The organism is Phreatobacter sp. (assembly GCF_027532945.1).
GTDB lineage: Bacteria > Pseudomonadota > Alphaproteobacteria > Rhizobiales > Phreatobacteraceae > Phreatobacter.
In genome coordinates, this window is record NZ_JAPZTZ010000014.1 from 224,503 (window position 1) to 271,775 (window position 47,273).

At 68.4% G+C, this 47,273-nt stretch carries 45 protein-coding genes and 1 tRNA gene (1 of these 46 running past the window's edge); 30 read left to right on the forward strand and 16 right to left on the reverse strand.

Going from position 1 to position 47,273, the window contains the following annotated elements:
• Positions 1-875, forward strand: partial view of a beta-eliminating lyase-related protein gene (locus tag O9344_RS11585; RefSeq protein ID WP_298476904.1) — the 3' portion only. 205 nt of this gene lie to the left of the window's left edge; 875 of the gene's 1,080 nt are visible here — the last part of the coding sequence; its start codon lies off the left edge, out of view; its stop codon occupies positions 873-875.
• 108 nt (positions 876-983) lie between these two features.
• Complete coding sequence (locus O9344_RS11590) at positions 984-2,081, forward strand: hypothetical protein (RefSeq protein ID WP_298476907.1); 1,098 nt, start codon at positions 984-986, stop codon at positions 2,079-2,081.
• A gap of 134 nt (positions 2,082-2,215) precedes the next feature.
• Here O9344_RS11590 and O9344_RS11595 read toward each other — a convergent pair whose 3' ends face one another.
• Positions 2,216-2,695: an Hsp20 family protein gene (locus O9344_RS11595; protein WP_298476910.1), complete on the reverse strand. Its 480-nt coding sequence runs from the start codon at positions 2,693-2,695 to the stop codon at positions 2,216-2,218.
• A 267-nt stretch (positions 2,696-2,962) separates the two neighbouring features.
• On the opposite strand from O9344_RS11595, the gene O9344_RS11600 reads away from it, so the two are divergent.
• The 3 genes from O9344_RS11600 (at position 2,963) to O9344_RS11610 (ending at position 4,828) form a co-directional block, all read left to right on the forward strand.
• On the forward strand, positions 2,963-3,334 hold the full coding sequence (locus tag O9344_RS11600) for a PepSY domain-containing protein (RefSeq protein WP_298476913.1): 372 nt from the start codon (positions 2,963-2,965) through the stop codon (positions 3,332-3,334).
• A 76-nt stretch (positions 3,335-3,410) separates the two neighbouring features.
• Positions 3,411-3,803: a hypothetical protein gene (locus O9344_RS11605; protein WP_298476915.1), complete on the forward strand. Its 393-nt coding sequence runs from the start codon at positions 3,411-3,413 to the stop codon at positions 3,801-3,803.
• Positions 3,804-3,877: 74 nt separating this feature from the next.
• Positions 3,878-4,828: an alpha/beta hydrolase gene (locus O9344_RS11610; RefSeq protein ID WP_298476918.1), complete on the forward strand. Its 951-nt coding sequence runs from the start codon at positions 3,878-3,880 to the stop codon at positions 4,826-4,828.
• A 3-nt stretch (positions 4,829-4,831) separates the two neighbouring features.
• Here O9344_RS11610 and hisN read toward each other — a convergent pair whose 3' ends face one another.
• The gene (gene hisN / locus O9344_RS11615; protein WP_298476921.1) at positions 4,832-5,614 is read right to left on the reverse strand and encodes a histidinol-phosphatase; all 783 of its coding nucleotides are present in this window, start codon (positions 5,612-5,614) and stop codon (positions 4,832-4,834) included.
• A 188-nt stretch (positions 5,615-5,802) separates the two neighbouring features.
• On the opposite strand from hisN, the gene O9344_RS11620 reads away from it, so the two are divergent.
• The gene (locus O9344_RS11620) at positions 5,803-7,059 is read left to right on the forward strand and encodes an MFS transporter (protein WP_298476924.1); all 1,257 of its coding nucleotides are present in this window, start codon (positions 5,803-5,805) and stop codon (positions 7,057-7,059) included.
• 387 nt (positions 7,060-7,446) lie between these two features.
• On the opposite strand, the gene O9344_RS11625 is transcribed toward O9344_RS11620, so the two are convergent.
• Positions 7,447-8,337 (reverse strand): N-formylglutamate amidohydrolase, encoded by an 891-nt coding sequence (locus O9344_RS11625; protein ID WP_298477065.1) that lies wholly within the window; start codon positions 8,335-8,337, stop codon positions 7,447-7,449.
• 205 nt (positions 8,338-8,542) lie between these two features.
• Between O9344_RS11625 and cpdR the strand changes: the two genes are divergently transcribed.
• The 3 genes from cpdR to O9344_RS11640 all read left to right on the forward strand — a co-directional run bounded on the left by cpdR (position 8,543) and on the right by O9344_RS11640 (position 10,993).
• Entirely contained in the window at positions 8,543-8,908 is a 366-nt protein-coding gene (gene cpdR / locus O9344_RS11630) for a cell cycle two-component system response regulator CpdR (RefSeq protein WP_108177890.1), read from the forward strand.
• A 104-nt stretch (positions 8,909-9,012) separates the two neighbouring features.
• Positions 9,013-9,087: transfer RNA gene (locus tag O9344_RS11635), tRNA-Val, on the forward strand.
• 202 nt (positions 9,088-9,289) lie between these two features.
• On the forward strand, positions 9,290-10,993 hold the full coding sequence (locus tag O9344_RS11640) for a methyl-accepting chemotaxis protein (protein WP_298476936.1): 1,704 nt from the start codon (positions 9,290-9,292) through the stop codon (positions 10,991-10,993).
• A gap of 114 nt (positions 10,994-11,107) precedes the next feature.
• Here the strand turns inward: O9344_RS11640 and O9344_RS11645 are convergent, their stop codons facing one another.
• The 3 genes from O9344_RS11645 to O9344_RS11655 are packed head-to-tail and all read right to left on the reverse strand — an operon-like array spanning position 11,108 to position 12,873.
• A complete protein-coding gene (locus tag O9344_RS11645) occupies positions 11,108-11,515 on the reverse strand; it encodes a hypothetical protein (protein ID WP_298476939.1) in 408 nt (135 codons plus the stop codon).
• Entirely contained in the window at positions 11,512-12,393 is an 882-nt protein-coding gene (locus O9344_RS11650) for a hypothetical protein (protein ID WP_298476942.1), read from the reverse strand. The genes O9344_RS11645 and O9344_RS11650 overlap by 4 nt, the downstream gene beginning before the upstream one ends.
• A 51-nt stretch (positions 12,394-12,444) precedes the next feature.
• Entirely contained in the window at positions 12,445-12,873 is a 429-nt protein-coding gene (locus tag O9344_RS11655) for a hypothetical protein (protein WP_298476945.1), read from the reverse strand.
• 149 nt (positions 12,874-13,022) lie between these two features.
• Here O9344_RS11655 and O9344_RS11660 point away from each other — a divergent pair, with 149 nt between their 5' ends.
• On the forward strand, positions 13,023-13,691 hold the full coding sequence (locus O9344_RS11660; protein WP_298476948.1) for a Crp/Fnr family transcriptional regulator: 669 nt from the start codon (positions 13,023-13,025) through the stop codon (positions 13,689-13,691).
• Between the two features lie 5 nt (positions 13,692-13,696).
• Here the strand turns inward: O9344_RS11660 and O9344_RS11665 are convergent, their stop codons facing one another.
• Genes O9344_RS11665 through O9344_RS11675 form a run of 3 tightly spaced genes read right to left on the reverse strand, consistent with a single transcriptional unit; the run spans position 13,697 to position 18,828 of the window.
• On the reverse strand, positions 13,697-15,811 hold the full coding sequence (locus O9344_RS11665; protein ID WP_298476951.1) for a S8 family serine peptidase: 2,115 nt from the start codon (positions 15,809-15,811) through the stop codon (positions 13,697-13,699).
• Positions 15,812-15,814: 3 nt separating this feature from the next.
• A complete protein-coding gene (locus tag O9344_RS11670; RefSeq protein ID WP_298476954.1) occupies positions 15,815-17,011 on the reverse strand; it encodes a phosphatase PAP2 family protein in 1,197 nt (398 codons plus the stop codon).
• A gap of 29 nt (positions 17,012-17,040) precedes the next feature.
• Entirely contained in the window at positions 17,041-18,828 is a 1,788-nt protein-coding gene (locus O9344_RS11675) for an adenylate/guanylate cyclase domain-containing protein (RefSeq protein ID WP_298476957.1), read from the reverse strand.
• 279 nt (positions 18,829-19,107) lie between these two features.
• Here O9344_RS11675 and O9344_RS11680 point away from each other — a divergent pair, with 279 nt between their 5' ends.
• The 9 genes from O9344_RS11680 to O9344_RS11720 all read left to right on the forward strand — a co-directional run bounded on the left by O9344_RS11680 (position 19,108) and on the right by O9344_RS11720 (position 27,553).
• Positions 19,108-22,134, forward strand: a complete 3,027-nt coding sequence (locus tag O9344_RS11680) for a hypothetical protein (RefSeq protein WP_298476960.1) — start codon at positions 19,108-19,110, stop codon at positions 22,132-22,134.
• 8 nt (positions 22,135-22,142) lie between these two features.
• Positions 22,143-22,892, forward strand: a complete 750-nt coding sequence (locus tag O9344_RS11685) for a hypothetical protein (protein ID WP_298476963.1) — start codon at positions 22,143-22,145, stop codon at positions 22,890-22,892.
• Between the two features lie 250 nt (positions 22,893-23,142).
• Positions 23,143-23,352, forward strand: coding sequence for a cold-shock protein (locus O9344_RS11690; RefSeq protein WP_108177893.1), 210 nt, complete (start codon positions 23,143-23,145; stop codon positions 23,350-23,352).
• A 137-nt stretch (positions 23,353-23,489) separates the two neighbouring features.
• Entirely contained in the window at positions 23,490-23,720 is a 231-nt protein-coding gene (locus O9344_RS11695; protein WP_298476966.1) for a hypothetical protein, read from the forward strand.
• Between the two features lie 140 nt (positions 23,721-23,860).
• Positions 23,861-24,232, forward strand: a complete 372-nt coding sequence (locus O9344_RS11700; RefSeq protein ID WP_298476969.1) for a hypothetical protein — start codon at positions 23,861-23,863, stop codon at positions 24,230-24,232.
• A gap of 135 nt (positions 24,233-24,367) precedes the next feature.
• Positions 24,368-25,201: a universal stress protein gene (locus O9344_RS11705; protein ID WP_298476973.1), complete on the forward strand. Its 834-nt coding sequence runs from the start codon at positions 24,368-24,370 to the stop codon at positions 25,199-25,201.
• Between the two features lie 71 nt (positions 25,202-25,272).
• Positions 25,273-25,569 (forward strand): acyl carrier protein, encoded by a 297-nt coding sequence (locus O9344_RS11710; RefSeq protein WP_298476976.1) that lies wholly within the window; start codon positions 25,273-25,275, stop codon positions 25,567-25,569.
• The gene (locus O9344_RS11715; protein WP_298476978.1) at positions 25,566-26,249 is read left to right on the forward strand and encodes an SDR family oxidoreductase; all 684 of its coding nucleotides are present in this window, start codon (positions 25,566-25,568) and stop codon (positions 26,247-26,249) included. The genes O9344_RS11710 and O9344_RS11715 overlap by 4 nt, the downstream gene beginning before the upstream one ends.
• Positions 26,249-27,553, forward strand: a complete 1,305-nt coding sequence (locus O9344_RS11720) for a fatty acid--CoA ligase family protein (RefSeq protein ID WP_298476981.1) — start codon at positions 26,249-26,251, stop codon at positions 27,551-27,553. Before O9344_RS11715 ends, O9344_RS11720 begins: the two co-directional genes overlap by 1 nt.
• A 273-nt stretch (positions 27,554-27,826) precedes the next feature.
• Here the strand turns inward: O9344_RS11720 and O9344_RS11725 are convergent, their stop codons facing one another.
• Positions 27,827-28,759, reverse strand: a complete 933-nt coding sequence (locus O9344_RS11725) for an SMP-30/gluconolactonase/LRE family protein (protein ID WP_298476984.1) — start codon at positions 28,757-28,759, stop codon at positions 27,827-27,829.
• 164 nt (positions 28,760-28,923) lie between these two features.
• On the opposite strand from O9344_RS11725, the gene O9344_RS11730 reads away from it, so the two are divergent.
• Both O9344_RS11730 and O9344_RS11735 read left to right on the forward strand, forming a co-directional pair.
• On the forward strand, positions 28,924-29,421 hold the full coding sequence (locus O9344_RS11730) for a CYTH domain-containing protein (RefSeq protein WP_298476987.1): 498 nt from the start codon (positions 28,924-28,926) through the stop codon (positions 29,419-29,421).
• A gap of 82 nt (positions 29,422-29,503) precedes the next feature.
• Complete coding sequence (locus O9344_RS11735; RefSeq protein WP_298476990.1) at positions 29,504-30,640, forward strand: alpha-hydroxy acid oxidase; 1,137 nt, start codon at positions 29,504-29,506, stop codon at positions 30,638-30,640.
• Positions 30,641-30,643: 3 nt separating this feature from the next.
• Here O9344_RS11735 and O9344_RS11740 read toward each other — a convergent pair whose 3' ends face one another.
• From O9344_RS11740 to O9344_RS11755, 4 genes are all read right to left on the reverse strand, one after another.
• Positions 30,644-31,480 carry a metallophosphoesterase gene (locus O9344_RS11740; RefSeq protein ID WP_298476993.1) on the reverse strand — a complete coding sequence of 279 codons (837 nt, stop codon included), beginning with the start codon at positions 31,478-31,480 and terminating at the stop codon, positions 30,644-30,646.
• Positions 31,481-31,485: 5 nt separating this feature from the next.
• Complete coding sequence (locus O9344_RS11745; protein ID WP_298476998.1) at positions 31,486-32,415, reverse strand: diacylglycerol kinase family protein; 930 nt, start codon at positions 32,413-32,415, stop codon at positions 31,486-31,488.
• A gap of 226 nt (positions 32,416-32,641) precedes the next feature.
• The gene (locus O9344_RS11750) at positions 32,642-33,028 is read right to left on the reverse strand and encodes a DUF6481 family protein (RefSeq protein WP_298477000.1); all 387 of its coding nucleotides are present in this window, start codon (positions 33,026-33,028) and stop codon (positions 32,642-32,644) included.
• 198 nt (positions 33,029-33,226) lie between these two features.
• Positions 33,227-33,886 (reverse strand): GntR family transcriptional regulator, encoded by a 660-nt coding sequence (locus O9344_RS11755; RefSeq protein ID WP_298477003.1) that lies wholly within the window; start codon positions 33,884-33,886, stop codon positions 33,227-33,229.
• 209 nt (positions 33,887-34,095) lie between these two features.
• On the opposite strand from O9344_RS11755, the gene O9344_RS11760 reads away from it, so the two are divergent.
• The 7 genes from O9344_RS11760 (at position 34,096) to O9344_RS11790 (ending at position 41,758) form a co-directional block, all read left to right on the forward strand.
• The gene (locus O9344_RS11760; RefSeq protein ID WP_298477068.1) at positions 34,096-34,707 is read left to right on the forward strand and encodes a TRAP transporter small permease; all 612 of its coding nucleotides are present in this window, start codon (positions 34,096-34,098) and stop codon (positions 34,705-34,707) included.
• A complete protein-coding gene (locus O9344_RS11765; RefSeq protein WP_298477005.1) occupies positions 34,707-35,972 on the forward strand; it encodes a TRAP transporter large permease in 1,266 nt (421 codons plus the stop codon). The genes O9344_RS11760 and O9344_RS11765 overlap by 1 nt, the downstream gene beginning before the upstream one ends.
• Before the next feature lie 20 nt (positions 35,973-35,992).
• Positions 35,993-36,976 (forward strand): TRAP transporter substrate-binding protein, encoded by a 984-nt coding sequence (locus O9344_RS11770; protein WP_298477007.1) that lies wholly within the window; start codon positions 35,993-35,995, stop codon positions 36,974-36,976.
• A gap of 150 nt (positions 36,977-37,126) precedes the next feature.
• Positions 37,127-38,056 (forward strand): dihydrodipicolinate synthase family protein, encoded by a 930-nt coding sequence (locus O9344_RS11775; RefSeq protein WP_298477009.1) that lies wholly within the window; start codon positions 37,127-37,129, stop codon positions 38,054-38,056.
• Positions 38,057-38,155: 99 nt separating this feature from the next.
• Complete coding sequence (locus tag O9344_RS11780) at positions 38,156-39,340, forward strand: GGDEF domain-containing protein (protein WP_298477013.1); 1,185 nt, start codon at positions 38,156-38,158, stop codon at positions 39,338-39,340.
• 126 nt (positions 39,341-39,466) lie between these two features.
• Positions 39,467-40,684, forward strand: coding sequence for a GGDEF domain-containing protein (locus O9344_RS11785; protein ID WP_298477016.1), 1,218 nt, complete (start codon positions 39,467-39,469; stop codon positions 40,682-40,684).
• Between the two features lie 66 nt (positions 40,685-40,750).
• The gene (locus tag O9344_RS11790) at positions 40,751-41,758 is read left to right on the forward strand and encodes a 4-hydroxyproline epimerase (RefSeq protein WP_298477019.1); all 1,008 of its coding nucleotides are present in this window, start codon (positions 40,751-40,753) and stop codon (positions 41,756-41,758) included.
• 30 nt (positions 41,759-41,788) lie between these two features.
• On the opposite strand, the gene O9344_RS11795 is transcribed toward O9344_RS11790, so the two are convergent.
• Positions 41,789-42,187, reverse strand: coding sequence for a hypothetical protein (locus O9344_RS11795; protein ID WP_298477022.1), 399 nt, complete (start codon positions 42,185-42,187; stop codon positions 41,789-41,791).
• A gap of 206 nt (positions 42,188-42,393) precedes the next feature.
• On the opposite strand from O9344_RS11795, the gene O9344_RS11800 reads away from it, so the two are divergent.
• Complete coding sequence (locus tag O9344_RS11800; protein ID WP_298477025.1) at positions 42,394-44,505, forward strand: TonB-dependent receptor; 2,112 nt, start codon at positions 42,394-42,396, stop codon at positions 44,503-44,505.
• Positions 44,506-44,564: 59 nt separating this feature from the next.
• Positions 44,565-46,874, forward strand: a complete 2,310-nt coding sequence (locus tag O9344_RS11805) for an ATP-binding protein (protein ID WP_298477028.1) — start codon at positions 44,565-44,567, stop codon at positions 46,872-46,874.
• Here the strand turns inward: O9344_RS11805 and O9344_RS11810 are convergent.
• Positions 46,875-47,273 (reverse strand): response regulator transcription factor (locus tag O9344_RS11810; RefSeq protein WP_298477030.1); only part of this gene is annotated, 399 nt, incomplete at its 5' end.

Sequence of the window (47,273 nt, forward strand, 5' to 3'; positions counted from 1 at the left end):
CCCTGACGCCGCCCTGGGGCATCGTCCTCTGCCACGACGAGAGCCATGTCATCGAGGACGAGTGCTGCGGGCCGGAATTCTTCACCGGCGGCGCCAAGCTGGTCGGCATTCCCGGCCGCGGCGCCAAGATCACCGCGAAGGCGCTGGAGGCGACCATTGCCGGCCTCGGCCGTCGCGTGCCGCACAATGCGCCGATCCACGCCCTCTCCATCACCCAGTCCACCGAACTCGGCCAGGTCTATTCCGTCGCCGAGGTGACGGAGCTCGTCGCCATCGCAAGGCGCCACGGCCTCGGCGTCCACATGGACGGCGCCCGCTTCGCCAATGCGGTGGCAGCCCTCGGCTGCACGCCGGCGGAGATCACCTGGAAGGCCGGCGTGGACGTGCTCTCCTTCGGCACCACCAAGGGCGGCACCATCGCCTGCGAGGCGCTGGTCTATTTCGAACCCGCCAAGGCGAATGAGATGGTGCGCCGGCGGATGCGGGGCGGGCACCTGCTCTCCAAGCACCGCTTCCTCGCAGCCCAGATGGAGGCCTTTCTCGACGGCGGCCATTGGCTGGAGCTCGCCCGCCACGCCAATGCCGCCGCGGCACGGCTCGCCGAGGGGCTTGCGGCCATTCCCGGCATCCGTCTGCCGATCAAGCCTGACGCCAACGGCCTTTTTCCGATCTTCCGGCAGGAGATCGTCGACGCGCTGAAGGCGGAGGGCGCGGTCTTCTATCCCTGGTCCGACAAGGGCCTGCCCGAGGCTGAGCGCGCCGGTCCCGGCGAGTGCATGATGCGCCTCGTCACCTCCTTCGCCACGACGGAGGCGGATATCGAACGGTTCCTCTCCATCGCCGCCAAGGCCGCCCGCCCGCTCGCGGCGGAGTAACGACACACAACGCGTCCGCCTCACCCGGCACGGCATGTCGCCCTGAAATCGCCGTTCTCCTTGCCGAAAGGTTGCGAGGGGCATGAGGGGAAGAGAAGGACGCGTTTCGTGCGCCACGGTCTCATCACGGCGGCCACAGCCGCCATCATCGCCGCAACCGGCGCGCTGCTGACGGCCCCGCTGGCCGCAGCGCCACTGGCAGGTCCACGCCTCGCCGCGCCCGCCACCGCGACGTCCGACCTTGTGCCCGTCCAGTACTGGGGCGGCTGGGGGCCGCGCTACTACGACTATGACGACGAGCCGCCCGTCTATCGCCGCCGCTATGTCGTGCCCGAGGTCGAGGACGTCATCGCGCCCGCCGAAGCCGTCGCCATCGCCCGCTCCATGGGCTACCGCGCCATTTCCCGGCCGCGCCTTGCCGGTCGCGTCTGGGTGGTCGAAACGGTCGGCGGCGCGGGCCAGCGCGCCCGCGTGACGATCAACGCCTATTCCGGCGCGCCGATCAACATCCGCGAACTCGAGCCCTCCGGGCCGCGCTTCTCCACCCCGCCGGCCTGGCCGGAGGAACGCCCGAGCTTTGGCCGCGAGGGCGCGGTGCGTGCCCCTCCGCCCATCCGCGAGGGCCGCCTCGACCCCGACGGCTTCGAGCGGCCCGAGAGGCCCGAGCGCCCGGCCCGTCCGGCTCCCAACATCACCGCTCGTGCCGTGCCGGTGCCAGAGCCGCGCCCGAACCTCGGCCGTGGCCTCGACGACCGTCCGGCGGAAACACCGCCCCTGCCGCCGGTGGCAAGCCCGCCCCCGGCCGAGGCACCGGTTGCACCGCCGCCCGCGGCATCCGTCCCGCCGCGCCGGGTCGATCCGCCGGCCGCCGTGCCGGTTCCGCAGACCCCGCCGCTCAGCGTCGAGCCCCAGCAGCCGATCACGCCGCCCGCGGTCACTGCGCCGCAGGCCGTGGAGCCGCCGGCGCCCGCCGTCACCGCCCCGCCGGTGGAGCCCGCTCCCCCGGCTGCCGCGACACCCGCTCCGCAGCCCGACCGTTCCGCGGTCGAACCGCCGGTCGCCGTCCAGCCGCCGCAGGTAACACCGCCCGCGCCAGCAGCGCCGACCACCGAGACCGCGCAGAGGCCCGAGAGCGACGGCGTGCTGATCGACGGCCGCTTCCTCGGCCCCAATGGCGAGGCGCCGCCGCCCGGCAGCCGGCCCTGAGGGCGCCGCCCACTCCCTCCCCGACATGACGAAACGCCCCGGTGATGCCTCACCGGGGCGTTCGCGCATCTCAGGAAGGGCCGTTGGAGGGCGGCCCGGCCGTCAGGTGATGCCAGAATCCAGGTCTGGCTGGATCAGGCCACCTGGCGGCTGGCCGCACCCTCGATCACCCGCGGCGAAGCGTTGCCGCCGCCGATCGGGATCTGCCGCGGCTTCATCGCCTCCGGGATCTCGCGGACGAGATCGACATGGAGGAGGCCGTGGTCGAGCACCGCGCCCTTCACCTGCACATGGTCGGCGAGCTGGAAGCGGCGATCGAAGGCGCGGGCGGCGATGCCCTGGTGGAGATAGTCGGGCTTGCCCTCACCCTCGGCCACGGCCTTCTCGCCGCGGATGGTGAGCGCCTGCTCCTTGACCTCGATGGAGATGTCCTTGTCGGTGAAGCCCGCCACCGCCACCGAGATGCGATAGGCGTTCTCGCCGGTGCGCTCGATATTGTAGGGCGGGTAGGACGGGGCCGGACCTTCGAGGCCGGAGGCCTGGTCGAGCATGGAGAAAAGACGGTCGAAGCCCACGGTCGAACGATAGAGCGGGGCGAGGTCGAAATGGCGCATGGATGTCCTCCTTCAAGCGACATCGGATCGACGAGGAACCCGCCTGTTGCGGCCGGGTCCGGTTGGGTGTGCAGCCACCTGGGGCCTGCACAGAAGGAGAGTTAGGAAGCGGTCCTTGGCCGCGCAAGGGGGCGGTCGCCGAGCAATTTTTCGCATGAAGGCCGGGTGAACGGCGCTTTCCGGGAGGGTTCAGGCGGGAGGCGGCAGAGTGCCCGCCATCATCGACCCGTCGCCTGTCCCGGCGGGTCATCCAGAACGGGTCCCGCCATGCGGCTCTCCTCCACCACCCTCGCCTCGCGCTCGCCGGCCGTGCTCGGCATCGTCGCGGCCTCTGCCACCATCGCCCTCGCGGTCGCGCTGCTCGCCTGTGCGGGCGGCCTCGCCCGCGCCGATGAGGCTGGACGCCGTCGCCCCGTCCCGCAGGAGATGAGTGCCGCCGACGTTCCCGCCAGGCTCTCCCAGCGCGGCTATGCCGTCACCGACCCGGTGGTGCGCCGCGGCAGCACCTACCTGACCCACGGCACCGACCGCTTCGGCCAGCGCCTTCGCCTTGTCATGGATGCGCGGAATGGTGAGCTCATCGGCCTGCGTGTCGTCGGCAACGGCCGTGCGCCGCGCGAGCCGCACGGGGCACCCTGACCGCCCGCGGCGGTCTCACCTTGCGGCAGGCGTCGATATCGCCAAGACTGCACACGCATGTCCCGGGAGGACCGCCATGAAGACGCCAAGCCTCGCCACCCTCATCCTCGCCGCCAGCGCCGCAACGGCCGCAGCCATGCCGTTGGCCGTCCCTGCCCCGCTCGAGGGGCCCCTCCTCCAGGTCCAGGATTGCGGCCCGCCCATCCGCCGGATCCAGATCGACCCCTTCACCGGCGAGCAGCGGCTCGTCTGGATCCGCCGTCCCTGCGGGCCAGGCTATTATGGCGGCGGCTGGGCCCCGCCGCGCGTCTATGAGGAGCGTCCGTACTATCGCCCAGCGCCGCGCTACTACGAGCCGCCGCCCGTCCGCTACTACGAGGAGGAGCCGGTCTATCGCCCGCGCCGTCCGCCGCCGCCCGGCTGGGAGCGCGATCCCTATACCGGGCGCGACACCCGCATCCTGCGCTGACCGCCCGGCGCGGCCATGGTAAGCGGACGGGAGCCCTGATCGCTTCCGCCGCCGATTCGTGAGCCCGCCCGCCGATGGACCTCGTCGCGCTTCCCGACTGGCCGATCCCCCCCGGCGTCCGCGCCGGGACGATCACCACCGAGGACAGCATCCCCATCCGCTATGCCCGCTGGGAGGCAACCGGCGCGCCGCGGCGCGGCACCGTCGTCATCTGCCAGGGGCGGGCCGAGTTCATCGAGAAATATATCGAGGTGATCCCGGAGCTGCGCGAGCGCGGCTTCGGTGTCCTCGCCTTCGACTGGCGCGGCCAGGGCGGCTCGGGGCGGCTGCTGTCGGATGGGCGCAAGGGCCACGCCCGCCGCTTCGCCCATTACCAGCGCGACCTCGAGGCGGTCATGACCCTGATCGGCCTGCCCGACTGCCGCCCGCCCTTCTTCGCGCTCGGCCATTCCATGGGCGGCGCCATCCTGATCGAGGCGGCCAAGGCCGGCCGCACCTGGTTCGACCGCATGGTGCTCACCGCCCCCATGGTGAAACTGCGCCAGGTCAGCCATCCCAAGGCGGTCGGTCTCTTGGTCGGCGCCCTGTCGCTCGCCGGCCTCGGCGGCGCGATCATTCCCGGCGGCTCGGCCAAGCCCATGGCGCTGAAGCCCTTCGAGGGCAATCCGGTGACGCAGGACCCGGAGCGCTATGCCCGCACCGCCGCCTATGCCCTCGCCGATGCACGGCTCGGCCTCGGCGCACCCACCATCGGCTGGCTGCGCGAGGCCATCGCGGTGACCCAGCGCTTCGCCCATCCGCTCTATACCCGCGACATCCGCCAGCCCATGCTGCTGATGGGCGCGGCACTTGACCCGCTGGTCGACACGCCGGCGGTCGAGGATTTCGCCCGCCGCGCCAAGGCGGTGGGCTGCGTCGTCGTGCCAGGCGCGAAACACGAGCTGCTGCAGGAGCGCGACGCCATCCGCAGCCAGTTCTGGGCCGCCTTTGACGCCTTCATTCCCGGCGAGCAGGCCTATCTCTGAGCCTCAAGCGTTGAGGATCGCCAGCGCCTCGGCATGGACGCGCTTGTCGCCGGCCGCGACGATGCGCCCGCCGCCGCTGGCAGCGCCGCCGTCCCAGGTGGTGACGATGCCGCCCGCGCCCTCGATGATCGGCACCAGCGCGGCGATGTCATAGGGCTTCAGGCCCGCCTCGACCACGAGGTCGACATGACCGGCGGCCAGCATGCAATAGGCGTAGCAGTCGGCGCCGTAGCGATAGGTGCGGCAGCGCGCCTCGACCTTGTCATAGAGCCCCTTGGTCTCGGCGTCGAAGAGCTTCGGCGAGGTGGTCATGATGGTCGCCGCATCGAGCCCGGTGCAGGGGCGCGTGCGAAGGCTGCGCTGGCCGGCCGGGCCCTCGTAGCGCGCCGCGGCGCCATCGCCCCAGAAGCGCTCGCCGATGAAGGGCTGGTGCATCATGCCGAAGATCGGCGTGCCCTGGCGGGCGAGGCCGATCAGCGTGCCCCAGACCGGAATGCCGGCAATGAAGGCCTTGGTGCCGTCGATGGGATCGAGGATCCACACATGCTCGGCATCGGCGTTCTCGGCGCCATATTCCTCGCCGACAATGCCATGGGCGGGGAAGGTGCGCTTGATGAGCTGGCGCATCACCGCCTCGCCGGCGCGGTCGCCCTCGGTGACGGGGTCGAAGGCGCCGAGGCCGGCCTTGTTCTCCACCCCGATGGAGGAGCGGAAGAAGGGCAGGATGGCCTCTCCCGACAGGCGGGCAAGATCACGGACGAAGCTCTCGAAATCGACAGCGCTCACGGGGGCGTCCTTCTCTGGCGGCCGGGTCCGCGTCCTATAGGCAGGCCGCCCTGCCGCGGCAATGGGCGGGACGCGGCGCGAAGGGCCTGCCGCATGCGCCGCGGTGGGTTCAGGGCTGCGCAGCGGGCCTTGCCGCTGAGAGAGACGACGGGCAGTGTCGCCGCCCGGCGAGAGAGGGAACCCCCGAGGTGACGGACCAGACATCCCCCCGCTCGGGCGTGATCGGCACGGCGCTCGTCGGCCTGGTGGCCGTGCTCGCCACCGCCACCCTGATGAGCCAGTTCTTCCGCAACTCGGTCGGTGTCATCGCCACCACCCTCGCGGGCGAACTCGACCTCGATCCTGACCAGCTCGGCCTCGTTGCCTCCTCCTTCTTCCTGATCTTCGCGCTCTGCCAGATCCCCGTCGGCATCGTCATCGACCGCTGGGGCCCGCGGACCGCCCTGCTCGGCTCAGGGCTCTTCGTCGTGGCGGGTGCGCTCGTCTTTGCCGGCGCGACCGGCCAGGCCGGCCTCGTCGCCGGCCGCCTCCTGCTCGGCATCGGCTGCTCGACCTTCTTCATGGCGCCGCTGGTCGTCTATGCGCGCAGCTTCGACCCTGCCGTCTTCGCCAGCCTCACCGGTTTCCAGATCGCCTTCTCGAGCCTCGGCACGCTCATCGCTACCGCGCCGCTGGGCTGGATGACCGCGACGCAGGGCTGGCGCTCCGCCTTCCTGCTCGCCGCGGCGGTCTCCGCCGTGCTGCTCCTCGCCATCCTCGTTGTGGTCCGCGGCCCCGCGACCGGCCGCCTCCCCGGCGCGAAACGGGAAACGCTCGGCGAGGCCTTCGCCGGCATCGGCGCGGTGGTGAGGACCAGGGGCTTCGTGCCGCTCTTCCTCATGTCCTTCTCCACCTATTCGACCTTCGGCCTCATCATCGGCCTCTGGGGTGGCCCCTATCTCGCCCATGTCCACGGCGCTGACCTCGCCATGCAGGGCAAGGTGCTCTTCGCGATGGCGCTGGCCCAGATCATCGGCACGATGGCCTGGGGGTCGGCCGACCGGCTCGCGGGGGCCTACAAGCCGGTGGCCGTCACCGGCGCCGCACTCTCGCTCCTGCTGGTGGGCGGCCTTGTCCTCGGCGGCTCCACGTCGACGCTCGCTGCGGCGATCCTCATGGCGGTGCTGGGCTTCTCCTGCGCCTTCACGCCGGTGCTCGTCGCCCATTCCAAGGCGCTCTTTCCCCCCGAGCTCACCGGGCGTGGCCTGTCGCTGATCAACATGGGCACGATGAGCGGCAGCTTCGCCACCCAGTGGGTCACCGGCCTCGCGGTGAAGGCGGTGGCGGGCGGCGCCAGTGTCTATCCGCTCGCCGCCTTCCAGGTCGCTTTCACGCTGCAGGCGGTCCTGCTCGCCTGCGCCACCCTCGCCTACCTGCGGGCGCCCGACCCCCGCCGCGGCCTCTGACGCGAAGCTGTCTTATGGCGCGCAAAAAAATGGGACAGCCTTCTTGCCTTTTCCGGCGACCCTAGGCATATTGTTGCAGCGCGGTATCGCCTTGCGATGCCCCGCAGCCCTCCTTGGGCGTTTCCTCCCTAGACTTGGGCCGCTCACGAAAGTGAGCGGCCTCTTTCTTTTCCGGGATGCCATAAATCCTTTAAATCAACGATTTAAGGCAAGTTTCCTCGCCACGTCAGGTTCGGCGCCAAACTGTATAAAATCGAAAAATGGGTGACTGGCCTTGTGCGCCGCACCCTGATCGAGCGATCAGGACGACGGAATCATGACAACCCCTCAGGAGGTCGAAGAGGTCCTCCGGGCCCTCGTCATGCAAAATTGTGGGGTCTGATCCGGCTATTCCGCCGCGACGCGCCAGTCGCTGCCGCGCTCGAGCGGCAGCCGCGCCAGGGCCTCGGCCAGCACCATCATGTCCGCCTGCAGCTGCGGGAAATGGTCGGTGAGCCGATAGCTGCGCTCATCCATGTAGAGGGCGCGGTTGATCTCGATCTGCACCGCATGGACGCCGGTCTGCGGCTGGCCGTAATGCTCGGTGATGAAGCCGCCGGCATAGGGCTTGTTGCGCACCACGTTGTAGCCGCGCTCGCGCAGCACTGCCTCGACGAGGTCGCCCACGGCCGGCGCGCAGCTCGTGCCGTACCGATCACCGATGACCATGTCAGCGCGCGGCCGGTCCTCGCGCACCGGCGCCATGGACGGCATCGAATGGCAGTCGACCAGCAGTGCACCGCCGAAGGCGCGGTGCGTCGATGAGATAAGCCGCCGCAGCGCCCGGTGATAGGGCTTGTAGAGGGTTTCGATGCGCATCAGCGCCTCGTCCACCGGCAGGCGGCGGGCATAGATCTCCTGCGCCTCGCCGACGACGCGCGGGATGGTGCCGAGGCCGCCGGCCACCCGCATGGAGCGGGTATTGGCGAAGGTCGGCAAGCGGCCGTCGAACATGCGGGGATCGAGTTCGTAGGGCTCGCGATTCACATCCACCATGGAGCGGGGGAAATGCACCCGCATCAGCGGCATGCCCCGCTCGACCACGCCGGCGAAGAGCGAATCCACCGCCGTGTCCTCGGATCGGCGGAGCAACGCCATGTCGAGCCTGACCTGGCGGAGGAAGTTCGGCGGATAGACCCGTCCCGAATGCGGCGAGTTGAAGATCACCGCCGCGCGCATCTCCACCGGCTCGAGCGCCTCGAAGGCTGGTTCGATGTCGCAGATCGCCGGGTCCGTCATCATCCGTCCGTCACTGGGCCTTGTCTGCACATTAGCGCGCAGGCCCGCCCTGTGAACCCCCGCCACCGCGGGGCGGCCCGCCGAAGCCGATTTCGGGCGTTCCGTTCACCAAGCCTTTACCAAGTTCCGGCTTGATGACCACAACCGGGATCGGGTTCGCTACACCGCTCTCCCGACGACGGACGGACTGAGGATCGCATTCGGCATGGGCAAGATTCTGCTGGCGGAAGACGACAACGACATGCGCCGCTTCCTGGTGAAGGCGCTGCAGACGGCCGGCTACGACGTCGCCCATTTCGACAATGGTCTGTCGGCCTATCACCGCCTGCGCGAGGAGCCCTTCGAGCTCCTGCTCACCGACATCGTCATGCCCGAGATGGACGGCATCGAGCTCGCCCGCCGCGCCACCGAACTCGACCCCGACATCAAGGTGATGTTCATCACCGGCTTCGCCGCCGTGGCCCTTCAGCCGGATTCGCAGGCCCCGAAGGATGCCAAGATCCTCTCCAAGCCCTTCCACCTGCGCGACCTCGTCAACGAGGTCGAGAAGATGCTGAAGCAGGCCGCCTGAGGCCGCCCCGGCGATACCGGATTTTGGGCTCCGCGGGCCTCTTGCACGCTCGCGCGATCCCCACTATACGGTGCGCCTCGCTTCCGCGGCCCCCGGGCCGCACCGGGCGCGTAGCTCAGCGGGAGAGCACTACGTTGACATCGTAGGGGTCGCTGGTTCGATCCCAGCCGCGCCCACCATTCAAAACCCCGGCGAACCCCCAAGGTTCGCCGGGGTTTTTCGTTATTCGGCAACCTGTCACGGGCGACGCGGCATGCCCGCGGCCGGTTGAAGCGCTGGCTGCAAGCTTTGACAATTTGTCGCAGGTTGCCAGATACCAGCCATGCCAGCTTCGTTAACGCTTTGACCCGAAAATCACGCGCACTTTATGGAGATTCCATCGTGCGCATCCGCTTCGGAATGATCAGCAAGGTCGTCGCTCTGGCGATCGTCGTGAGCATCGCCTCCCTCGGTGTCTTCGCCGCCGTCGCCATCAACAAGAGCGCGGAGACCAAGATGTCCCTGCGCAAGGAGTCGATTGCCCGCACAAGCGGTCTCGCTCTCGCTGTCGTCGAGACCGGCTTCCCCGGCGCGCGCGGCGAGTTCTCCTCCGACGGCCTGGTCAACAAGATCATCCTGAAGGGGCCGATGGACGTCGGCCAGCATCAGGTCGTCGACCGCATCGCCCAGTCGCTGGCGGGCGTCGCGACCATTGTCGGCCGCCGTGACGACGGCTCCTATGTCCGCCTGTCCACCACCGCCCGACGTGAGGACGGCAGCCGCGCCATCGGCGTCCAGGTCGACCGTGCCAGCCCGGTCGTGGCGGCGCTCGAGGCGCGTCAGCCGGTCGTCGCCCCGACCCGCGTCGGCGGCATCGATTACCTCACCCGCTGGGTGCCCATCGTCGATCCCTCGGGCGCGGTGCTCGGGGGCATCGCCAGCGGCTCGTCGCTCGCCAGCGTCCAGGGCTCCATCGCCGAGTTCAACCAGACGCTGACGATCCTCGGCGTCATCGCTGCCCTCGTCTCGGCGCTGGCCATGTGGTGGGTGGTGCGCCGGCAGGTCTCGCCGCTGGCGGATCTCAGCGCCGCGGCCGGCACGCTCGCGGCCGGCGAGGTTGCCGTCGCCATTCCGCATCAGGACCTGCGCGACGAGCGCGGCGGCCTCGCCCGCAGCCTCGAGGGCCTGAGGATCAGCCTCGAGGAGCGCCAGCGGCTCGAGGGCCAGACGGCCGCCGACCGTATCCGCGAGGCCGACCGCGCCACGGCCCTCGGCGGGATCATCGAGAGCTTCCGCGAGCGCATCGCCCACACCGTGTCGCAGGTGGCCACCCGCGCCGATCAGCTCGATGCGACCGCCGCGAGCCTTGCGGCCGGCATGGGCGAGGCCCGCAGCCAGGCTGGCGCCGCCTCCGAGGCCGCCGCCCAGTCCGGCACCCAGGCCCAGACCATTGCCGCCGCCATCGTCCAGCTGACCGCCACCGCCGAGGAGATCCGCCGCCAGGCCTCCGACATGGCTGGCGCCTACGAGAAGACCGCCGCGACCGTCGAGGGCACCGTTCAGGAGGTGCAGAAGCTGTCGGACAGCGCCAATGACGTCGCCAATGTCATCACGCTCATCGGCACCATCGCCGAGCAGACCAACCTGCTGGCGCTCAATGCCACGATCGAGGCGGCCCGCGCCGGCGAGGCCGGCAAGGGCTTCTCGGTCGTCGCCAGCGAGGTGAAGGCGCTCGCCGCCCAGACCAAGCGCGCCACCGAGCAGATCTCCTCCAAGATCATCGCCATCCAGGAGGCCACCAACCAGACGGTCCAGGCCATCAACTCGATCGCCACCGCCACCTCCGGCAACGTGCAGGCCACCGGCATCATCCGCACCTCGATCGACGAGCAGACGGCCGCCTTCGGCGAGATCGCCAAGGCCGCGGCGACAAGCGTCGAGGGCACCGCCGTCACAGGCCGGCAGGTCAACGAGATGCTGCACCGGGTGGACAGCACCGAGGAGACCTCGCGGGCCATCGCCAGCGTTGCAGGCGCCCTGGCGCAGGACGTCGTCAGCACCCGCTCCGTCGTCGACGATTTCCTCAACCGCGTCCGCGCGGCATGACGGTGCAGGGCCTGGGCAGAACCATCTGCCACAGGCCCTGCCCGCCTCGTCATCTCCTGCCGACAGTCCGGCGCGCGCGCCCAGGGGCAGTCGCCTGCGCCGGAAGGCCTGCGATCAGCCGATGGCGGAAATGAGCTTCGTCATGGCGCCGAGAACATCGGCGGTCAGGTTCAGCCTGTCCGCCAGTTCATTCGCCTTGGTCTTGGCCGCCACGAGATCGTCCTTCGCCTTGCGGAAGTTGGCGGTCAGCACGCGATACTCAGCGTCGTGCTGGGAGAGAGCGATTTTCGCAAGTGCGATGATTTCCTTCAGGATTGCCCGCTGCGCCGCATGGTAGCGGGCGAGCAGCTGCGCATCATTGGTCTCCTCGCTGAGCCGCCGCAGAACCTCGCCGGCGGCGTCGAGAGCTTCGATGGCCTGGTCGATGGTCAACGGCGCGGCGGCCCGAACAGATGCCCTGGTGCCGGCGATCGCGAGCCTGTCGCGGGCGATACGCGACATTAGAGTCCGAGGCGTGGTCATGGGGTCCTCCTGATGGCTGTGGCGAGCGCTGCGATGTCATCGGAAAGATCGACAAAGCGACGCAGCAGTTGTTCTCCGTCAGGCTTTCCGGTCGCGAGGGCGTGGTGGGAGTCTTCCAGAGCGGTAAGCACCTGGTCATAGCGATCGACTGCCGCCAAGGCCGCCGAGATCTCGGCCACCTCCTGGCGAGCGCGACGCCATTCATCATAGGCCCGGAGGCGGTCGATGCGGCGGTCGCCCCGGATCAGGCTGAGGCTATCGCTACGGGAGTCGGTAAAGACAGCGTGCTGTCTGCGAAGGACACTGCGAACCGTACCGAGGCTCCTCCGCAGGAGCGTCGCCGCCTGCTTGACATCAGCATCACGAGCCGAAATGACTGCCTGGATTTCTGCCGCATAGGCGTTTCCGAGCAGAATGCCGACGCCGCGCGAGACCAGGCGGATGGCAGGCCCAGCAATCGGCGCCGTTGTTGGCGATAGCACCGCCGCAAGCGACGTCGCCGCCCCACCAAGTTTCGCCGCTGCGGCTTCAAGCTTCGCGACGTTGCCGTTGTCGGCCGCATCGGCAAGCGCCTTGCCATATCCGCCGAGGGCCGAGAGCAGCTGCAACCGAAGTTCGATTTGTTCCTTCGGCAGGAGAGGCACGGTGCCCACGGACAAGGCGACCGGCCCGCCGCGAACAAAGCTCTGGGCGTGGATTTCAGCCTCGTCCAGCATCTGGATCCGCGCGCTCAAGGCGATCGCGTCTTCCATGACCGTCGTGGAGGCGGTCACGGCCTTGCCGAAGCGCGCGACGCCGTCCGCGTTCGGGAGTGTGCTGCAGGCCCCCAACAAGATGAGAACAGGAATGATCGCGACAATACGCGTAAGCCTTCTCATGGATCGCCCTCCACGACGCCAGGTATGGATTTTCAGGATGTGTGGGCCGCCTCAGGAGGACGGATTGATCATGCCGCGGAGCTGGTTGGCCGCGTAGGGCAGGAACATCGCCGAGCCGGCGAACAGGAAGGTCGGGATTCCGTCGAGCAAGCGCGCAACGCCGGCATCCCCGGCCATCAGCCGGAAAAGGACCACGTTGGCGATCCCCCAGAAGAAGGTTGCCATGACGACCGAGCCGACGAAGCCGGCGACACGGCTGAAACTGCCCGGCTCCGCAGCAGGCTCGGAAGAGGCTGCACCCCCAGCGTTTGCGCCTGCGGCCGCGCCCCTGTCGGCCGGCTGCCTGGATGGCGCCTTCTCGCCGAGGACCTCGGCGAACACGACGTGGCGAAGGCTTGTGACGATCAGGGCGATCGTCGCCCCATTGAAGATCAACAGGAAAAAAGCGGCAAAAAGAACGGTATTGTCTGACAACGACATCACAGATCCCCCTTGGACAAGACAGCCAATTTGGCGATCCAGAGCTTGGCCAATGTTGTGGGGTGGCTTCTGTGATTTAGCCCACACTTGCGAAGATGACGTCCGTCGCTGACAATGACAGGGCGAATGCAGCCGTCGGGGGCCGGTTGATGGATCTGCGGGACAATGCGCTGTTTGTGGGCTTGTCGGCTGAAGCGAAACGCGAGCTCGGACACTCCTTCTCGCCCCGGCGTTATGCCGAAGGCAGCCGGATCATCGCGGCGGATGATCGTTCAACCGACCTCTTCCTGGTCGTCTCCGGGCGTCTCTCGGTACGGTCCTTCGCCGACGACGGACATGAAGTCGCCTTTGTCGAAATCGGACCGGGCGCCTTCTTCGGTGAACTGGCCGCGATCGACGGAGGACCACGATCGGCCGATGTGATGGCCGCCGAGGAGTCCGTGCTCGCCACCATGCGGGCCGAGGCGTTGCGGGAGGCCGTCCTGCGCCATCCGCAGCTTGGACTCAATCTCGCGATCCATCTTGCCGGTCGGGTGCGCGACCTCTCCGGCCGGGTTTTCGAGGTCAGCACGCTGCGCTCGTCACAGCGGATACGACGGGAGCTGCTCCGGCTCGCTCGGAACGGCTATCCCACGCTGAATGCAGTCGACATCCGGCCCGCCCCGACGCACTACGAGATTGCGGCCCGCACATCCACGCATCGCGAAGCGGTGTCGCGGGAGCTCTCTGCCCTCGCGACGCGCCGAATCCTGCGCACCGGGCGCAAGACGATCACCATCATCGACATGGCGGCCCTCGAGCGGCTGGCCGAGTCCTGACGGCCTCAGAATCGCAGTGGATGACGATCGGAGTTGTCGTCGTCGGTGGCCGCTGGTCGGATTATCCCCCAGCCCTGGCGCTCATCCGACTTCGAGGGCCTTGCGAAGGTCGACACGAGACCGCCGGCCGCCGATTTTGGCGATGCTTGCCGGAAGGATTCGATGCGATCCGCGATCCGGCGCGCGACGAATGGGGCCGCGACGCTGGTGCCGTTGAGCCGGACCGAGCTGCGGCTGCGCGCACCGCCGGCCCTGATGCCGGCCAAGACGACCGATTCCTCGGAAGGGGCCGCCAGATCGACCCCGCGGTTCTCCTCGCCCTTGAAGCCGGCACCGGAATAGGGCGCGATGTCGGGAACGCCGCCTGCCATGTCGGTGCGCACGAAAGCGCCCGCCACCACGACGACGCTACTGCCACTCGCCATGGCGTTGAGCGACCCCGCGCCATCGACGAGGCATCGGTGCTCCGCCCCCTCGTTCGGAACCCGTCGATCACGCGTCCCGCCGCAAGGATCGACAAACCGGGACTGACGGGCGTTGCGAACCGTTCGCCGCGGGAGATCGTCGCGCTGGACCCAGGCATGGACATGAGTCCCCGTCTGCATGCCGCTGGCCGCAGCGGTGAGGCGCCACCGCCCATGCGGTGCCACCGGCCCGCCAACGTCATCCGGGGCGGTGCGGGTGACACAGATCTGGAAGAGGTGGCGGCTGCGCGCCTTGGACGGCGGACAGGAGATGGCCTGGGCGACGAGCCGCCCCTTGTCGTCGCGGAGTTCCGCGAAGCTGGTGCCCTTGGTCGAGAGAGCGACTGTCTGACCCGTCGGGGTCGACACCTGCAGCGAGAAGACACCGTCAAATCCGTCGGGGAGCCAGACCTGCACGAGATTGGGAGTGCCGTCGTCCGGCAGGATCTCCCAGGTCAAGGACTGCGGAAAATCGCGCTCGAACCCGTCGGCTGGCAGCGCCGCATGACAGTCGGCGAGATAGCTGTTGCCCGAAGGCATGACGATGACGAACGGAACGCTGGGATAGGCCACGGACCAGCCCCTCACGAGGTCGTCCATCGCTCGCTCGACATCCGAGCTGCCATCGTGGGGCCCTGCCATGTTGCCGTAGCTGACGGTCACGACGACGGGGTTGGGAGGACCGTCTGTCCCCTCCGCCATACGCTCGGCCATGGCGGCGATGAAGCGAAGACCGTCGAGCAGGTAATAGCCGAGGGAATGACCGGAACCATCATCCACCGCGACATCCGGCAACTGGACCGATACGATCGGGCGCAGGTCCGATCCGGCAACATCTCCCTCCGGCGCGGCGCCGGCGGCGATGTCCATCACATGCGTCCCGTGGGTGGTGCGGGCTGCGGACCATGTCGTCTGCGGCAGGCCAGCGTCATACAACCCGATGATCCGGTAGAACGCGTCCTCGTCGCCGCCGGATGATCCAAGGGCAGTGTTCACCTCGCGCCGCGTGATGAGCCGCCCGTAGTCGAAGCCCGGCGGCCGCGAGGCCGCCGTGAACTGTTGCGACCAGAGGCCGACGGAGCGCGTTTGACCGTTCGCGCTGCGAAACCGGTCTGAGGCCAGGCAAAGCCCATCGTCGATGAGGCCCATCAGAACACTGCCGGCCGCGATGCGCGGCGTCGCCTGCATGGCCAAAGGGGTCCCGGCGGCACGGATGACGAGAGGTTCCGGTGGAACCGATATCGTCAGGCTGTCGATGAAGGATGCGAGAACATCATGATCGGCAAGCCAATTCACCACCTGCGGCGCGATACGGGCCGTGCAGTACCGGGCTCCGGCCCAGTGACCCTTGGCCTGGCGATACGTCGACGCGATGAGGATGCTGGACCTCCATGTGGCCGCCTTCACATCGCCGAACACGATGGCATCGTCTGCCGGGCGAACCCCGTTCACGGCAAAAGTGGCGAGGTCCGCCGCGGTGACGCCTTCCGCGAGGCGGATCAAGACCCGCAACGAGAGATCTGGCGTCAGATCATCCGGCGATGGAACGGTGGCGGCAATAGGCGCGCCGGCATCGCCCAACAGCCAATCGGCGAGGGGATCGATTGTGATGGCGCGGCCCTGGAACCGGCTCTGGCCTTCGGTTCTCCATTCCATGACTCACCCCCGCGGCGCAGGTGCAGGAGCGCCGTCGCCCTGCCATTCGGCGAGCGCCTGGTCCCACAGCCATCCGAGCATCGGCGCGCGCGCAACGGTGTGCTCGCCACCAGTTGTCAGGCCAGCGAGCTTGTTGGCCGGCGATGCGAAGGCGTCGTCCACGAGCCCCCAGGCGAAGTCCTGCTGGTCATTGCCATCGTCGGTGAACTCCGAGCCATCGAAAATCCGCTGGCGGTACACACGGTCGGCCTTCTGGCAGCGAGCCACAAGATAATCGCCCAAGGCCAGACCCAGTGCACAGCCGGCGACGCTGTCGACGGGAAAATGGACGCCGGCGATCGTGCGGTTCACGGCCACGCGGTAGGCGAGGCGCATCAGCTGTTGCTTCCACAGGCCCTCGCGATAGTGATCGACACCCGCACTGGCCAGGAGGGTCGAGAGCACGCGCGCCATGATGAACATTTCCGTGGCGTGCCCGCTCGGGAAGGCGCCGTGCAGCGGGGTCGGAATGACCGGCTGGATCTGCGGCGAGAAATCCGCTGGTCTGGGTGTGGCGAAAGCCTGTTTGAACCGCATCTCGACGAGGACCGCAAAGCGGTGAGCGGCCATCAGTAGTTCGATGGTTCGCGGCGTACGCACGTCAGACAGGAAGGCGATCGCGCCGATGAAGCCGAGGGGAATCGGGATCTGCGAAACGATCTCGTGGATGCGGTCGATGCGCAGCGCAGCATAGCCCGCCGTCAATCGCAGCTGTTCGCCGCCGAACTGCTGTGGGCCGGGAGCACGGATGGAAATAATGGGCAGATGATCGCATTCGATCCCCGCGGTGCCGCTGCGGCGCTCGACATGGAACAGCGTCAGCGTGGACGGGCCGGGGCCGGAGGTTGCGAAGGTGAGTTCGGTGAACAGCGAGGCATCCAGAGCGTGTCCACGAAAGGCGGCACCCCAGAGGCGAAGGTTGTCAGCCGAATCGAAACTGGGCCATCGCGGTGACGTGGCAGGCGCCTGCCAGGAGCCAGCGATGCCATCGTGGGTGGTCAGGAGCGCCGAGGGATCCGCCGTGGCGCCAGCGGCGCCGGAAAGCCCATTCGCGATGGCGAGCCCGTTCAGGCCGTTGAGACCGTTCAGTCCATTCAGACCATTGAGGCCGTTGAGCCCGTTGAGGCCATTGAGCCCGTTGAGCCCGTTGAGTTGTGCCATGTTGCTCTCCCCTTGGCTGAGCTGTCGGATCAGTCGGGCACGCCCGCCTGTTTGAGTGCGTGAGACAATCGTTTGCCGACGTCGAAATCGGCGGCGGGTGACCACCGCAGCCATTGCGTGACCGTGAGGTTCGGCTGGATCGCGAGCAGGTCTTCGGCAGCGCTGCGGGCTTCGTCATGCCTGCCGAGTTGCCAAAGCGAGGCCGCCCGCACCCGCGCCGCCGAGGCATAGCCTCGATTGCAGCGTGCGGATTCAGTCGCGTGCATCAGGGCGAGTTCATAGTCGCCGGCCGAGAAGGCGCAGGAAGCGGCGATCGCATCATAGTAGTAACGGTGGGGATCCCGGGGCGACAGCGCACGGGCATGCAGGTTCAATCCGTAGCCAGCCTTGCCGCGGTCGGTGAACTGATACAGCGCCGATTTGTGGAGGATCGCCAGGGAGTCGCTTGGGTTTGAGGCGATGGCGAGATCGAGATATCGCTCGGCGGCATCGAAGCTCTTGAGAAAATTGGTGTGGATCAGCCCGCAGACCGACAGCGCCAGGGAACTCTCAGGATCGAAATCCAGCGCACGAAGCGCCAGTTCATTGGCCTTCGAACCATCGGCCTCGGGATCCTCCGATCGGCCGAGCTGAACCTTGATCGTGTACCACACCGCCAGCCAGGCCTTCGGCATGCTCTCGCGCGGCAGACGTTCGACGAGCGTCTCCAGCAACAGCCGCCCATAATCGAAATCCCGATGCGAGGGCTTGTGCATGAGGCCGATGGCCGCGAGGAGAAGAGAATAGCTCTCCAGCGATGGCATGGGCTGGCGCCGGGCTCGGTCAAGCTCCCGCGCCATGATGGAGCGCATCGCAGAGGCCATGAATTCGGCGAGAGAAGGAGCGTCGCCGGTCACCAGCGACGAAGCGTTGAGCGACAGCCGCTCCTGCAGGATGACCTGTCCTGAACGGGTCTCTGCCAGCTCGATACGGATCAGCAGGTTTGCGCCGCGCCGCCCATAGGAGCCCGACACGACATACTTGGCGCCCAGTTGATCGCCGATGTCCGACAACCCCGTACGCCGCCAGCGAAACACCGCGCTGGACAGTCGGGAAATGACGTTCATGTGCTGGGATCGGGAGAACGTCTGGATGATCGTGTCGGCGATCACATCGCCAAGAACCAGGGTGTCGCCGTGCGCCTCGACGTCCACGAACGGGATCACCGCGACGGCCGGAACGAGGTCGTGGCGAAGACCTCCCGGCTGAAGCAGCGTGCGGCTCCCCGGTGGCGAGAGCCTGAAGGCATGGATGGGCCGCTCGAAATGCTTGAGATGACAGGGACCTAGATCCTCGATGTCCGCATCGATAGCGTCGACGAGGCCTGCATGGACCGCTGCCGAGACCACGATCCCGCCGGGATCAGCCAAGGCGCACAGCCGCGCGGCCAGATTGGCGGTCGTTCCGTAAACGTCCTGATCGTCGGCAAGGAACTCGCCCGCCTCGAGCCCCATCCTCACGGCAAGGACGGGTTCGTCCGAGGACAGGCCCTGCGTCAGCCGCAGGATTGTCAGTGCCGCCGAAACGGCCGCGCGAACATTGTCGAAGGCAGCGAGGACACCATCGCCGAGGGATTTGACGAGCCGCCCGCCGACGGGGCGAATGGCCTCGTCCTCGATCCGGCCGCGCAGGTTCAGCCATTGCGTGACGAAGCGCCCCTGGTAGACCTCCGTGAGCCTGACAGACTCCACCACGTCGACCACCAGAACGACGCCGACGCGCCACGCGAGTTCGCTGCTGGCATAGGCCGCAAGAAGGTCTCTCGTTCCCACCGGCATGTACGTCGTCGCCCCACGACCGCTCAACCCCAAGCTACGGAACGCAGGCGACTTTGTCATGCCGGTTGCAACGCCGCCAAGGCGCTGCTTTGCCTCGAAAGCCTGCAGCTTGACCGCGCCCCCCCTCACGCTCCGAGCCCCCCTGCTCAACCCAATGCCGTCCAAGCTCGCAGTTCATCTCCCGACGTTCTGTGACCTTTCCCACAGACGACCACGTCCGCTTGGCGAGAGCCTGGAGAGAGGGCGGGTATCCCCGTCGACGGGCCGGGGAGGCAACTCATGGTGGGGCGAACGGGCATTGGTCTTGCGATGATAGCAATGGCGCTGGTCCCGATCTGCGGTGCTCCGTCGGTCGCGGCGTCCCCGCGGACCTCGGTCGGTGCGACGGAACGTTTCGACATCGTGATCGGGTCGCTCTGCATCGGCGATGTTCCCCGGTCAGCGCGGCGGACGGTGCGCGTCATCCAGAGCGGCGCAGACCAGTACGAGGATTGGGTGGTCGACTGGACCGGCCGGCCCGGTCATCCCCGCCCCATCATCAAGTTCCTGCGTGAGCCCGCGCGAGAGACCACAGGCGCAAGCTGCCGGGAAACGCCAGGCGACCTGCTTCTGGGCGGTGACCTGGAGGCGATCCGCATGTCGGCGCGCTCGTCCATGCCCGGCAATCGTGGCACGCCCCGCATCACCATTCCGCGGGGCGGGCTGAGCTTGCGGGTCGGCCATGTCCATTCCGGACTGGCACCGATCTTCGGTGGCGTGCTCGACCTCGCGGGTAGCAAGGCTTGGATCAAGAGCCGGGAGGCTTTGACCATCGTCGAGGGCCTTCAGCCACAGGGGGCTCTCCAGATCACGTCCTGGGCGCGCACGGTTCGTGGCGCACGCCTCGCGCTGCAGCCAGGTGCTGAAGCGTTGCCCATGGACCTGTCGTCGCGGCGACAGAACATTACCATCGTCACGCCCTTGGACGGCTCGGACACGGAACTGCTGGAGGGTCGTCTCACGGGACGGCTGCCGCGCCAGACCCTCCCGAACCTCGTGCTGCCAAGCGGTCGCTTCGGCGATGCGGTGCTGGAGAACGGCCAGGTGACCATCGAACGGCACGGGGCCGAGACCGCTATGGCGATCGAGAAGGTCACCATGGGCTTTGCCAGTGCCCGCCTCGAATCCGGCCTTCACGCCGTGACCCTGGACAGGGGCAGCGCCAGAATCGCGAAGATCATGGCTCCCATTTCGCCCACGGCTGACGTGCTGGTCATGCGCTCGCCCAAGGTCGAAGGGCTGGAGGCGAGCGCCGGCTGCCAAACCACCCTGGCGGAACGTTCGGTCATGGTGGCTGCCGCATGCGAGCTAAGCCTCGCCGCACAGCCCGGCGCCGCCGTTTACACGATCAGCAGCAGCGCACTGACGAGCCTCGGGCTGGACGGCATCGTGACGCCAGTCGGCGGCACCTCGGCCAGCTTCAGGGTCGAGCAGCGCGAAGACCAAGAGCACCTGACGGGTCGGCTCTCCGACTATGCCACCCGGCTGGGTGCTCTAAGGTTCCAGCCCATGCAACTGCTGGACATGGCTCGCACCCGCCTTGCCCGCGGGACGGCCATCCGCATTCCCGTCGATCTGCAGCTCCCCGCAGCCGGGGGTAAGGTGACCCACGACGCCGGCGGCGGGCGGCTCGTTGCCGAAGGCAAACTCGAGGAGTTCCGCCTCAAAGGGGAGTTTGTCCTCGATCTGGCGGGTGTTGAGCCCTGGCGCCTCGAGATCGCGCCCGGCGACCTGCGATTCAGCGCCTCGGGCATGGTCACCTACGAACCACTCGTTCTGGGAGGCAGCACGCAGTTCGCCTCTCTCGCCATCGGTTTCGTCAGCCAGACACCCGTCGTTGTGAAACGCGCCGGTGCGACGGGACGTGTCCTGTTCGCGCCCGCTCTGACGACGGTACTGGATCCCCGCCTGTCCCTGGGCCGATCCCCGGAGGGTGTCGTGTTCAAGGCACCGGCCAGGCTGGACGCCAGAGCGACCCTGTCGCTGGACCTGTCCAGCGGCAAGGTCGACGTGGAGACCGGCCGGCTGTCGATCGAAACCGCCGAAGCCATCGTCGAGGCCGGCAAGCCCGCCACCGTCGGCGACATCAGCGTCGAGAATGGGAGCCTGCGGTTCGACAGCCTGTCTGCGGTGTTTGATCGCGGCATTGGACGGGCCGAGATCAAGGGCCTGCAGATTTCAGCCGCGAGGCTGTCGAGCGTACCAGCCGAGATGGGCGGTACATCGGCCGAGCAGATCGCCTGGTCAGGAACCGGCACTCGTCTGGTCAGGTCAGGTCTTGTCTCCGGGAGGTTCGGCAGGAACCCAGCGACCGGCAGCGGCATCAGGCTGGAGGACGTCGAGGTACGGGACACTTGTATCAACCTGACCGATGCGCGGGTCGGTCGGGGGACGGCCTTCACCCTCGCGGGCGGGTCGCTCGACATCTGCGTTGATGTCTGGAGCGACACGGACCTGCGCGGACGCCTCGCCTTCCGCAGCGGCTATGTGGCTGGGCAGATCGAGACCTCGAGCCTTTCGGTAGCGGGCCGCGTCGACATACCCGTCCTCGACCTGGTCGTTACGCACGGAACACCACGCAACCCCAGTGGGAGTGGCCGGCTGGTGACGACCAACATCGACATCCGCGCGGCGACCCCGGTCGAGATCAAGCAGCGTTGCATCGGTCATCCGGATTTTCAGAGCCTGAAGGCCGCAGCCCATCTTGAGGCCGCAGCTGCTAACCTCGTCGTTCAGATCGAGAGCGGAGTGCTGCGCGGAACGGGCGGCATCGCCTTCGCCCGGGTCCAACTGAAGCACACGGACGATTACGACTGCCGCACCGAGCTGGTCGACTGGAAGCTTTGGTCCGCGGTGACCGTCAAGACGGACGTACCCTGCCCCACATGGCGGAACCCGTTTCGATGGTGCCGAAGGGAGATCGTGGTCGTGCCCGAGGGGCGCGTGACGATCGACTCGCGCCTGCGGATCTATGGCCTCCGGGTCGAAGCCGTTGCGGTCGATCCCCGCATGACGGTGGCGCCGGATGATGGTCGCACCAGGCTTCGGATCTGCTCGGGACAGTTGGTCACGGCGGTCCCGATTATCCTGGTGTCCTACGCGTTCCAGCCTCGTACGCCGGTGCCTGACTTCAACAGGTTTGTCGGCGACCTCGCTGGCGCCGTCGTGGCGCCTTTCCAGAGCATGGTGGTGTCGAGTGCCGCGAACACCCTCACCACGACCGTGTCCCTGGTGCGCCTTCTCAACATCGCCCCTGTGTGCAGCTGAGGTCCCCCATGGTCACGATCCCTCATCGTCTCGCCATCGCCACCCTGGCGGCCTCGGTGCTCGCGCCACCGGCGGTCCACGCCCAGCAAACGCTTCGCCTGTTCGAGGCGCCGGCAGCCGCAGAGGTCCTCGCCTGCACCGAGGTTCTCCTCGTCTCGGAGGAAGAAGCTGAAGCTGAACAGGCTCTCGCCGCGGCAGATGCCCACCTGCTATCCGAGGCGCGGAGGTTGGGTGTCGCCCGGGTGGGGATTGCCTTCCTGCGCGCCCTTGCTTCCACGGCCGACCATGCCGACCAGCCTACGGCCTACGACTATTGTCTTCCTGTCGACCAGCGGCCGAAGGGCGCATCCGGCCTCAATCTGACCTTTCGTGATCTGCCGGCGCGCCGCGTGCAGGTCGCATTCTGCCGCTCCAGCGACACCATGCTCTGTCGGCAGGACCTGGAGCGGCAGGCACCGCGGGCTGGCGGCCTGGCGCCTGCCCCCGGCGCTCAACCGGCCACGGTGCGCATTGCACCATGGCGGCAGACCGTGCTCCCGACCGCGCGCGTCATGGTCGAAACCGTTCAAGCGCTGCAGCCGGTTCGCGTGCAGTCGCCCGCCCCCTCCGGCACCGGGGCTGCGGTGGATATCCCCGACACCGATCTCAGGCCCTTCGGCGCGCCACCTTCTGATCGGGCAGGGGCCGCGCAGCCCCTGACGGACACGGTGGTTCAAATCCCTGGGCTTATCATCATGCTGGAGCCCCCAGCGCCGTAGCTTGATCCTTTCGGCGCCACAATCTCGATAAAATTCGGCAGATAGAAAAACATGCGCCAAAAACAGGCACTGATAAAATCTCTTGCCTTTGCAGAACAATCATCGTACAAGCAGAGATCGATATTTGCTCGGTCGGCCTTTGTTTTTTGCCGCTTCGGCGCGCTCCTGACGAACACCTCCCCTTCGAAAATCGTTCGGCCCGACTGCGCATCCGCGCGGGCGGACTTCTATTGCCAAAGGGAGGATCATCATGACCACCGGCACAGTGAAATGGTTCAACGCCACCAAGGGTTTCGGCTTCATCCAGCCGGATGACGGCGGCGCGGACGTCTTCGTGCACATCTCGGCCGTCGAGCGCGCCGGCATGAGCACCATCAACGAGGGTCAGAAGCTCGGCTTCCAGGTCATGCGGGACAACAAGTCCGGCAAGATGGCGGCTGAACAGCTCCAGGCGGCGTGACGCCGCGTGCCTTCAGGTTCGTTTGCCACGGATGGACTGGGACCGGACCACAAGGCACCCCCTCGACGACAAGGCCGGGCATCGCCCGGCCTTTTTCTTGATGCCCTCGACACCCCTCTCGTTCCCATGAGGATGCCATGACCAGCCACACCAAGACCCGCGCCTCCGCCAATGCCGCCTTCCTCAAGGGCGAGAAGCAGATCGCCCGCGACCGCGTGCATCTCGACATCGCTGCCATGGCCAATGCCCGCGACGCCAACATGAACAAGCTGCGCCAGCTCCGCCTCGAGCGCGACGCCCGCGATCGCCACACCGCCGCCGCCATGGCGCCGGCCAAGGCCGCCGGGCGCAAGGGCCGCAAGGGCTGACGACAGCCTGCGACCGCCCCTCACCGATCCGAAAGCCCGCCGCATCCCGGCGGGCTTTTCGCGTCAGGAGCCATGGCCACAAGGTCGCCCAAGATACCGCCCCGCCGGGAACCCCGCACCGCCAGCCGCGTTGACCGGGCATGATGAGCCGGTCCCTGCGCGCGAGCCTGAAAGCCCTCGGCGGCATGGCCGCCGGGCTGATGCTCGCCGCCTGCGCCGGCAACTACGCGACGCAGGGACCGATCACCGTCGAGTCGAACCTGCCGGCGACCTATGTCGCAAGCTGCATCGAGAACCTCTTCAACACCCGCATTCCGCTGGTCCGCCGTTCGCCCCTGATCGGCGGCGCGCTGATCAAGGCGATGGATGTCAACGACCACACGATCGCCGCCGCCAGCGTGCTGACCGAGGACGGACGCACGCGCGTCGCCTTCGTCTCCGACCATGCCGACCGCATCTGGTACGAGGACCTGTTCCGCCGCTGCGTGTCCGTCCCCACCGGCTGGCGCTGATCCGTCATTGCGGTCGCAAGGCCACCACAGCCACGCGTTGAAATGTCGCGGTCGCGGGTTGCGGCAGGTCAAACCAGGCGCGCTGCCCGCACGCCATGAGTCTCGCAGGCCTTCCCGCCCAAGGAGACTGCAACCATGCGCCGAACCGTTTACCTGCCCGTTCTCACCTTCCCCCACGCCCCCACCCAGCGCGCGCTGGACGCAGCTCTGCAGGCTGCGCAGGTGGTGCAGGCCGACCTGTCCGCGACGGTTTACAGCGCCGACCTCCCCACTTCGAGCGCCTCCATTGCCGGACTGGTGATCGGGGTCTCGGACATGATCGCCAAGGTGGAGAACGACAGCCGCGCCACGGCGGAAGTGCTCGCGGCGACGATCCGGCGACTGGCGGAGGGCAAGGGTGTGACGGCAGAGGTCGAGACGCGTGCCGCCCTGCCGGCCGACGCCAAGGGGGCTCTCGTCCGGGCCGCCCGCTACCATGACCTCGTCATCCTGCCCTGGGATCCGGACAACCTGACCGGCAAAGAGGTGGCGGAGGCGGTGATCTTCGGCTCCGGCCGGCCATCCCTGATCGTGCCCGAGGGCAGCGCCCTGTCATCGCTGCGGCACGTCACGGTGGCATGGGACGGCAGCAGGGTCGCGGCCCGTGCCCTCGCCGACGCGCTCCCCCTGCTGGCGGACACGGCCCGCCTGACCGTTCTCACCGTCGATGACGACAAGACACTGGAAGCAGATGTGGGCACCCGGCTCACCGAGGCTCTCCGCCGCAAGGGCTTCGAGGCCGACCACCGGGCGCTGTCCGGCAACGGGCGCCCGGTTGCCCACACGCTCCAGGAGGCGAGCGGCCAATTGGGCGCCGACATGCTGGTGATGGGCGGCTACGGTCACTCGCGCATGCGCGACTTCATCGTTGGCGGGGCGACGCTCGGCATCCTCGCCCATCCGACGCTGCCAATCCTCATCTCGCACTGAACGGGACGCCCCGACGCAGCCACCGTCCCTCCGTTCGACTATCATGGCGGGGCTGCGAATCGGGGCGGGACATGACGGCAGAAGCGGCTCAGCGCGACATCGAGGCGAAGATCCGCGACCTTGTCGCCTTCATCACCGGCGAGGACGGCGCGGGCCTGACAGCGGCCTCGCCGCTGGTCGGCGATGGCGCGGTGGTCGACTCGCAAGGCCTGCTCGAAATCATGCTGGCGCTGGAGGACTTTGCCGGCGAGCGCTTCGGCAAGCCCTTCGACTGGATGAACGACGCCGCCTTCTCCTCCTCCCGCAGCCCCTATCGCTCCATCGGCACGCTCGCCGCCCATATGGCGGCGCAGATGGTGGACGCGTGAGGCGCACCCTCCTCGTCACCGGCGCGAGCCGCGGCCTCGGGCGCGCGGTCGCCGAGCGCGCCATCGCCGCCGGCTATGACGTCATCGGCATCGCCCGCAAGCCGGCCGAGGCGCCCTTCCCCATCCATGCCTGCGACGTCGCCGACGCCGCGGCGGTGAAGGCGGTGGCGAGCCGGCTTCCGCGTGAGATGCCACTATGGGGCGTGGTCAATGCCGCCGGCGTCGCGAGCATGAACCTCGCGCTGATGACGCCGCCGGCAACCGTCAGCAAGGTCATCGCCACCAACCTCATGGGCGCGATCCATGTGAGCCAGGCCTTCGCCCCGGCGCTGATCCGCGCCAAGGCCGGCCGCATCATCCATTTCTCCACCATCGCCGTGCCGCTCGGCCTTGCCGGCGAGGCGGTCTATGTCGCCTCCAAGGCCGGCGTCGAGGGTTTTGCCCGCGCCTTCGCCCGCGAGGTCGCCGGCTTCGGCGTGACGGTGAACTGCATCGCGCCGGGTCCCATCGACACCGACCTCATCGCCAAGGTGCCGGCCGAGGCCATCGACCGCATCGTCCGCCGCCAGGTGGTGCAGCGGAAGGGCACGCCGGAGGATGTCTGGAACCTCGTCGCCTTCCTCCTGTCCGAGCAGAGCGCGATGATCTCCGGCGAGGTCCTCCACCTCGGGGGCGCCTGATGGCCGGGCTGGTCGCTGAGATCCTCGCCCGCCAGGCCGATGTGACGAGGCCCTTCCTCATGGGCGCCGGCGGCAGCCTCGCCTTCGCCGACATCGTCGCGGCGAGCGGGCCGGACCTCGCGATGATTGAGCCCGGCGATGTCGTCGCCCTTGTCGGCGATTTCGAGCCGGCGAGCGTCGCGACGCTGCTGCGCCTCGTCGATGCCCGCGCCATCCTAGTGCCGCTGACCCGCCAGACTGCCGCCGACCACGCCTATTTCCACGACGCCGCCCATGTGAACGTGGTGATCGACGGCGGCAGCGTGACACGCCGCCCGCAGGCCGGCCTCGACCATCCGATGCTCGCGGAACTGAGACAGCGCGGCCATGCCGGCCTCGTGCTCTTCTCCTCTGGCACGACCGGCCGGCCGAAGGCCATCCTCCACGATTTCGAGCCCTTCCTCGCCCGCTTCCGCACACCCCGCGAGGCGCTGGTCACCATGAGCTTCCTCATGTTCGACCATATCGGCGGCATCAACACGCTGCTCCACACGCTCTTCAACAACGGCCTGATCGTTGTCCCGTCGAAGCGCACGGCGGAGGCGGTGGTCGCCGAGATCCTTGCCCATGGGGTCGAGCTCCTGCCGACGACGCCGACCTTCCTGCGCATGGCCCTGATGAGCGGGCTTCTGCCGCGCCTTGCCGGCTCGACGCTGAAGGTCGTCACCTACGGCACCGAGCGCATGGACGAGCCGACCCTGCTCCGGCTCTGCGAGGCGCTGCCGGGGGTCGATTTCCGCCAGACCTACGGCATGTCGGAGCTCGGCATCCTCCGGGTGAAGTCGGAGGCGCGCGACAGCCTGTTCATGAAGGTCGGCGGCGAGGGCGTGGAGACGCGGGTGCGCGCCGACAGCGTGCTGGAGATCCGCGCGGCGAACCGCATGATCGGCTATCTCAACGCTCCCTCGCCCTTCTCCGCCGACGGCTGGTACGACACCCGCGATGTGGTGGAGGTGAAGGGCGACTATCTCCGCGTGGTCGGGCGCACCAGCGACGTCATCAATGTCGGCGGCCAGAAGATCCTGCCCGGCGAGATCGAGCGCGTGGCGCTGCTCCACCCCGGCGTGGAACTGGCGGCGGCGTCAGGCGGGCGCAATCCCATCACCGGCGAGCATGTCGAGGTGCTGGTGCAGGCGAAGGCCGGCGAGACGCTGACCCGGGAGGACATGATGCGCCATTTCCGCGCCCACCTCGCGCCGGGCCTGCAACCGCATCGCGTGCGCTTCGGCGAGGTGGCGGTGGGGCATCGGTTCAAGCGGCTTTGAGGGCTGCGAATAGGACAAAACCCCGCCCGCGCCCTGCATCAGGCAAGTGCGTCCTTCGAGGCTCGCCATAGCATCGAGCGAACGCGAGACGCGTTCGCTTCTCGCTATGCGCTCGCACCTCAGGATGAGGAAGGTTGGAGTCCGGCATGCCCGACGCAGGCAGCGCGACGGTTCCGCATCCATCGACCGAGCTGCAATGCTCCACATTCCTCATCCTGAGGTGCGAGCGGCAGCGAGCCTCGAAGGACGCACTTCATCGCTGCAGGGATGGTCTCACGCCTGCTGGAAGTTCAGCAGCAGCCCCGAATTCTCCCACTCCGTCGCCACCAGCCGGCCCGTGGAGGACAGCGTCAGATAGGCCGTGCGCAGCTCCGGCCCGCCGAAGGCGATGTTGGTCACCCAGCGCTCTCCCGGCACCGGGATATGCCTGAAATCCCCGGTGTCCGGATCGATCACGGTAATGCCGCCATTCACCAGCGTGGCCACGCAGATCTGGCCATCGGCATCCACGGCGAGGGAATCGAAGCGGTTGTAGCCGCCGATCCCCGCGACGATCCTCCCCCCGTGCGGCGAGGGGAAAGGGTGGCGGCGGATGCGGCCCGGCCCGTCGAGGTCGAAGGCCCAGAGCCGCGCCGTCTCGGTCTCGGCGACGTAGAGCACGCTGCCGTCCGGCGACAGGCCGATGCCGTTCGGCGTCACCATGGGATGGGCGAGTTCGGTGATGAAGGAGCCATCGGCCTTGGCGTAATAGACGCCGCCGCGGTCCATGTCGCGCGGCCGGGTCTTGCCGAGATCGGTGAAGTAGAAGCCGCCCTCGGCATCGAAGACGATGTCGTTCGGCCCCTTGAACGGGCAGGCCTCGCTGGCGGTGTAGAGCACCTCCAGCGCGCCGGTCGCAAGGTCCAGCCGCTCGATCCGCCCGCCGGAATAGTCCTCCGCCTGGCCGAGGGGCAGCATGCCGCGCGCATCGCCCGGCGGGGTCCAGCGGAAGCCGCCATTGTTGCAGATGTAGAGCTTGCCGTCGGGGCCGAGCGCGAGGCCGTTCGGCCCGCCGCCGGGATGGGCGAGATAGGTCACTGCGCCATCGACGGCGACCTTCGTCACCGTGCCGCGGGCGATCTCGACCAGCAGCACGGAGCCATCGGCGAGCACCACCGGCCCCTCCGGGAACATCAGCCCGGACGCCTTCTCGCGGAATTCCATCATGTCAGTCCTCCCGATGCCGGACCGTTTCGGTCTCTCGGGCGGCATCCAACCATGCCGTAGCGATGGCCGCGAGCCGCGCGGGAACAGGGCAGCCGCGCCGCCGTTGCTATCGCGCGCGGCACGGTGTTTGATGCCGCGACCCAATGGCACGGGGCAGGGCGTTCATGGCGTTGGAAATCGAACGCAAGTTCCTGGTGATCGGTGACGGCTGGCGCAACGGCGCCCGCATCCGCACCATCGCACAGGCCTATCTGACCCCTCCCGGCCCGACCTCCGTGCGCGTCCGCATCCAGGACGGCCGCGCAACGCTCACCATCAAGGGCGAGTCCCGCGGCGCCGTGCGCGACGAGTTCGAATATCCCCTGCCGCTCGACGATGCCGAGGCGATGATGACGCTCTGCCAGCGTCAGCCCATCCGGAAAAAGCGCCACGAGGTCCTCCACGCCGGCAAGCTCTGGCAGGTCGACGTCTTCGAAGGCGCGCTGACCGGCCTCGTCGTCGCCGAGATCGAGCTCAGCAAGGCGGACGAGGCTTTCGCGCTGCCCGACTGGATCGGCCGCGAGGTCACCGATGATCCGCGTTACCGTAATTCCACCCTGATCGCCTCCGGGCTCGCCGGCCTTGGCGCCGACGCCCCGCGCAGCGCCTGCGTCCCCGCCTGACACGGCCGCGCCGGGATCGCTTCCCGCAGCCCTCGGCCGGTGCTAACCAAGGCGACCCCAGCGATCCCGAGAGAAGGTTCGTATGACCGTCGTCACCAGCATCGAAGACCTCCGCGTCCTCGCCAAGCGCCGCGTCCCCCGCATGTTCTACGACTATGCCGATTCCGGCTCGTGGACCGAGGGCACCTACCGCGCCAACACCTCGGACTTCGCCAAGATCAAGCTGCGCCAGCGCGTGGCGGTGGACATGCGCAACCGCTCGCTCGCCAGCGAGATGATCGGCCAGAAGGTCTCGATGCCCGTCGCCCTCGCGCCGACCGGCCTCACCGGCATGCAGCACGCCGATGGCGAGATCCTCGCCGCGCGCGCCGCCAACAAGGCCGGGATCCCCTTCACGCTCTCCACCATGAGCATCTGCTCGCTGGAGGATATCGCCGAAGCGACCGGCCAGCCCTTCTGGTTCCAGCTCTATGTGATGCGCGACCGCGAGTTCGCCGCCAACCTCATCGACCGGGCGAAGAAGGCGGGCTGCTCGGCCCTCGTCCTCACGCTGGACCTGCAGATCCTTGGCCAGCGCCACAAGGACATCAAGAACGGCCTCTCCGCCCCGCCCAAGCCGACGCTGAAGAACATCATCAACCTCGCGACGAAGCTGCGCTGGTGCATGGGGATGCTGGGGACCAAGCGGCGCACCTTCGGCAATATTGTCGGCCACGCCAAGGGCGTCGACGACATGTCCTCCCTCTCCTCCTGGACCTCGGAGCAATTCGACCCGGCGCTGAACTGGGACGATGTGAAGTGGATCAAGGACCGCTGGGGCGGCAAGCTGATCCTGAAAGGCATCCTCGACGCCGAGGACGCCGAGCTGGCGCTGGGCTCGGGTGCCGACGCCATCATCGTGTCGAACCATGGCGGCCGCCAGCTCGACGGCGCCATGTCCTCCATCGAGGCCCTGCCCGGCATCGTCGCGGCGGTCGGCTCGAAGGTCGAACTGCACATGGATGGCGGCATCCGCTCCGGCCAGGACGTCATCAAGGCGATCGCGCTCGGGGCCAAGGGCACCTATATCGGGCGCGCCTTCCTCTATGGCCTTGGCGCCATGGGCGAGGAGGGCGTCACCGCCGCCATCGAGATCATCCGCAGGGAGCTCGACATCACCATGGCGCTCTGCGGCCTGCGCGACATCAAGACCGTCGACGGCAACATCCTGGTGCGCTGAGCACTAGGCCGGCCAGGTGAGGACGAGGCGCTCCGCCTCGTCCCATCGCCCGGCGACGAAGCGGCGCACCGCTACGCTGATCCCGCCCTCCCCCACCGTGATGTGGTTCCAGGCATTGACCTCGCCGCGCAGGCGGTCCGAGGTCGCCGAGCCCGCATGAAGGATGAGGACGTCGTCGGCCGCGAGGCGGTCGTCGCCCGCGAGGCGGTCGCCGCTCGCGGCGGGACGCTCGCCTGCGGCCGGATTCCACAGGCTCGCATGAGAGCGGTGGCGATGGCCGAGCAGCAGCACGCTCTTCGGCCGCCGCGCCAGCGTCGCCAGCAGCCGCTCCGCCCCGGTGACGAGGTCATAGGCGCGCGCCGTGTCATTGCCATAGGCGACGGGGTGATGGGCCGCGACGAGCAGCGGCCGGGGGTCTTTCTCGGCGGTCGCAAGCGCCTCGACCTGCGCCGCCGAGACGATGCCGCGCGACCAGTTGAGATAGGGGCCGAAGGGCCGGGCGCTGTTGACGCCGCGGATGAGCACCTCCGCATCCGACCATTCAGGGCTGAGGCCATCGGCGATGAAGTGCCGCCAGCGGCGGAAGGGGACAAGGAACCGCTCGCTCAAGGGGACGGCGACGATGTCGTGATTGCCCGGCACGACCAGGACGGGCGCCGGCATCCGGTCGAGAAAGGCGCGCGCCTGCGCGAACTCGGTCCGCCGCGCCGACTGGGTCAGGTCGCCGCTGACCACCACCACGTCCGGCCGCAGCATCGCGAGGTCGGCGAGCAGGGCCGCGACCGCCTCCGGCAGCTCGCGCCCGAAATGGATGTCGGAGACATGGGCGACGACGGTCATGCCCCTCAGCCCGGCGCGACGGGGCGCGGCACGACCACACGCAGCGCCCGGGGCATCACCTCGAAGCGCAGCGGCGTCGAGACCCGGCGGATCTCGCCATCGTTAAGGATGGTGAGGAACGGCCGGCTGGCGTCGATCGTGAGCCGCGCCGTCTCGTGATAACCGATGGTCGGTGCCTGCCGCGCCGTCCCCGAGAAGATCGCCGCGGCGAGCCGGAAGAGGGTGAAATAGCCGCTCTCGCGCGCCGCATAGACGGCGAGCAGCCCGTCGTCGAGCTTCGCCCGGAACGGGATGCGCGAGACGATCTCGGCCAGCGGATTGACCGAGACGATGACGCCGCGCGTCGTCTCGGTCCAGGCACTCGCCCCGTCGCGGATGGCGAGGCGGGCGGGGCGCAGCGTCATCGCCTTCCAACCCGTGCGCAGGACGGACACGACCGTCGCGGCGAGCCGCCCGCGCGCCTCCTCCCGGTAGCGCTGGAGCTTCGCCAGCGGGCCGATGACGCTGGTACAGAGGAAGGCCTGGCCATTCACCGAGCCGACATCGATGGCACGGATCTCGCCGCCCGCCAGCGCTTCGATGGCGGCGTCGGGGAGGAGCGGGATCAGGAGATCGCGCGCCAGCTGGTTCACCGTGCCCTGCGGCACCACGGCGATGACGGTGGGCGTGCCAAGGAAGGCCTCGGCCACGGCGAGGATCGTGCCATCACCGCCGGTGACGACGACCACGTCGGGGGCCTGCGCCTTGCAGGCAGCGATGGCGTCAGTCAGCTTGCCGCTGCGCGCCATGAAGATGCGGGGGTAAATGCCGTAGCGCGACAGGGTGGACACGATCGCCTCCACCGCGGCGCCACGCCCGACGAAGCCGGAGCTGCGATTGGCGAGGATGGCGACCGAGGGCGTGCCGTCGAACCCGAAAATGCCGTCCTCAGCCATGACACCCCTTCCCTGCGCCCGATCGGACCCGCCCATCGCGGCGACGGCCATGAAAACGGCCGAGCGGAGGTCAGGATTCCGTCGATCACCGGCAGATGGGGTCGGAGCGGGCGATCCGCGGCGCGACGGATGGGCGCATCGGCGGACCGGCGAGGCAAGCTTCGCCCAACGACAAAAGGGCCACCTCGCGGCGGCCCTCGGTCAATCGTCAGTCAGGCTGAGAGGCTCAGCGGCGGCCGCCCTTGGCGGCGGCCTTGGCGCGAGCCTCCGCATAGGCGGCGATCTCGCGATAGATCTGCTTCGGACGCGCCTTGGCGCGGGCCTCTTCCTCTTCGAGCCGCTTCAGCTCGGCCTCTTCGGCCAGCCGGCGCTCCTCTTCCTTGCGGATGGCCTCCTCGGCGGCGAGGCGCTCGGCCTCGGCGCGGCGGGCGGCTTCCTTCTCGGCCTCGCGCGCGGCGCGGGCATCCGCGATGGCGCGACGTTCGGCCTGACGCTTCTGGAACTCCGGATCATCCGGGCCCGGGCGCGACTTGAACTTCTGGAGCAGGGCCTGCTTCGCCTTCTGCTGGGCTTCAAGACGTTCGCTCAGGCCGTTCTGGGATTGAATGCGCAAAGGGCACTTGTCCTTCGTCAGGGTGGTCGGGTTGTGAGGTACCGCAGCCGGCAGGCTCGTCCCGCAATCGGGAGGCCACGTCGCGGCTGCATCCGGGTACAGAAACGCTGGCCGGACGTCAACGTCTAAACATGGTGGAATGACATATGGTTGACGCTTGGCAGCCATTCGCCGGCGCATGATCCGGCGAGGCAGGGCTCACGCCGCGCGGCCGAGCACCCTCAGGAGGTCGCGGCGTACCGCCTCGATATGGTGGACGAGGAAGCGGCCGGCCTCGGCGAAGGCACCCGCGCGGCACAGGCGGATGAGCTCGGCATGTTCCAGCTCGGCAACCCCCATGGCCTCGGTGTTGGAGAGCTGGACCCGCGTGTAGCGGTCGCTGGTCTGCAGCAGCGCCACGACGATGGATTGCGTGCGCGGCTGGTTCGCCTTGGCATAGAGCGCGAGGTGGAACTCGGCGTTGATGGCGCCCCATTGGGCGACGTCCCCCGCCGCGATCGCCGCCTCGAAGCGGCCCTGGATGGCGTCGAGACCGGCCAGATCCGAGTCCTCGAAGCGCGGCGCCGAACTCGCCAGCATGCGCGGCTCGAGCAGGGCGCGCAGGTCGAAGACGTCGTTGACCTCCTCCAGCGACAGTTCCGAGACGATGGCGCCCTTGTGCGGGACGATTCGCACGAAGCCCTCGGCCTCCAGCTGGAACAGCGCCTCACGCACCGGGATGCGGCTGACGCCATAGGTCTCGGCCAGCGCATCCTGCCGCAGCTGTGTGCCGGCGGGATGCGATCCGTCGAGGATCGCCGTCCGCAGCCGGTCGACAATGGCGGCGGAGAGCGTGCGGTGCTTGAGCGGTGCGGTCATGCGTGTCTCGTTCCAGCCCGACTGAGCGGGCCATGATTGCAGGCACTCATCCACCCGCGGAAGGGTTGTAGCATCCCTTTCCACGCATGGCCGTCTGGGGATGAGAAAACTCTCGCAACCCCGTTGACTCACAGATTGTATAAAATCTACGGTGAGAAAAATCCAGAGCCAAGCGCGTGTCGGGGGACGGCGCAATCATGAACGAGACAATGACCACGGAACGGCCGCGGACCGCGGCGGCGACCGCGATCCAGGCGCTGTCCGCCGGCCTGCTCTCCATCGAGCGCATCGCCATCATGGGACTGATGTTCCTGCTCGCCGGCCTGATCCTGCTCAACGTGGTCACCCGCTATTCCGGCATGCCGATCTACTGGATCGACGAGTCGGCGGTGTACTCGGTGGTCTGGCTCACCTTCATCGGCGCCTCGGCCATGACGCGCCTGAGGCTCGACTTCGCCGTGACGATGCTGACCGAGCGCCTGTCCGACCGGGCGCAGAAGATCGCCAAGGTCACGGCCACCGGCCTCGTGGTGATCTTCGGCCTCGCCCTCGGAGTGATGTGCTGGCTGTGGATGGACCCGGTCGGCCTTGCAAGGTCCGGCTTCGACGCCCGCGAATTCGCCGGCCAGACCTTCAACTTCCTCTACACCGAGCGCACCCAGACGCTGAACTGGCCGACCTGGGTCCTCTACCTGATCCTGCCGCTCTTCGCCGTCACCATGACGGTCCATGGCCTCGCCAATCTCGTCGAGGACATGGGGCTGGCGCCGCGCGCACCGCTCAGGGGCTTCGTCCTCTCCGACGTCGACGGGGTGAACTGATGCTCACCACCGCCGCCTTCGTCGCCATCATGCTGGTCGGCGTGCCGATCGGCCTCTGCCTCTGCCTTGCCGGCATCGTCTACATCTGGGCCTCCGGCAATCCGCTGCTGTTCCAGTCCTATCCGTTGCAGATGTTCGGCGGCGTCGACAGCTACGGCCTCATCGCCATCCCGCTCTTCATCCTGATCGGCGAGATCATGAATGGCGGCGGCATCACCCGGCGCATCGTCGAGCTCTCCATGGCCTTTGTCGGTTCGGTGCGCGGCGGCCTCGCCTATGTGAACATCCTCGCCAACATGTTCGTCTCCTCGATCCTGGGATCGGCCACCGCGCAGGTGGCGATCATGGCCCAGATCATGGTCCCGGAGATGGAGAAGCAGGGCTACGACAAGACCTTCGCCGCCGGCCTCACGGCTTACGGCGGTATGCTCGGCCCCATCATCCCGCCCTCGGTGATGTTCGTCGTCTATTCGGTGCTGGCGCAGGTCTCGGTCTCCGACATGCTGATCGCCGGCATCATCCCCGGCGTGCTGCTCACCGGCCTGTTCTTCATCTGCATCGCCATCATGGGGGTGAAGTACAACTACCCCCGCGCGCCGAAGCAGACGCTGCGCGAGCGCTTCGCCACCGTCTTGGCGGCCGGCCCGACGCTCGCCATCCCGCTCGTCATCGTCGGCTCGATCCTCTCGGGCCTTGCCAATGCCACGGAGTCGGCTGCCGTCGGCACGGTCGCAGCCGCCCTCGTCGGCCGCTACTGGACCAAGGAATTCTCCTTCTCGCGGCTGCCCGAGATGATGCTGCGCGCCGGCATCTATTCGGCCGTCGTGCTCTTCCTCGTCGCCGCCGCGGCGGTGTTCTCCTGGATCCTCATCTACGGGAAGGTGCCGCAGGAGACCGCCGCCTGGATCCAGACCGTCGCCAAGGACCCGGTCTCCTTCATGCTGCTGACCAATGTCATCCTGCTGGTCATCGGCACGGTGATCGACGGCATTCCCGGCCTGATCATGACCGTGCCGATCCTGCTGCCCATCGCCACCGAGATCTACGGCATCGACCCCCGCCATTTCGGCGTGGTGGTGGTCATCAACCTCGTCCTCGGACTGCTCTCGCCGCCCGTGGGCCTCTGCTTCTTCGTCGCCGCCGCCGTCACCGGGGCAAAGCCGGGGAAGATGTTCCTCGTCACCATGCCCTTCTTCGGCGTGAGCTGCATCCTGCTGGTTCTGCTCTCGCTCTATCCCTTCCTCTCCCTCGCCCTCGTGAAGTGACCCTCGAAAGGAGCCTGCCGATGACCCTGTCCCGTCGCCATCTCATCGCCGCCGGCGCCAGCCTGCCGCTGGCAGCCCCGTCGCTCGCCCTTGCCCAGGCGAAGGAATTCCGCCTCGGCATCCTCACCCCCAACGGCCATCCCTGGAACCGGGCCGCGGTGAAGGTGGGCGAGGACCTGAAGGCCGCCACCAACGGCCGCCTGACGCTGACCGTCTTCCATTCCGGCCAGCTCGGCAACGAGGCGGCCATGCTGCAACAGATGCAGTCGGGCGCCCTCGACATGGGCTGGATCATGGCCGCCGAGCTTGGCTCGCGCGTACCGACCATCGCCGCCATCACGGCTCCCTATGTGGTCGACTCGACCCCGAAGATCGCCAAGCTGGTCCGCGATCCTGTCGCCATGAAGCTGTTCGACGTGCTGCCGCGCGAGACCGGCACGATCGGCCTTGCCTGGGGCATCACCGGCATGCGCGCCGTCTTCGCGGCGAAGGACATTTCCAAGGTCGCCGATATCCGCGGCATGAAGCTGCGCATCAACCCGACCCCGGTCTATCGCGACTTCTACCAGCTGCTCGGCGCCGCGCCGACGCCGATCCCGACCCCGCAGGTCTTCGACGCCATGACCAACGGCCAGGTCGATGGCCTCGAGGCCGATCTCGAGTTCTCCTGGAACCAGCGCTTCGACAAGGTCTCCAAGTCGATCCTGCAGATGAACGCCGTCTTCATGCCGGTCATCGCCCTCGTCTCCGGCCGCGTCTGGCAGACCGTGCCTGCCGCCGACCGCGAGCTGATCACCCGGACCGTCAAGGCCGCCCTCGACCAGCAGATCGACGAACTCGCCGGCAACGAGCCGAAGCTCGTCGAGCAGTTCAAGGCGACCGGCATCCCCTTCCGCAATGCCGACCCGAAGGAGGCGGAGGCGGTGGTGGCCGAGTTCGACAAGATCTGGCTGCCCAAGGCCCCGATCCTGGCCGACCTGCGCAAGGCCGGCGCGGCGCTCTAAGCGACCGAAACACCATCCGTCATCCCCGGTCTCGCTCCGGGGATGACGATGCGGATGCGCCGGCTCACCGTCCGACACCCACCGCGTATCCGCGCTGATTTCCCAGCGCTGGCCACGGGCCCGCGCCACGACATTATTGGAGAAAACCCCATGGCAGCCCGCATTTCCTGGGAAGGCGTCTTCCCGGCCGTTACCACCCAGTTCCACGATGACCTGTCGCTCGACATCGACGCCACCGCCAAGGTCATGGACAACCTGATCCGCGACGGCGTCTCTGGCCTCATCATCTGCGGCTCGGTGGGCGAGAACACCTCGCTCCAGCGCTCCGAGAAGATCCAGATCATGGAGGCCGCGAAGGCGGTCGCGAAGGGCCGCGTGCCGGTGCTCTGCGGCATCGCCGAGTTCACCACCGCCTTCGCGGTGGAGACGGCGAAGGAAGCCGCCCGCGTCGGCATCGACGGCATCATGGTCATGCCGGCACTGGTCTATTCGTCCAAGCCGCACGAGACCGCCGCGCATTTCCGCGCCGTCGCCAAGGCCACCGACCTGCCGGTGATGCTCTACAACAACCCGCCGATCTACAAGAACGACGTCACTCCCGACATTCTCGTCTCGCTCGCCGATGTCGACACCGTCGTCTGCTTCAAGGATTCGTCCGGCGACACCCGCCGCTTCATCGACACCCGCAACATGGTCGGTGACCGCTTCGTGCTCTTCGCCGGCCTCGACGACGTCATCGTCGAAAGCGTCGCCATGGGCGCGGTCGGCTGGGTCTCCGGCATGTCCAACGCCTTCCCGCGCGAGGGCGAGACGCTGTTCCGCCTCGCCCGGGCCGGCCGCTTCGCCGAGGCCATGCCGCTCTACGAATGGTTCATGCCGCTCCTGCACCTCGATGCCCGCCCGGACCTCGTCCAGTGCATCAAGCTCTGCGAGCACATCATGGGCCGCGGCACCGCCCTGACCCGTCCGCCGCGCCTCGCGCTGCTGCCGCAGGAAAAGGCCGAGGTCGAGGCGATGATGGCCAAGGCGCTGGCCAACCGCCCCCTGCTGCCCGGCGTCGGCCTGCCCGCCGCGGCCTGAAACAATCTGCGACCCCGGCGCGCCAAGCGCGCCGGGCACACGCAGAGTAACGCGTTATTAGGTTGCATGATGTCTGCTTGCCTTGTTACCGAGGCGTGCATGACCAAGACAGCTCAGCTCCACGGCGAACCACAATGGTGGCTGACGCGCTGGCTGGCCGGCACCGGTCAGAGCGTCCCCGATGACGTGCGCGCCCGCCTGCAGGCCATGCTCTTCGGCAACCTGCCCATCTTCCTCGGCGGCGCCGCCAGCACCACCGGCGTCGCCGTCCTCGTGGCGCTGTTCTTCCCCTCCCCCGCCATCCTCGCCTGGTGCGCCGTCGAGATCGCCATCAACCTCGCCCGGCTCGCGGTGATGGTCCACGCCCACGGCGCGATGGCGCGGGGCCGCGCCCCGCTGATCGACCTCAACATCCTGCTCGCCGTCGCCTGGGGCTTCTCGACCGGCCTCGGCGCGGGCCTCAGCCTGATCTCCGGCAACTGGGCGGTCGCCATCGTGGTCTGCATCTCCGCCGCCGGCATGGTGGGCGGCATGTGCTTCCGTTACGTCTGCGCCCCGCGTCTCGCCTCGGCCGTCATCGGCGGCGCCCTCATTCCGGCGACCATCGGCGCCCTCGCATCCGGCAATCCGATCCTGCTGATCTCGGCGGTGCAGGCACCCGCCCTGCTCGTCGCCATGACCATGGCGGCCTTCCAGCTCCACCGCACCCTGCTCGCCAGCATGATGGCCGAGCGCGAGCACCGCCACCGCTCCCGCCATGACCCGCTCACCGGCCTGCCGAACCGTCTTGGCATCCTCGGCGACGCCGAGCGGCGCATTGCTGCCGCTGGCCCTGACCGGCCTCTCGCCCTCCTCTATCTCGATCTCGACGGCTTCAAGCTGGTCAATGACGGCCACGGCCACATGGCCGGCGACCAGGTGCTCACCGCCGTGGCGGCCCGGCTGCAGCAGGCCCTCGCGGCGGACGAGGCGATTGGGCGCATCGGCGGCGACGAGTTCGTCGTGCTGGCCGGCGGCGACCGTCTGGCGGCGGAGAAGGCCGCGGAACGCATCGCCGCAGCGCTCGCGCCGCCCTATCCGCTGCCCTCGGGCGCCATCGCCCGCATCGGGGTCAGCATCGGCATCGCCCTCCTGCCCGAGGACGGCACCGACATCGACACGCGGCTGGGCCGCGCCGATCTCGCGCTCTATGCGGCCAAGGCGGGCGGAAAGGCGCGCCATGCCTTCGCCTGCGCGCTTCCCGTCGCGGACGCACCCGAACTGGCGCCCAACGCCGCGGAGTGACGCCGTGCCCTTGGGGAAGGCCCTCTTTTCGCGAAAAAGTTGACGCCAAACGGCAGCTTACACCCCAGCCTTTACCACTCGTTCAGCTTGTCACGGCATGTGTCATTCAACCCCTTGGGTGAACGCATGCAGATCGACGGTTCCGCTTACACGCTGCCGCGCTGGCGGCTGACGCGCTGGTTGGCCGAGCCGCCACCCGGCACGCCGGAACCCGTGCGGCGACGCCTGATCGCGACCCTCTATTCAGGCCTGCCCGTCTTCTTCGGCGGAGTCATTGCCACCGTAGTCGGTCCGGCGACCGTGGCGATCTTCCGACCCAGCATCTGGTTCTTCGCCTGGCTGGTGCTGGAGGTGGTGATCTCCGCGCTCCGCATGGGCCTGCTCGTCCACGGCCTGCGCGCCTCGCGGCGCGGCCGCGGCACCCACACCGACCTCGTCATCCTCATGTCCGTCGCCTGGGCCGGAGGTCTCGGCTTCGGCTGTTACGCCTCCATCGCCTCCGGCGACTGGATGATCGCCACCATCGCCTGCGTCCCCGCAGCGGCGATGATGGGAGGCCTGTGCTTCCGCAATTTCGCCGCCCCCCGCATGGTGACGGTGATGATGGCCTTCTCCCTCGGCCCCATGGGCGTTGCCGCCATCGCCACGGGCGAGCCGATCATGGTGACGGTGGCCTTCCTCGTGCCGCTCTTCCTCATCAGCATGTCGGTCGCGGCCTTCCGCATGAACGCCATGTTCGTCGCCGTGCTGGTGGCCGAGATGGAGAACCGCCACCGCGCCTTCCACGACGACCTCACCGGCCTCAGCAACCGCGCCTTCCTGGTCGGGCAGCTCGACGAGCGGCTGGCGAGGTCGGCCGGCCAGGGCGTCGCGGTCTTCTATCTCGACCTCGACGGCTTCAAGGCCGTCAATGACAGCCATGGCCACGCCACGGGTGACCGGCTGCTACAACTGGTGGCCGACCGCATCAACGCTGCGGTTCGCGCCGGCGACATCACCGCCCGGCTGGGCGGCGACGAATTCTGCGTGGTCGCCGACCGGCTCGGACACGAGGAGGCCCTGGCGCTGGGCCAGCGGCTCTCCGACAAGATCACCCGCGTCTACGAGATCGACGGCAAGGCCTGCCCCATCGGGGTCAGTATCGGCATCGCGCTGGCCCCCCGCCACGGCGACCGGTCCGGTGCCCTTCTCGCTGCCGCCGACGGCGCGCTCTATGTCGCCAAGGGCCGCCGCGTCTGTTCAGTGGTGATGGCCGATGGCGCCATCGATGCGCCGCCGATCGCGCCGGTCGATCCGGAGGCGGCGGGAGCCTTGCCGCAGCCGCAGCCCGTCCCGTCCCCTTAAGGCGGTTGCGCCCTCGGCAGCGCCATCCCATAGCTGGAGCGACGACGACGCTCTGGGAACCGGCCGATGGCGCGCACCACCTTCACCTGCATTGATGGCCATACCTGCGGCAATCCCGTCCGGGTCGTCACCGGCGGCTCGATCCCGCAGCTCACCGGCGACACCATGTTCGACCGGCGGCAGGACTTCCTCGCCCGCTTCGACTGGATCCGCACCAGCCTGATGTTCGAGCCGCGGGGCCACGACATGATGTCGGGCTCCATCCTCTATCCGCCGACCCGGCCCGACTGCGACGTCGGCATCCTCTTCATCGAGACCTCGGGCTGCCTGCCCATGTGCGGCCACGGGACGATCGGCACGGTGACGACGATCATCGAGCACGGCCTCGTCACCCCGCGTGAGGCCGGGCTCCTCCGGCTCGACACGCCCGCCGGCCTCGTCGAGGCGCGCTATGTCCAGAACGGACCCTATGTGGAGAGCGTCCGCATCACCAACGTGCCGTCCTTCCTGCTCGGGCGCGGCTATGAGGTGGATGTGGAGGGGCTCGGAACGCTCACAGTGGACGTGGCCTATGGCGGCAACTTCTACGCCATCGTCGAGCCGCAACCGGGCTATGCCGACCTCGACGACCTCCAGCCCTCCGAGGTGATCCGCTTCTCGGCCCTGCTGCGCAAGGCGTTCAACGCCCGCCACGCCATCGTCCATCCGGAGAATGCGGCGCTGAACCGGCTCACCCACGTGCTGTGGACCGGCGCGCCGCGGCACGGCGGCACGGCCCGCAACGCCGTCTTCTATGGTGACAAGGCCATCGACCGCTCGCCCTGCGGCACCGGCACTTCGGCGCGCATGGCCCAGCTCGCCGCAACAGGCCGGCTCTCCGAGGGCGAGCCCTTCGTCCACGAGAGCATCATCGGCTCAAAGTTCGTCGGCCGGATCGAGGGCCGGGTGAAGGTCGGCGGGCTCGACGCCATCATCCCCTCCATCGAGGGCTGGGCGCGCGTCACCGGCATCAACACGATCTTCGTCGACGACCGGGACCCCTATTGGCAGGGCTTCCAGGTGGCGGACCGCTAGGCGCGAGGGTTTCGCCTTTTCCCGGGCAGCTCAGCTGCGCGGCGCAACCACCGGATGGGCCGAGCGGTAGGGCTCGATGCGGACGATGCCCGCCGCCATCAGCGCGACCTTGTCGGCCGGCGCCATGACCAGCGACCCACCCTCGCCGCGTCCAACCACATAGTGCCAGACCGTCATCTGGCCGTCGGCGGCGATCTTGCGCGCCAGGGCCTCGGTGGGATTGCTGCCGCCGAGAGCCGCCATCTCCGCCGCCGTCAGGCCGATCACCATCGTGTCGCGCGGGCTGACGACATTGAACAGCGTCACCGCCGCCGGTGCCGACTGGGCATTGGCCATGGCGGGGACCGCCACGGTTGCGGCGATGAGACCGGCGGCAAAGCCGGCGATGAAGCGGCGGCGGGAGGCGGCTCGCAGGATCAGGGTGGTCATGGGTCAATCTCCGTTGGAGCGCAGGGATGCGCCGCTGTCGGCATCGCTTCTCGCCGCCTCCCATTTCAGGCGCACGGCTCCCGCGGCCTCCGCCGTTTCAGCGTGGAAAGGTTGAGCGCATGGCGGTCCGTCGCGACCACGCGGTTGACAGCGGCAGCAGCGCAGGAGAAGAAGGTTATGTTGTAACGTTACAGGCACCAGGCCTCATGTCCCGTCTTCGCCCCCTCTCGACCGTCGCTGGCCTTGCCCTCATGACCGTCGCGGCAGGACCTGCTGGCGCCCAGACGGCGCTGCCGGAAATCCTGATCGAAGCGCCGCGCAGCCCGGAAGGCGCGCGCCGCGACCTCGCCCTCAGCGAGGGGCAGTTGCAGGTCATCGACCGGGCCTTCGTGCCGGTCACCGTGGTTCCCGAGAGCGAGATCCGCCGCAATGGCGGCGGCACGCTGGGCGACCAGCTGAACAATCTGCCCGGCGTCACCAGCTCCTCCTTCGCACCCGGCGGGGCGAGCCGGCCGATCATCCGCGGCCTCGACAACACCCGCGTGCGCATGCAGGAGAACGGCATCGGCGCCCAGGACGTCTCCGACCTGTCCGAGGACCATGCCGTGCCGATCGATCCGCTCGCCGCCGAGCGCATCGAGATCATCCGCGGGCCGGCGGCCCTGCGGTTCGGCTCGCAGGCCATCGGCGGCGTGGTCAACGTCACCAACGAGCGCATCCCCACCCGCCTCGGGCCCCCCGGCATCAGCGGCATGGCCACCGGCTCGCTCTCCTCGGTCGACAACGGCATCGACGGAGCCATGCGGGTGCGCGGCTCCTCGGGACAATGGGCCTATTCCGCCGATGTCTTCGGCCGCAATGCCGGCGACTACGCGACGCCGCAGGGACGGCAGGCCAATTCCTTCGCCCGCACCTTCGGCGGCTCCTTCGGCGCCTCCTATTTCTTCGACCAGGGCTATCTCGGCGCGGCCATCTCGCAGTTCCGCTCGCTCTATGGCATCCCCGGCATCGAATCCTCGGCCAACCGCACCCGGATCGACATGATCCAGACCCGGCTGACCTCGAAGGGCGAAATCCGCTTCGATGGCCAGGTGGTCGACAATGTCCGCTTCTGGCTCGGTGGAACGCTCTATCGCCACAACGAGCAGGCGCTCGATGCCGGGCAGTTCCAGACCGCCGCCACCTTCCGCAACCAGGAGATCGAGGGGCGTGTCGAGACAGCCTTCCGCCCGCTGACGACGCCGCTGGGCACGCTGAACTCGGTTTTCGGCGTCCAGTTCGGCGCCGCTCGGCTCGGCACGTCGGGCGAGGCCGGCGGCCTGCTGGCCCCGGCCAACAGCAGCACCGTCGCCGCCTTCCTGTTCAACGAGGTCGAACTCACCCGCACCACTCGCCTCCAGGCCTCCGCCCGCATCGAACAGGCGCGTGCCGCCGGCACCGGCTCGGCCTTTCCCGCCACCTTCGACCCGCTGGGCGGCCTGCCAGCCGAGTTCGGCGCCGTGCGGAACTTCACACCCATGAGCGGCTCGATCGGCCTGTTGCAGGAGCTCGGCGGCGGCTGGGTCGCAAGCCTCACCGGGAGTTATGTCGAGCGCGCGCCGCGGGCGCAGGAGCTCTATTCGAAGGGCCCGCACGAGGCCTCCGGCACCTTTGAGATCGGCGATCCCAACCTGACCAAGGAGCGCGCGCAGACGATCGAACTCGGCCTGCGCCGGTCCCAGGGCTCCTGGCGTGCCGAGGCGACGGCCTTCTACACGCGCTACAACGGCTTCATCTACAAGCGCCAGACAGGCCTGACCTGCGACGACGATTTCGCCACCTGCGGCTCCGGCGGCGGCACCGAACTGCGCCAGGTGGTGTTCACCCAGCAGGACGCGACCTTCTACGGGGCCGAACTGCGCGGCCAGGTGGATGTCGCCGAGATCGCCGGCGGCACCTTCGGCGTCGAGGGCCAGTACGACTTCGTCCGTGCCCGCTTTGCCGACGGCACCAATGTGCCGCGCATCCCGCCCCACCGGCTCGGCGGTGGCCTGTTCTGGCGCGATGCCAACTGGTTCGCCCGCGTGACCCTGCTCCATGCCTTCGCCCAGAACCAGACCGCCGCGGAGGAAACCCCGACGCCCGGCTACAACCTCCTCAACGCCGAGATCAGCTACCGGATGAACCTGAAACCCGGCTCCGGTGCCCAGAGCCTGACCTTCGGCCTCGTCGGCACCAACCTGCTCGATGCCGACATCCGCAACCACGTCTCGTTCAAGAAGGACGAGGTGCTGATGCCGGGCCGCGGCGTGCGCTTCTTCACCACCGTCCGGTTCTGACGGGGCCGGAACCCGCCACAGGCCTTGCCGCCCGGGGCGGAAGGGTCGAGACTGCGGGGATGCTGAGCGATCCCATCTCCCTGACGCGGCCGGGCCTGCGCGGCATCCTCACCGGCACGCTCGCCGTACTGACAGCAGCGCTGATCCTCTCGGTCACGGCGGTGGTCGTCTGGACGGCGACGCGCGAGACGCAGCGCTCCATCGGCCGCTCGCTCGGCGACCTCGCGGCCTTCATGCGCGAGGCGCTGGAGAGCGATGTCTACGAGCGCTGGCGCTCGATGCGAACGCTCTCGACGCTGCCGGCCTTCACCAATTCCGGCGCTTCCTATCAGGGCCGTCGCATCATCCTTGACCGCGTGAAGTCCAACGTCGAGGAGATCGTCTGGATTGGCCTTGCCGACATGGAGGGCCGCGTCATCGTCGCCTCCGGCGGCGAGCGCGAGGGATCGAGCGTCGCCGACCGCCGCTGGTACGCCGCCGTCCGCGCCCGCGCAGCCCCCGCCAGCGGCCAGCAGGAGCGCCCGACGGTACAGACCACGCCCGGCGAGCGCGTGGTCGAGATCGGCGTCCACCTGCGCGACAATGACGGCCAGTCCGTCGGCATCATGGGGATGCTGGTGAGCTGGGACTGGCTCGGCCATCTGCGACGATCTCTCATCGACCGCTCGCAGGGGCGCCAGTCCGACCTCGAGGTCATCGTGCTGGACCGCGACGGGCGCGTCGTCATCGGCGACCCCAACCATCTCGGCGCCGGCCTTGCCCGGCGCACCGCCGAGACTGCCGACGGCTTCCAGATCGACACGCTCCCCGACGGCCGCACCATGGTCATCGGCACCAGCCGCGCCTCGGGCGGACGCAACATCGACGGCCTCGGCTGGCAGATCGTCGTCACCTCCAATGCCGAAGTGGCCTTCGCCCCGGTGCGGGAGCTGCGCCGGCAGATCGTCGCCGCCGGCGGCATCGTCGGCCTCATGGTGCTGATCGCCGGCTGGTGGGTGGCGGGCCGCATCGCCAGCCCGCTGCAATCCATCGCCGCCCGTGCCGACCGCGTCGGCCTCGCCGATGCGCTCGACGGCGTGGTGATCGAGGTGCCGAAGAGTTCCTCGCAGGAGATCGTCTCCCTTGCCGCCTCGCTACAAGGGATGATCGACCGTCTGGCCGATAACGAGGAGGCGTTGCGGCATCTCGCCAACACCCTGGAGCACCGCGTCGCCGACCGCACGGCGGAACTCGAGACGGCAAACCACGCCCTGTCGGCGGCGCGCGACGACGCCGTGGCCGCCACCGCCGCCAAATCACGCTTCCTCGCCGCTGCGAGCCACGACCTGCGCCAGCCGCTCCATGCCCTGTCGCTCTTCGCCAATGCGCTGGCGCGCCGCGTGCAGAACGATGAGCAGCGCCGCCTCGTCGCCAATATGGAAACGACCCTCGGATCGCTGCAGGACATGTTCAGCGCGCTGCTCGACGTCTCGCGCCTGGACGCGGGAATCGTCATCGCCGAGCCCCGCACCTTCGTCATCGGCGACCTGCTGGAGCGCGTCGCCGCCGACTTCCGCGCCCAGGCCGCCTCCCATGGCCTGCAATTCGGTCTCGTCTCCTCGCGGCTCGCCGTCGTCAGCGATCCGATCCTGCTCGAGACCATCCTGCGCAATCTCGTCGGCAACGCCCTGAAATTCACCGCCGAAGGCAAGGTGCTGGTCGGCATCCGCCGCCGCGGCGACCATGCCGTGCTCGAAATCCACGATACCGGGCCGGGCATCGCCGAAGAGGATCGCGAGCGCATCTTCGACGAGTTCGAGCGGTCGAAGGACGCGGCGCACGGCCAGAACGACGGCCTCGGTCTCGGCCTGTCCATCGTGCGGCGCCTCTGCGCCCTGCTCGGCCATCGCATCACGCTCACCGGCCGGCGCGGCCACGGGACGGTGGTGCGCGTGGAACTGCCCATCGCCACCTCGGACCTGCCGGCGGTCGCCTCGCCCGCCGTGCAGCCGGACCTGTCGCTCGCAGGCCGTCACATCCTCATCCTCGACGACGAACCGATGATCGTCGACGCCCTCGCCCGCACGCTGCGCGACGACGGCGCCACGGTCTCCGAGGCCGGCGACAGCGTCCAGGCGACGCGCCTCCTCGCCGATGGCGCACCGGTGGACCTGGCGGTGATCGACCTTCAGCTGGAACGCGGCGTCGACGGCCTCGAGCTCATCGAACGCTGGCGCCGGGAAAGCGCCTTCGGCAAGCCGGCGCTGATCGTGACGGGATCGACCGATCCGCAGACCCTCGCGCGCCTCCAGGCGAGCGGCACGCCCTGGCTCACCAAGCCCGTCGCTCTGCCGGTGCTGCGGGCAACCCTCGCCCGGCTGATGGCCTGATCAGCCTCGCCCGAGGAGCGGCGCCGCAATGGCGGCGGCGGCGGCCCGGTTCGACACGCCGAGATGACGGAACACCGCGGCGAGGTGGATCTTCACCGTGCCGTGTCCGAGATCGAGCGCACGGGCGATCTCCTTGTTGGAGCGGCCCTCGACCAGCAGGTCGAGCACCTCGCGCTGGCGCGGCGTGAGCCGGGCGAGGTCGATGCCGGGGGATACAGGCTCCGCGGCCGGGCCCGTCGACTGGGCAAGCGTCGCCGGCACATAGATGGCGCCGGCAAGGATCGTGCGCAGCGCCGCCACGAGATCGTCGTCCCTGAGGCCCTTCGGGACAAAGCCATTGACCCCCGCGGCGAGGGCGGCCAGCACGTCGGTGCGGCTGTCCGAGCCGCTGACGACAGC

What these genes read in the sequence shown, in the direction of transcription:
- O9344_RS11600 (WP_298476913.1), top strand. Translation starts at nt 2,963, where the DNA reads ATGCGGCTCTCCTCCACCACCCTCGCCTCGCGCTCGCCGGCCGTGCTC.
- O9344_RS11700 (WP_298476969.1), top strand. Translation starts at nt 23,861, where the DNA reads ATGATGAGCCGGTCCCTGCGCGCGAGCCTGAAAGCCCTCGGCGGCATG.
- O9344_RS11790 (WP_298477019.1), top strand. Translation starts at nt 40,751, where the DNA reads ATGGCGCGCACCACCTTCACCTGCATTGATGGCCATACCTGCGGCAAT.
- O9344_RS11795 (WP_298477022.1), bottom strand. Translation starts at nt 42,187, where the DNA reads ATGACCACCCTGATCCTGCGAGCCGCCTCCCGCCGCCGCTTCATCGCC.
- O9344_RS11660 (WP_298476948.1), top strand. Translation starts at nt 13,023, where the DNA reads ATGGATCTGCGGGACAATGCGCTGTTTGTGGGCTTGTCGGCTGAAGCG.
- O9344_RS11755 (WP_298477003.1), bottom strand. Translation starts at nt 33,886, where the DNA reads ATGACCGCACCGCTCAAGCACCGCACGCTCTCCGCCGCCATTGTCGAC.
- O9344_RS11665 (WP_298476951.1), bottom strand. Translation starts at nt 15,811, where the DNA reads ATGGAATGGAGAACCGAAGGCCAGAGCCGGTTCCAGGGCCGCGCCATC.
- O9344_RS11645 (WP_298476939.1), bottom strand. Translation starts at nt 11,515, where the DNA reads ATGACCACGCCTCGGACTCTAATGTCGCGTATCGCCCGCGACAGGCTC.
- O9344_RS11650 (WP_298476942.1), bottom strand. Translation starts at nt 12,393, where the DNA reads ATGAGAAGGCTTACGCGTATTGTCGCGATCATTCCTGTTCTCATCTTG.
- O9344_RS11610 (WP_298476918.1), top strand. Translation starts at nt 3,878, where the DNA reads ATGGACCTCGTCGCGCTTCCCGACTGGCCGATCCCCCCCGGCGTCCGC.
- O9344_RS11710 (WP_298476976.1), top strand. Translation starts at nt 25,273, where the DNA reads ATGACGGCAGAAGCGGCTCAGCGCGACATCGAGGCGAAGATCCGCGAC.
- O9344_RS11670 (WP_298476954.1), bottom strand. Translation starts at nt 17,011, where the DNA reads ATGGCACAACTCAACGGGCTCAACGGGCTCAATGGCCTCAACGGGCTC.
- O9344_RS11805 (WP_298477028.1), top strand. Translation starts at nt 44,565, where the DNA reads ATGCTGAGCGATCCCATCTCCCTGACGCGGCCGGGCCTGCGCGGCATC.
- O9344_RS11680 (WP_298476960.1), top strand. Translation starts at nt 19,108, where the DNA reads ATGGTGGGGCGAACGGGCATTGGTCTTGCGATGATAGCAATGGCGCTG.
- O9344_RS11765 (WP_298477005.1), top strand. Translation starts at nt 34,707, where the DNA reads ATGCTCACCACCGCCGCCTTCGTCGCCATCATGCTGGTCGGCGTGCCG.
- O9344_RS11720 (WP_298476981.1), top strand. Translation starts at nt 26,249, where the DNA reads ATGGCCGGGCTGGTCGCTGAGATCCTCGCCCGCCAGGCCGATGTGACG.
- O9344_RS11625 (WP_298477065.1), bottom strand. Translation starts at nt 8,337, where the DNA reads ATGACGGACCCGGCGATCTGCGACATCGAACCAGCCTTCGAGGCGCTC.
- O9344_RS11800 (WP_298477025.1), top strand. Translation starts at nt 42,394, where the DNA reads ATGTCCCGTCTTCGCCCCCTCTCGACCGTCGCTGGCCTTGCCCTCATG.
- cpdR (WP_108177890.1), top strand. Translation starts at nt 8,543, where the DNA reads ATGGGCAAGATTCTGCTGGCGGAAGACGACAACGACATGCGCCGCTTC.
- O9344_RS11725 (WP_298476984.1), bottom strand. Translation starts at nt 28,759, where the DNA reads ATGATGGAATTCCGCGAGAAGGCGTCCGGGCTGATGTTCCCGGAGGGG.
- O9344_RS11595 (WP_298476910.1), bottom strand. Translation starts at nt 2,695, where the DNA reads ATGCGCCATTTCGACCTCGCCCCGCTCTATCGTTCGACCGTGGGCTTC.
- O9344_RS11730 (WP_298476987.1), top strand. Translation starts at nt 28,924, where the DNA reads ATGGCGTTGGAAATCGAACGCAAGTTCCTGGTGATCGGTGACGGCTGG.
- O9344_RS11785 (WP_298477016.1), top strand. Translation starts at nt 39,467, where the DNA reads ATGCAGATCGACGGTTCCGCTTACACGCTGCCGCGCTGGCGGCTGACG.
- O9344_RS11745 (WP_298476998.1), bottom strand. Translation starts at nt 32,415, where the DNA reads ATGGCTGAGGACGGCATTTTCGGGTTCGACGGCACGCCCTCGGTCGCC.
- O9344_RS11770 (WP_298477007.1), top strand. Translation starts at nt 35,993, where the DNA reads ATGACCCTGTCCCGTCGCCATCTCATCGCCGCCGGCGCCAGCCTGCCG.
- O9344_RS11675 (WP_298476957.1), bottom strand. Translation starts at nt 18,828, where the DNA reads ATGCCGGTGGGAACGAGAGACCTTCTTGCGGCCTATGCCAGCAGCGAA.
- O9344_RS11605 (WP_298476915.1), top strand. Translation starts at nt 3,411, where the DNA reads ATGAAGACGCCAAGCCTCGCCACCCTCATCCTCGCCGCCAGCGCCGCA.
- O9344_RS11760 (WP_298477068.1), top strand. Translation starts at nt 34,096, where the DNA reads ATGACCACGGAACGGCCGCGGACCGCGGCGGCGACCGCGATCCAGGCG.
- O9344_RS11780 (WP_298477013.1), top strand. Translation starts at nt 38,156, where the DNA reads ATGACCAAGACAGCTCAGCTCCACGGCGAACCACAATGGTGGCTGACG.
- O9344_RS11740 (WP_298476993.1), bottom strand. Translation starts at nt 31,480, where the DNA reads ATGACCGTCGTCGCCCATGTCTCCGACATCCATTTCGGGCGCGAGCTG.
- O9344_RS11655 (WP_298476945.1), bottom strand. Translation starts at nt 12,873, where the DNA reads ATGTCGTTGTCAGACAATACCGTTCTTTTTGCCGCTTTTTTCCTGTTG.
- O9344_RS11775 (WP_298477009.1), top strand. Translation starts at nt 37,127, where the DNA reads ATGGCAGCCCGCATTTCCTGGGAAGGCGTCTTCCCGGCCGTTACCACC.
- O9344_RS11695 (WP_298476966.1), top strand. Translation starts at nt 23,490, where the DNA reads ATGACCAGCCACACCAAGACCCGCGCCTCCGCCAATGCCGCCTTCCTC.
- O9344_RS11685 (WP_298476963.1), top strand. Translation starts at nt 22,143, where the DNA reads ATGGTCACGATCCCTCATCGTCTCGCCATCGCCACCCTGGCGGCCTCG.
- O9344_RS11735 (WP_298476990.1), top strand. Translation starts at nt 29,504, where the DNA reads ATGACCGTCGTCACCAGCATCGAAGACCTCCGCGTCCTCGCCAAGCGC.
- O9344_RS11705 (WP_298476973.1), top strand. Translation starts at nt 24,368, where the DNA reads ATGCGCCGAACCGTTTACCTGCCCGTTCTCACCTTCCCCCACGCCCCC.
- O9344_RS11690 (WP_108177893.1), top strand. Translation starts at nt 23,143, where the DNA reads ATGACCACCGGCACAGTGAAATGGTTCAACGCCACCAAGGGTTTCGGC.